At 59.6% G+C, this 55,856-nt stretch carries 58 protein-coding genes and 1 tRNA gene (1 of these 59 running past the window's edge); 35 read left to right on the plus strand and 24 right to left on the minus strand.

From position 1 onward, the window contains the following. Window positions 1-8: 8 nt before the first annotated feature. Both AAIH70_RS16670 and AAIH70_RS16675 read right to left on the minus strand, forming a co-directional pair. Entirely contained in the window at window positions 9-1,451 is a 1,443-nt protein-coding gene (locus tag AAIH70_RS16670) for a M81 family metallopeptidase (RefSeq protein ID WP_132275935.1), read from the minus strand. Between the two features lie 20 nt (window positions 1,452-1,471). Then, window positions 1,472-2,605: an ROK family transcriptional regulator gene (locus AAIH70_RS16675; RefSeq protein WP_430034939.1), complete on the minus strand. Its 1,134-nt coding sequence runs from the start codon at window positions 2,603-2,605 to the stop codon at window positions 1,472-1,474. A gap of 133 nt (window positions 2,606-2,738) precedes the next feature. Between AAIH70_RS16675 and AAIH70_RS16680 the strand changes: the two genes are divergently transcribed. From AAIH70_RS16680 to ccoS, 14 genes are all read left to right on the plus strand, one after another. Next, window positions 2,739-4,286 carry an ABC transporter substrate-binding protein gene (locus tag AAIH70_RS16680; protein WP_165932052.1) on the plus strand — a complete coding sequence of 516 codons (1,548 nt, stop codon included), beginning with the start codon at window positions 2,739-2,741 and terminating at the stop codon, window positions 4,284-4,286. Window positions 4,287-4,338: 52 nt separating this feature from the next. Continuing rightward, window positions 4,339-5,259: an ABC transporter permease gene (locus AAIH70_RS16685; RefSeq protein ID WP_132275941.1), complete on the plus strand. Its 921-nt coding sequence runs from the start codon at window positions 4,339-4,341 to the stop codon at window positions 5,257-5,259. Window positions 5,260-5,339: 80 nt separating this feature from the next. Further along, window positions 5,340-6,140, plus strand: a complete 801-nt coding sequence (locus AAIH70_RS16690) for an ABC transporter permease (RefSeq protein ID WP_245519215.1) — start codon at window positions 5,340-5,342, stop codon at window positions 6,138-6,140. Beyond that, window positions 6,137-7,135, plus strand: a complete 999-nt coding sequence (locus AAIH70_RS16695) for an ROK family protein (protein ID WP_132275943.1) — start codon at window positions 6,137-6,139, stop codon at window positions 7,133-7,135. Before AAIH70_RS16690 ends, AAIH70_RS16695 begins: the two co-directional genes overlap by 4 nt. Continuing rightward, the gene (locus AAIH70_RS16700) at window positions 7,132-7,869 is read left to right on the plus strand and encodes a copper homeostasis protein CutC (protein ID WP_132275945.1); all 738 of its coding nucleotides are present in this window, start codon (window positions 7,132-7,134) and stop codon (window positions 7,867-7,869) included. Before AAIH70_RS16695 ends, AAIH70_RS16700 begins: the two co-directional genes overlap by 4 nt. A 76-nt stretch (window positions 7,870-7,945) precedes the next feature. Next, window positions 7,946-8,608, plus strand: a complete 663-nt coding sequence (locus AAIH70_RS16705; RefSeq protein WP_132275947.1) for an HAD-IA family hydrolase — start codon at window positions 7,946-7,948, stop codon at window positions 8,606-8,608. Window positions 8,609-8,741: 133 nt separating this feature from the next. Then, on the plus strand, window positions 8,742-10,364 hold the full coding sequence (gene ccoN / locus AAIH70_RS16710; RefSeq protein ID WP_132275949.1) for a cytochrome-c oxidase, cbb3-type subunit I: 1,623 nt from the start codon (window positions 8,742-8,744) through the stop codon (window positions 10,362-10,364). A gap of 11 nt (window positions 10,365-10,375) precedes the next feature. Then, entirely contained in the window at window positions 10,376-11,107 is a 732-nt protein-coding gene (ccoO, locus tag AAIH70_RS16715) for a cytochrome-c oxidase, cbb3-type subunit II (RefSeq protein ID WP_132275951.1), read from the plus strand. A gap of 12 nt (window positions 11,108-11,119) precedes the next feature. Next, a complete protein-coding gene (locus AAIH70_RS16720; RefSeq protein ID WP_132275953.1) occupies window positions 11,120-11,272 on the plus strand; it encodes a cbb3-type cytochrome c oxidase subunit 3 in 153 nt (50 codons plus the stop codon). 3 nt (window positions 11,273-11,275) lie between these two features. Next, window positions 11,276-12,139, plus strand: coding sequence for a cytochrome-c oxidase, cbb3-type subunit III (gene ccoP, locus AAIH70_RS16725; RefSeq protein WP_132275955.1), 864 nt, complete (start codon window positions 11,276-11,278; stop codon window positions 12,137-12,139). Window positions 12,140-12,303: 164 nt separating this feature from the next. Next, window positions 12,304-13,902 (plus strand): cytochrome c oxidase accessory protein CcoG, encoded by a 1,599-nt coding sequence (gene ccoG / locus AAIH70_RS16730; protein WP_430034943.1) that lies wholly within the window; start codon window positions 12,304-12,306, stop codon window positions 13,900-13,902. Further along, window positions 13,899-14,390, plus strand: coding sequence for a FixH family protein (locus tag AAIH70_RS16735; protein ID WP_132275959.1), 492 nt, complete (start codon window positions 13,899-13,901; stop codon window positions 14,388-14,390). Before ccoG ends, AAIH70_RS16735 begins: the two co-directional genes overlap by 4 nt. Further along, window positions 14,387-16,669 (plus strand): cation-translocating P-type ATPase, encoded by a 2,283-nt coding sequence (locus AAIH70_RS16740; RefSeq protein WP_430034945.1) that lies wholly within the window; start codon window positions 14,387-14,389, stop codon window positions 16,667-16,669. The genes AAIH70_RS16735 and AAIH70_RS16740 overlap by 4 nt, the downstream gene beginning before the upstream one ends. Further along, on the plus strand, window positions 16,666-16,830 hold the full coding sequence (gene ccoS / locus AAIH70_RS16745; protein WP_132275963.1) for a cbb3-type cytochrome oxidase assembly protein CcoS: 165 nt from the start codon (window positions 16,666-16,668) through the stop codon (window positions 16,828-16,830). Before AAIH70_RS16740 ends, ccoS begins: the two co-directional genes overlap by 4 nt. 67 nt (window positions 16,831-16,897) lie before the next feature. Here ccoS and AAIH70_RS16750 read toward each other — a convergent pair whose 3' ends face one another. Next, the gene (locus tag AAIH70_RS16750; protein WP_132275965.1) at window positions 16,898-17,662 is read right to left on the minus strand and encodes a siderophore-interacting protein; all 765 of its coding nucleotides are present in this window, start codon (window positions 17,660-17,662) and stop codon (window positions 16,898-16,900) included. Between the two features lie 279 nt (window positions 17,663-17,941). On the opposite strand from AAIH70_RS16750, the gene osmF reads away from it, so the two are divergent. From osmF to AAIH70_RS16770, 4 genes are all read left to right on the plus strand, one after another. Beyond that, entirely contained in the window at window positions 17,942-18,856 is a 915-nt protein-coding gene (gene osmF, locus AAIH70_RS16755; protein ID WP_132275967.1) for a glycine betaine ABC transporter substrate-binding protein OsmF, read from the plus strand. Between the two features lie 65 nt (window positions 18,857-18,921). Next, window positions 18,922-20,109: an ABC transporter permease gene (locus AAIH70_RS16760; RefSeq protein ID WP_132275969.1), complete on the plus strand. Its 1,188-nt coding sequence runs from the start codon at window positions 18,922-18,924 to the stop codon at window positions 20,107-20,109. After that, window positions 20,106-21,041: an ABC transporter ATP-binding protein gene (locus AAIH70_RS16765; protein ID WP_132275971.1), complete on the plus strand. Its 936-nt coding sequence runs from the start codon at window positions 20,106-20,108 to the stop codon at window positions 21,039-21,041. Before AAIH70_RS16760 ends, AAIH70_RS16765 begins: the two co-directional genes overlap by 4 nt. After that, window positions 21,038-21,790, plus strand: a complete 753-nt coding sequence (locus AAIH70_RS16770) for an ABC transporter permease (protein WP_132275973.1) — start codon at window positions 21,038-21,040, stop codon at window positions 21,788-21,790. Before AAIH70_RS16765 ends, AAIH70_RS16770 begins: the two co-directional genes overlap by 4 nt. Window positions 21,791-21,865: 75 nt before the next feature. Here AAIH70_RS16770 and AAIH70_RS16775 read toward each other — a convergent pair whose 3' ends face one another. After that, window positions 21,866-22,972 carry a DUF475 domain-containing protein gene (locus AAIH70_RS16775; protein WP_132275975.1) on the minus strand — a complete coding sequence of 369 codons (1,107 nt, stop codon included), beginning with the start codon at window positions 22,970-22,972 and terminating at the stop codon, window positions 21,866-21,868. Window positions 22,973-23,002: 30 nt separating this feature from the next. Here AAIH70_RS16775 and AAIH70_RS16780 point away from each other — a divergent pair, with 30 nt between their 5' ends. From AAIH70_RS16780 to AAIH70_RS16810, 7 genes are all read left to right on the plus strand, one after another. Next, entirely contained in the window at window positions 23,003-23,251 is a 249-nt protein-coding gene (locus AAIH70_RS16780; RefSeq protein ID WP_132275977.1) for a hypothetical protein, read from the plus strand. A gap of 171 nt (window positions 23,252-23,422) precedes the next feature. Beyond that, the gene (gene rbfA / locus AAIH70_RS16785; protein WP_132275979.1) at window positions 23,423-23,848 is read left to right on the plus strand and encodes a 30S ribosome-binding factor RbfA; all 426 of its coding nucleotides are present in this window, start codon (window positions 23,423-23,425) and stop codon (window positions 23,846-23,848) included. A gap of 6 nt (window positions 23,849-23,854) precedes the next feature. Beyond that, window positions 23,855-24,784, plus strand: coding sequence for a tRNA pseudouridine(55) synthase TruB (truB, locus tag AAIH70_RS16790; RefSeq protein WP_132275981.1), 930 nt, complete (start codon window positions 23,855-23,857; stop codon window positions 24,782-24,784). Between the two features lie 171 nt (window positions 24,785-24,955). Then, window positions 24,956-25,225 carry a 30S ribosomal protein S15 gene (rpsO, locus tag AAIH70_RS16795; protein ID WP_112729456.1) on the plus strand — a complete coding sequence of 90 codons (270 nt, stop codon included), beginning with the start codon at window positions 24,956-24,958 and terminating at the stop codon, window positions 25,223-25,225. Window positions 25,226-25,550: 325 nt separating this feature from the next. Further along, window positions 25,551-27,683: a polyribonucleotide nucleotidyltransferase gene (pnp, locus tag AAIH70_RS16800; protein WP_132275983.1), complete on the plus strand. Its 2,133-nt coding sequence runs from the start codon at window positions 25,551-25,553 to the stop codon at window positions 27,681-27,683. 95 nt (window positions 27,684-27,778) lie between these two features. Beyond that, window positions 27,779-28,786 (plus strand): class I SAM-dependent methyltransferase, encoded by a 1,008-nt coding sequence (locus AAIH70_RS16805; protein ID WP_132275985.1) that lies wholly within the window; start codon window positions 27,779-27,781, stop codon window positions 28,784-28,786. Between the two features lie 75 nt (window positions 28,787-28,861). Then, window positions 28,862-29,503 (plus strand): tetratricopeptide repeat protein, encoded by a 642-nt coding sequence (locus AAIH70_RS16810; RefSeq protein WP_132275987.1) that lies wholly within the window; start codon window positions 28,862-28,864, stop codon window positions 29,501-29,503. On the opposite strand, the gene AAIH70_RS16815 is transcribed toward AAIH70_RS16810, so the two are convergent. The 5 genes from AAIH70_RS16815 to fabA all read right to left on the minus strand — a co-directional run bounded on the left by AAIH70_RS16815 (window position 29,504) and on the right by fabA (window position 32,778). Then, window positions 29,504-29,899, minus strand: coding sequence for a type II toxin-antitoxin system HicB family antitoxin (locus AAIH70_RS16815; RefSeq protein ID WP_132275989.1), 396 nt, complete (start codon window positions 29,897-29,899; stop codon window positions 29,504-29,506). It abuts the gene before it with no gap. Between the two features lie 13 nt (window positions 29,900-29,912). Next, entirely contained in the window at window positions 29,913-30,095 is a 183-nt protein-coding gene (locus AAIH70_RS16820; RefSeq protein ID WP_132275991.1) for a type II toxin-antitoxin system HicA family toxin, read from the minus strand. Window positions 30,096-30,183: 88 nt separating this feature from the next. Further along, window positions 30,184-30,990, minus strand: coding sequence for an enoyl-ACP reductase FabI (fabI, locus tag AAIH70_RS16825; protein WP_132275993.1), 807 nt, complete (start codon window positions 30,988-30,990; stop codon window positions 30,184-30,186). 4 nt (window positions 30,991-30,994) lie between these two features. Next, a complete protein-coding gene (fabB, locus tag AAIH70_RS16830; protein ID WP_132275995.1) occupies window positions 30,995-32,218 on the minus strand; it encodes a beta-ketoacyl-ACP synthase I in 1,224 nt (407 codons plus the stop codon). A 44-nt stretch (window positions 32,219-32,262) separates the two neighbouring features. Beyond that, window positions 32,263-32,778 (minus strand): 3-hydroxyacyl-[acyl-carrier-protein] dehydratase FabA, encoded by a 516-nt coding sequence (gene fabA / locus AAIH70_RS16835; protein WP_132275997.1) that lies wholly within the window; start codon window positions 32,776-32,778, stop codon window positions 32,263-32,265. 299 nt (window positions 32,779-33,077) lie between these two features. Here fabA and irrA point away from each other — a divergent pair, with 299 nt between their 5' ends. Both irrA and AAIH70_RS16845 read left to right on the plus strand, forming a co-directional pair. Further along, on the plus strand, window positions 33,078-33,494 hold the full coding sequence (gene irrA / locus AAIH70_RS16840) for an iron response transcriptional regulator IrrA (RefSeq protein ID WP_373458488.1): 417 nt from the start codon (window positions 33,078-33,080) through the stop codon (window positions 33,492-33,494). Between the two features lie 124 nt (window positions 33,495-33,618). Continuing rightward, window positions 33,619-34,086: a hypothetical protein gene (locus tag AAIH70_RS16845; RefSeq protein ID WP_132276793.1), complete on the plus strand. Its 468-nt coding sequence runs from the start codon at window positions 33,619-33,621 to the stop codon at window positions 34,084-34,086. Here AAIH70_RS16845 and AAIH70_RS16850 read toward each other — a convergent pair whose 3' ends face one another. The 11 genes from AAIH70_RS16850 to AAIH70_RS16900 all read right to left on the minus strand — a co-directional run bounded on the left by AAIH70_RS16850 (window position 34,087) and on the right by AAIH70_RS16900 (window position 44,249). Then, a complete protein-coding gene (locus AAIH70_RS16850) occupies window positions 34,087-34,875 on the minus strand; it encodes a YdcF family protein (RefSeq protein WP_132276795.1) in 789 nt (262 codons plus the stop codon). It lies immediately after the preceding gene. 66 nt (window positions 34,876-34,941) lie between these two features. Continuing rightward, window positions 34,942-35,658 (minus strand): YoaK family protein, encoded by a 717-nt coding sequence (locus AAIH70_RS16855; protein ID WP_430034954.1) that lies wholly within the window; start codon window positions 35,656-35,658, stop codon window positions 34,942-34,944. 69 nt (window positions 35,659-35,727) lie between these two features. Then, on the minus strand, window positions 35,728-36,588 hold the full coding sequence (locus AAIH70_RS16860; protein ID WP_245519216.1) for an alpha/beta hydrolase: 861 nt from the start codon (window positions 36,586-36,588) through the stop codon (window positions 35,728-35,730). Window positions 36,589-36,619: 31 nt separating this feature from the next. After that, window positions 36,620-37,177: a winged helix DNA-binding protein gene (locus tag AAIH70_RS16865; protein ID WP_165932053.1), complete on the minus strand. Its 558-nt coding sequence runs from the start codon at window positions 37,175-37,177 to the stop codon at window positions 36,620-36,622. Window positions 37,178-37,360: 183 nt separating this feature from the next. Then, window positions 37,361-37,912: a DNA-3-methyladenine glycosylase gene (locus AAIH70_RS16870; protein WP_132276005.1), complete on the minus strand. Its 552-nt coding sequence runs from the start codon at window positions 37,910-37,912 to the stop codon at window positions 37,361-37,363. Window positions 37,913-37,974: 62 nt separating this feature from the next. Next, window positions 37,975-38,976, minus strand: a complete 1,002-nt coding sequence (locus AAIH70_RS16875; protein WP_132276007.1) for an ABC transporter ATP-binding protein — start codon at window positions 38,974-38,976, stop codon at window positions 37,975-37,977. A gap of 22 nt (window positions 38,977-38,998) precedes the next feature. After that, window positions 38,999-40,060: a Gfo/Idh/MocA family protein gene (locus AAIH70_RS16880; RefSeq protein WP_132276009.1), complete on the minus strand. Its 1,062-nt coding sequence runs from the start codon at window positions 40,058-40,060 to the stop codon at window positions 38,999-39,001. After that, the gene (locus AAIH70_RS16885; protein WP_132276011.1) at window positions 40,057-40,896 is read right to left on the minus strand and encodes a carbohydrate ABC transporter permease; all 840 of its coding nucleotides are present in this window, start codon (window positions 40,894-40,896) and stop codon (window positions 40,057-40,059) included. The genes AAIH70_RS16880 and AAIH70_RS16885 overlap by 4 nt, the downstream gene beginning before the upstream one ends. Window positions 40,897-40,907: 11 nt before the next feature. Then, on the minus strand, window positions 40,908-41,858 hold the full coding sequence (locus tag AAIH70_RS16890; protein WP_132276013.1) for a carbohydrate ABC transporter permease: 951 nt from the start codon (window positions 41,856-41,858) through the stop codon (window positions 40,908-40,910). A 185-nt stretch (window positions 41,859-42,043) separates the two neighbouring features. Further along, on the minus strand, window positions 42,044-43,309 hold the full coding sequence (locus AAIH70_RS16895) for an ABC transporter substrate-binding protein (RefSeq protein WP_132276015.1): 1,266 nt from the start codon (window positions 43,307-43,309) through the stop codon (window positions 42,044-42,046). A gap of 52 nt (window positions 43,310-43,361) precedes the next feature. Continuing rightward, window positions 43,362-44,249, minus strand: coding sequence for an N-acetylmuramic acid 6-phosphate etherase (locus tag AAIH70_RS16900; protein ID WP_132276017.1), 888 nt, complete (start codon window positions 44,247-44,249; stop codon window positions 43,362-43,364). A gap of 207 nt (window positions 44,250-44,456) precedes the next feature. Between AAIH70_RS16900 and AAIH70_RS16905 the strand changes: the two genes are divergently transcribed. Genes AAIH70_RS16905 through AAIH70_RS16925 form a run of 5 tightly spaced genes read left to right on the plus strand, consistent with a single transcriptional unit; the run spans window position 44,457 to window position 48,750 of the window. Next, entirely contained in the window at window positions 44,457-45,344 is an 888-nt protein-coding gene (locus AAIH70_RS16905) for a BadF/BadG/BcrA/BcrD ATPase family protein (protein ID WP_132276019.1), read from the plus strand. After that, complete coding sequence (locus AAIH70_RS16910; RefSeq protein ID WP_132276021.1) at window positions 45,341-46,105, plus strand: GntR family transcriptional regulator; 765 nt, start codon at window positions 45,341-45,343, stop codon at window positions 46,103-46,105. The genes AAIH70_RS16905 and AAIH70_RS16910 overlap by 4 nt, the downstream gene beginning before the upstream one ends. 15 nt (window positions 46,106-46,120) lie before the next feature. Beyond that, window positions 46,121-47,149 (plus strand): SIS domain-containing protein, encoded by a 1,029-nt coding sequence (locus tag AAIH70_RS16915; protein WP_132276023.1) that lies wholly within the window; start codon window positions 46,121-46,123, stop codon window positions 47,147-47,149. Further along, window positions 47,146-48,303 carry an N-acetylglucosamine-6-phosphate deacetylase gene (gene nagA / locus AAIH70_RS16920; RefSeq protein WP_132276025.1) on the plus strand — a complete coding sequence of 386 codons (1,158 nt, stop codon included), beginning with the start codon at window positions 47,146-47,148 and terminating at the stop codon, window positions 48,301-48,303. Before AAIH70_RS16915 ends, nagA begins: the two co-directional genes overlap by 4 nt. 39 nt (window positions 48,304-48,342) lie before the next feature. Next, on the plus strand, window positions 48,343-48,750 hold the full coding sequence (locus tag AAIH70_RS16925) for a YkgJ family cysteine cluster protein (RefSeq protein WP_132276027.1): 408 nt from the start codon (window positions 48,343-48,345) through the stop codon (window positions 48,748-48,750). 51 nt (window positions 48,751-48,801) lie between these two features. Here AAIH70_RS16925 and AAIH70_RS16930 read toward each other — a convergent pair. After that, a tRNA-Ala gene (locus AAIH70_RS16930) sits at window positions 48,802-48,877 on the minus strand. A 149-nt stretch (window positions 48,878-49,026) separates the two neighbouring features. Beyond that, entirely contained in the window at window positions 49,027-49,413 is a 387-nt protein-coding gene (locus tag AAIH70_RS16935) for a TIGR02300 family protein (RefSeq protein ID WP_132276029.1), read from the minus strand. A gap of 254 nt (window positions 49,414-49,667) precedes the next feature. Between AAIH70_RS16935 and cmk the strand changes: the two genes are divergently transcribed. Then, on the plus strand, window positions 49,668-50,306 hold the full coding sequence (cmk, locus tag AAIH70_RS16940) for a (d)CMP kinase (protein WP_245519217.1): 639 nt from the start codon (window positions 49,668-49,670) through the stop codon (window positions 50,304-50,306). A 152-nt stretch (window positions 50,307-50,458) separates the two neighbouring features. Then, complete coding sequence (rpsA, locus tag AAIH70_RS16945) at window positions 50,459-52,162, plus strand: 30S ribosomal protein S1 (RefSeq protein ID WP_132276033.1); 1,704 nt, start codon at window positions 50,459-50,461, stop codon at window positions 52,160-52,162. 81 nt (window positions 52,163-52,243) lie between these two features. On the opposite strand, the gene AAIH70_RS16950 is transcribed toward rpsA, so the two are convergent. Together AAIH70_RS16950 and AAIH70_RS16955 are read right to left on the minus strand one after the other, a co-directional pair. Continuing rightward, window positions 52,244-54,004, minus strand: a complete 1,761-nt coding sequence (locus AAIH70_RS16950) for a hypothetical protein (RefSeq protein ID WP_132276035.1) — start codon at window positions 54,002-54,004, stop codon at window positions 52,244-52,246. A 230-nt stretch (window positions 54,005-54,234) separates the two neighbouring features. After that, complete coding sequence (locus AAIH70_RS16955; protein ID WP_132276037.1) at window positions 54,235-54,858, minus strand: ribonuclease D; 624 nt, start codon at window positions 54,856-54,858, stop codon at window positions 54,235-54,237. 437 nt (window positions 54,859-55,295) lie between these two features. On the opposite strand from AAIH70_RS16955, the gene AAIH70_RS16960 reads away from it, so the two are divergent. Further along, window positions 55,296-55,856: the start of an alkaline phosphatase gene (locus AAIH70_RS16960; protein ID WP_132276039.1), read on the plus strand. The gene runs 1,194 nt beyond the window's last position; 561 of the gene's 1,755 nt are visible here — the first part of the coding sequence; it begins with the start codon at window positions 55,296-55,298; its stop codon lies beyond the right edge, outside the window.

The raw sequence follows: 55,856 nt of genomic DNA on the forward strand, positions 1-55,856 counted from the left end.
CAACTCTTTCAGCGGTTGATCGAACGCCCCGTCGACAAAGCCTGGGGCGTGTAGGAAAAATCGGTCTCGAATGGATAGGTAGGCCGGTTTCGAAGGTCATTGGAAAGTCGCTCCACGAACTGATCCACCACACCGGGAGACAGCGCCATCAGATTGGGATTGGCGATTGGAGCCAGTTCGGGGGAAAGGTATCCCGACTTCACCACGATGATTTTGGCGCCGTGCGGATCGAGTCCCAGACGCACGAAATCCGCGAGATAATGGTACGGACGTCGCTTGGCGGAAAGCACAAGTTCGATGCCGCCAATCACGACCACGGCCTGCCTGTCAGCAGGATCTTGTGCCTCTGACAGGAATTTGACATTTGCGCCGACATGAATTGGCTTGCTGTTGATCGCGTCCAATGATGCGCCGACTGAAAGGTCGAGCACGGCACCAATACCGGCCGCGTAGCAGGCCTCTGTTGCGGCTCTGTCCGCAATGCCGGCAAAAATGACGCCCTGCGCATTGGCGGCAATCAGCGCAGCAAGAACCTCGGCCCGGTCGCCCACGCCGCCACCGGTCGGGTTATCACCGGATTCTGCCAGAACGACGGGAGCTGTACTGCTGGTGATTGCCTTATCGACACATTCCTGAATGGAACCGGTTTCGCAACCGAAGATGAATTGTTCGCGTACATCCCAGTAAGCCTGAGCCACACGTTTCGCCTCGCGTTCCAGAACGGCGCGGTCGGTCCCGGTCATGATCGCGCAGGCTTTTGCCCGCGGTTCGTCGGCCCAGACGTAACCGACCATCAGCGATGCATCCCATACCCCGGGCATGGCGTCGATCTCCGGCAGCATGGCGTAAAGGCTTTTTGCCGGTTCATCGACCGTGCTGGTGCGCTCGCCCGGCAGTACGACTGGAATTGGTGCCCACACGATGATCGGTTTTTCTCCGGTCTTCAGGCTGCGAACCAGCATTGATACCGAACGACGCATGGTTTCCTCGACGTCGATATGGGGCGCGGTGCGGTAGGTGGAATACATGTCGAGGGCGTCGAGAATACGCTGGCTGACATTGCCGTGCAGGTCGTAGCTCGCCGATAGGGTACAATCAGGTCCGACCAGTTCGCGTGCGGAGGAAATCCAGTCACCTTCGGCGTCCTCCATTCCCTCCACATACATGGCGCCATGCATGGCGAGATAAAGCCCGTCGAGCGGCAGAAGCGGCTTCAGGAGTTCCAGAAACTCGGCCTTGAAGGCTTCATATGTGACCCGCGCCACGGGGCCGCCGGCAATCGCGCGGGCGTGAATGGTCGGCAGGAATTCGGCGTCATAATCCTTGAGAAAGGCGAAATAGGGCGCTTTGCTCAGCTCTTCGCCGCGGGTGACGCGAAAATCCTTCTCCTCGTTGAGAACCGGGTTGTAGGTGCTGCATTCGATGTGGATGCCGCCGACTGCAATGCGCATGGGAAACCTCGATATGATGCTCAATTGCTATTGGGGCCGATCAGAAAGTTATGGGCTGCAATGCTGGCAGCGCCTCGCGCCCAGATATCGCTGGAGACACGGCGCAGACGGATCGGCGTCTGCCCGGCATAGCGCGGCAGGACATTGGTTTCGATTGCCTGCTGCATGACGGTTCCGAAAAGGCCCTGCAGGCCGTCTTCGGTATGGGTGATGAGAATGAGCCCGGGGTCGTTCATCTGGATGAGATTGGCGATGGCAAGCCCCAGTGCCGAGCCGGCGCGGTGCAGAATATTGATCGCCGCAGCGTTGCCGGTTGAAGCGATCTTCTCGATATCGGACAGGCAGGTGCAGGCAAAACCCTCGGCGCGCGCCATCTCCTTGATGGCGTTCATGGAAGCAATAGTGTCCAGGCAACCGCGTTTGCCGCAGCGGCAGGGTGCGCCGCCCGGTTCCACCGTGCAATGAGCGATCTCGCCGGCGCCGCCATGGTTCCCACGGTATAGCCTGCCGTCGATCACATGGGCGCAGCCGATGCCATCGCCGAGCGAGACGACGCTGAAATTCTGCTGGTCGCGGGTACTGCCGAAAAGTTTCTCATGAACGGCAATCGCCTTGGCGTCGTTCTCGATGAACGTGTCTATGCCTGTATGTTCGCGAATGATCTGCGCGAGAAGCACGCCCTGCCAATTGAGCAGCGTCGATTGGATACAGGTTGCCTGACGCTCGTCGACGAAGCCGGAAAGGGCAATGCCGATACCGCCGATCTTTGCGGCGGCATGCGGGTGAGCCTTGAACAGATCCGGCAATCGCTCGGCAATCAGTCTCGCAATTGTCTGCGGATCGCGCGACAGCGGCATGTCGATCTGGGCAATAACCTTGCCGCCGAGATCGCAGAGGATCATCGGTGCCGGATCCTGAATGAGCGATATGCCGGCAAAAAATGCCCATTCCGGTTGCAGGTCCAGCCGTATCGAAGGGCGCCCCCGACCATAGATCGTACCGGCCTCATGCAGAACACCCAGATCGATCAAATCCCGCGCAAGCCCGCTCATTGCCGCCTTGCTCAAACCCAATGCGACAGCCATCTCCGTCCGGCTCAAGGGGCCGGATTCACTGATGACACGCAGAAGCTGGCGGTGGGAGGCGGTGAGCATGGTTTGGTTGTCCGGGAAACGAGTGACTTGACACTAAGTTCACAAAATGAACAAATCAACGGCAATAAATAACAAAAATGATCTAAGGCGGTGCGCCGCTTAAAGTGAAAAACAAGAGGGTGAACGGATGAATATGATCGACAATAAACATCGCCGCCGTCTGGTTCTGGGCTGTGCCCTTGCCGTTGGTCTGTCCATGCCATTTGCAATGCCGGCTATCGCGGCGGCCGCCACGTTGACGGTCATGCAAAGCGAAGCGCCGCGCTCCATGGATCCCGGTGACCAGACAGCCACCTACACGGCAGCCGTTCTCGATCCGATGTACGAGGGGCTTGTGCGCCGCGACCCGGATCTCTCTCTGCGTCCGGCGCTTGCGACCGAATGGACGGCCGATGCATCCGGTCTGCTATGGACGTTCAAATTGCGTCACGGCGTGAAATTCCATGACGGCACGCCTTTCGATGCCGATGCCGTGGTGAAGAATTTTGCCCGCCATCTCGATACCAAGCGCGGTCTCGCCGCCAGCGGCCGTCTGCGCACCTTTCTGGACAGCGTGACAGCGATCGATTCCTCAACCGTGCAGTTCAAGCTGAAGACAAAATATCCGGCCTTCATCGCGCTTCTGTCCACCGGACCTTGCCTGATTGTCAGCCCGACGGCGGATGCTGCCGGCACGATCGGAACAAAGGCTGTTGGCACCGGCCGCTACAAGCTCGCCGAATACAAGTCCGGTGAATATGTGCTGCAGACAAAAAACACCGAATGGTGGGGCGGTGCGCCGAAAGGTGCGGACGAGATCAAGTGGACATGGACTGCCGAAACATCCGTGATGAGCATGGCGCTGCAGACGGGGGATGCCGATATCGTCAATCCCTTACCACCAGCCTTTGCCAACCAGCTCAAGAATAATCCCGACATGGTCGTCAACGCTTCTGACGGTTCGGCGGTATTCTGGGTGTCGTTGAATACAAAAATGAAGCCGCTGGATGATGTCAAAGTCCGTCAGGCGCTGAATTATGCGACGGATCGCCAAGGTCTGGTGCGCGCGTTCATGCAGGGTTATGCGACACCGGCCAATTCGCCGCTTGCCCCCGTCACTCCCGGCTATGACAAGTCGCTGGCGCCTTATGAATACGATATCGACAAGGCAAAGGCGCTGCTGGCCGAAGCCGGTTATCCCGATGGATTTTCGATGACCACGATCGTGCAGGAGCAGGAAGCCCGCATCGGCGAACTGCTGCAGGCCATGTGGGCCAAGGCCGGTGTCAAGCTGGAGGTCAAGCGCATGGAGGGTGGTGTCTGGTCGAAGGCCGCCTTCCTCGACCCTGCAGGCAAGGAAAAGGAAGGTATCAGCTCATCGATCGCTTCCTGGTCTTCCGGTGTCAGTGGCGCCGATCTGCAGTTTCGCCCGCTTTATTATAGCAAGAGCGCTTCTCCGGCCGGTGCCAATCTCGGTTTCTTTTCCGATCCGAAACTCGATGATCTGATCGACAAGGCTGCTTCCACATTGGATGAAAAGGCCCGCAATGCGATCTATGGCGAGGCCCAGAAGCTCGTGAACGAGCAGGCGCCGCACGTGCTGCTCTATACCAAGCAGGATCTCTATGCGACGCGCTCCAATGTCAGCGGGGCCTGGATGATTCCAGGTGGTCTCGTCGTGGTCAAAGACGCCAGCAAGTAGGGCATGAGATCGCGGTCGGGAAAACCCGACCGCCTCTTTGCCGAGAAAGCGCATGAAAGCTTATATTCTCCGAAAACTGCTGGCCCTGCCGCTGATCCTGATCGGTGTGTCATTGCTGGTTTTTCTCGCCATCCGGGCGCTTCCGGGCGATCCCGCACGCCTGATGGCCGGACCCGAGGCAACGCAGGAAGCGGTCGACAACATGCGTACGCGGTTGGGGCTCGACCGCACGCTGGTCGTCCAATATGCGGATTTTGCAGCCAATGCCGTGCAGGGTGATCTGGGGCTGTCGATCAAGTCAAAACTGCCGGTGGTCGAAGAGATCACGGAGCGCATGCCCTATACGATCGGGCTCGCCATCTGCGCCTATCTTCTGGCGATCAGCATCGGTGTGCCCGCCGGCATGATCGGTGCGATCTATCGACATGGCTGGCCGGATCAGGCCGTCATGCTGCTGGCGATCGTCGGCGCCTCCATTGCCAATTTCTGGCTGGCGCTGATGGCGATGAACACGTTTTCGGTGGGGCTTGGCTGGTTGCCGCTGCTCGGCGCCGCGTCATGGAAGAGTTTTATCCTGCCCTCGGTAACGCTCGCCGTTCTGCCGACCGCAGTGATTGCCCGCATGACACGTTCGAGCATGATCGAGGTGCTGGCGCAGGATTATATCCGCACCGCGCGCGCCAAAGGGCTGGCACCGGGGTCGGTTTACTGGAGCCATGCGCTGCGCAATGCCATGATCCCCATTGTCACCATCATCGGCCTGAATTTCGGCAGCCTGATCGGCGGTGCAGTGGTAACCGAATCGGTGTTCAACTGGCCTGGCATCGGTCGGCTGCTGGTCGATTCCGTGCGTTATCGCGACTATCCCGTTATCCAGGGCGTCACATTGGTGGCCGTTACCGGCGTGGTGATGATGAATTTTCTGGCGGAGCTGCTGATCGCCGTCCTCAACCCCAAGATCAGGCTGGATTGATCATGGCCCTGCAGACAGACGCAGAAACCACTATGCGCCGATCGTGGGCGCAAACGCTGTGCCGGACAGCCTATTGGGCAATGGCACATCGAAGCATCATCATTGGCGCCGGTCTGGTCGGCCTTATCGTGCTGGCTGCCATCCTTGCCCCCTTCATTGCACCGACAGACCCTTACGAGCAGGATCTTCTGTCGACGATGATGTCGCCGTCCTGGGCGCATCCTTTCGGCACAGACGACAATGGCCGCGATATCCTTGCCCGCGTTCTCTACGGCGCGCGCATCTCGCTTCTGGAAGTGGTTCTCAGTGTCGGCCTGTCGGTTTTTGTCGGCGTGCCGCTCGGTATCTTTGCCGGCATGGCGAGCAGAATGGCCGATCAGGCCATCATGTGGGTGATGGACATTCTGTTTGCCTTCCCGGGTATCGTGCTCGCTATCCTCATCGTCAGCGTGCTCGGCTCCAGCCTGATGAACCTGATGATTGCCATCGCCATCTTCTCCGTGCCGGTTTACGCGCGCTTGAGCAGAAACCTGACGCTCGGGCTGAAAAGCATGGAATATGTGGAAGCAGCCGTGTCGCTCGGCATTTCCCGTCGCCGCATCATGACGCATTATATCCTGCGCAATGCCGTCGGGCCGATCATCGTGCAATCCACCCTGACGGCCGGTACCGTCATCCTGTCGGCCGCCAGCCTTTCTTTTCTTGGCCTCGGTGCGCAGCCGCCGCTGCCGGAATGGGGCGCGATGATGAGCGACGGTCGCAACTATCTCGGCCTCAACATCTACATGTCGCTGTTTCCCGGTCTTGCCATTATGGTCACCGTGCTGGGCTTCAATATTCTCGGTGACGGATTGCGTGACCTGCTGGACCCACGGCAATGACGCAGTTGCAGAGTTCCAATCACGGCGGCATGGGTGCGGCCGATCCGGTTTATGCCATCGATATCGGCGGCTCGTTCATGAAGTTCGCAGCATCGCCGGAGCCCGGAACGGTGCGCATACTCGACCGCGTCGAAACACCTGTTGGTTCGTGGCCGGACTTTTTGGCTACCGTATCGTCACTGATCGTGCGGCATGTCCCGTCGGATCATCGCAACGCAGCTCTGGCGCTGTCGATTGCCGGTCTGATCGATCCGAAAAATGGTGCCGCGACGTCAGCCAATATTCCCTGCATTACCGGCAGGCATCTGGCGAACGAACTCGAAATTGCTCTTGGCCGGCCGGTTTTTGCCGCCAACGATGCCGATTGTTTCACGCTTGCTGAGGCCAATGAGGGCGTCGGTCGCGGTCATCCCGTGGTCTTCTGCGCCATCATGGGCACCGGTATCGGCGGTGGGTTGGCGATCAATGGCCGTTTGATCAGAGGTGCCGGTGGTGTCACCGGCGAATGGGGGCATGGCCCGGCGCTGAATACGACGGTCGATTTCGGAGCCGGTGACACGGTTTTCATACCACGCTTCGCCTGCGGCTGTGGTCAGTCCGGATGTGTTGATACGATCGGTGGCGCGCGCGGAATGGAGCGTCTGCACCAGTTTCTGCATGGGAGCAAAAGCACCAGCCATGAAATTCTTGACGCATGGTCGGGCGGTGATCCGGCTGCCGATCGCACCATGACCGCATACCTGCAATTGGTCGCGGATCCGCTGTCGCTGGTGGTGAACATCACCGGTGCATCGATCGTGCCGGTCGGCGGCGGTCTCGCCTCTGAACCGAAATTGATTGCCGCATTGGACGCAGCCGTCCGAAAACGCGTGCTGAACCGGTTCGACCATCCAATCGTCATACCTGCCATCCGTCAGGATGACGGCGGACTGGTGGGGGCGGCTGTGCTGGCGCGACAGGGCCGGGTTGAGGGCCATAACGAGGGCGCTGCATGACCATTCTGCTCGAAGTCTGCGTCGATAGCCCGGCAGGTCTCGCTGCCGCCATCGAAGGCGGGGCAGATCGAATCGAACTCTGTGCCGCGCTCGATGTCGGCGGCCTGACACCTTCGCCGGGATTGATGGCTCTGGCAGCGCGCGCGCCGATCCCGGTCCATGCGCTGGTCCGTCCGCGGGCCGGTTCCTTTATCTTCGGCTCCGATGACGAGGCGGCCATGGCCGCCGATATCGACGCGGCCCTGACGGCTGGCCTTGCCGGCGTGGTGATTGGTGCGAGCCGAGAGGATGGCAGGCTCGATACGGCCATGCTGGCGCGGCTCAAGACCGTTGCCGGTGAGGCAGGTGTCACGCTCCACCGTGCTTTTGATCTCGTGCCGGATATGGATATCGCACTCGAACAGGCCATCGACCTCGGTATGGAGCGCATCCTAACCTCCGGGGGCAGGCTGACGGCGATAGAGGGTGCCGATGAAATTACCCGGCTCATGAAGAAGGCCGCCAGCCGAATCCGCATCATGCCCGGTAGCGGTTTGCGGCCCGACAATGTTGATCACCTGCTGAGATGCGGTGTCGGCGACGTCCATGCATCCTGCCGCAGGGCAATCCTTGCAGATCCCGATGATCGTGCCACAGCTTTCGGTTTCCAGTCGAAAGAGGCTTTTGCAACGGATGCCGATATCGTCCGGCAGATGCGCGCAAGGCTGGATGGCTGGCGAGACGACAACAAGTAACGCCGCCGGCGTTTGCATCTTGCCCGGCGGCCCGCTATCCAGAACGTCCCGACATTGTCCCCCGAGGTTATCCCGCATGTCCGCTTCCCTGCCGCAAAAGACCTATGATGCCTTCCTGTTTGATATGGACGGAACCATCCTGAACTCGATTGCGTCGGCAGAACGTGTCTGGGGACGTTGGGCAGAAAGCCATGGGCTGGATGTCGAAAAATTCCTTCCGACCATGCACGGCAAGCGTGGCATCGACACGATCACCGAACTAAACCTTCCGGGTGTCGACCCGGCAGCAGAAGCGGCCATCATTCTGCAGGGTGAGATCGATGATGTCGAAGGCGTCGTGCCGATCCCCGGCGCCATCGAATTTCTGGCGTCGATCCCGCCGGAAAAATGGGCGATCGTCACCTCCTCGCCGATCATGCTGGCCAAGCGCCGGCTTGCGGCTGCCGGCATCACCGAGCCGCGCTTCATGGTGACCGCCGAGGATGTGAAGGTCGGCAAACCCAATCCGCAATGCTATATTCTCGGTGCCGAACGTGTCGGCATCAGCCCGGCCGAAGCGCTGGTCTTCGAAGACGTCATGGCCGGCGTCAAAGCAGGTGAAGGGGCGGGCGCCGATGTCGCCGTGATCAGCCACACCCATGCGCATCCGCTTGAAACCAGCCATCTGACGATTGCCGATTACCGCGATCTGACCACGCATGTCGATGCGGATGGCCGCCTGTCGCTTCAGAGAAGATAGAGCCTCTCTAAACTGCGGCTCATACCTTGATCTGAATCAAGGTCGCTAAACACATCAAATGACATTTCTGCCTGAGAGCGGCGGCTGAACATCGGTTCGGCCGTCCGTCATATGCTTCAGGGGGATGTTCGCGATGAACAATACCATTACCATTGGCGGGTTGGTTGCCGGGGCGTTTCTTGCGCTTCTGGGCGCCGGCTTTGCCCATGATGACCTTTTTGCCGCCCATATGTGGGTGCTTTTCTTCTGTCTTGCCATCAGCACGGTCGTCGTTGTGCGCCGTGTTGATTTCTCCGGCGCAGGCCGGGCAAGCAGCCGGGATGATCAGTCCGGCTATTTCGACGAAGTCATCCGCTATGGAACGATCGCCACGGTCTTCTGGGGCGTCGTCGGTTTTCTGGTCGGTGTTTTCGTGGCGCTACAACTGGCGTTTCCGGTGCTCAATCTGGAGCCCTTCCTGACGCTCGGCCGTGTGCGGCCGCTGCACACGTCAGCGGTCATTTTTGCATTCGGTGGCAATGCTCTCATCGCAACCTCCTTCTACGTCGTCCAGCGGACGTCTCGCGCCCGCCTGTTCGGTGGCGGCCTCGCCTGGTTCGTGTTCTGGGGCTACCAGCTTTTCATCGTCATGGCGGCGACCGGTTATCTTCTGGGTATCACCCAGGGCAAGGAATATGCCGAGCCGGAATGGTATGTCGATATCTGGCTCACCATCGTCTGGGTCGCCTATTTGCTGGTTTTCCTCGGCACGATCCTGAAGCGCAAGGAACCCCACATCTATGTGGCCAACTGGTTCTATCTCGCCTTCATCGTCACCATTGCCATGCTGCATATCGTCAACAATCTGGCGGTGCCGGTCTCCTTTCTGGGCGTAAAAAGCTATTCCGCCTTTGCCGGCGTTCAGGACGCCCTGACCCAGTGGTGGTACGGCCATAACGCCGTCGGTTTCTTCCTGACGGCAGGATTCCTCGGCATGATGTATTATTTCGTGCCCAAGCAGGCCGAACGTCCGGTTTATTCCTATCGCCTGTCGATCATCCACTTCTGGGCCCTGATCTTCATGTATATCTGGGCAGGTCCGCACCACCTGCATTATACGGCGCTGCCTGACTGGGCGCAGACGCTCGGCATGGTCTTTTCCATCATGCTGTGGATGCCGTCCTGGGGTGGCATGATCAACGGCCTGATGACGCTGTCGGGCGCCTGGGACAAGATCAGAACCGACCCGATCATGCGCATGATGGTCATGGCGATTGCCTTCTACGGCATGTCGACCTTCGAAGGCCCGATGATGTCGGTCAAGGCCGTCAACTCGCTCAGCCATTATACCGACTGGACCATCGGTCACGTCCATTCCGGCGCACTTGGCTGGGTCGGGATGATCTCCTTCGGCTCGGTCTACTTCCTCGTGCCGAAACTGTGGGGCCGCAAGCGTCTCTACAGCCTTGCCATGGTCAACTGGCACTTCTGGCTCGCCACGCTCGGCATCGTTGTCTACGCCGCCGTCATGTGGGTTGCCGGCATCCAGCAGGGTCTGATGTGGCGCGAATACGATGACCAGGGTTTCCTCGTCTATTCGTTCGCAGAAACCGTGTCGGCCATGTTCCCCTATTACCTGCTGCGTGCGCTCGGCGGCGCCATGTACCTCGCCGGCGGCATCATCATGGCCTTCAACGTCACCATGACCATTCTTGGCCATGAACGCGAAGAACGGCTTCCCGGTCAGGCTTCGGCCAACCTGCAGCCCGCCGAATAAGGACGAAACTCATGTCTTTGATGGATAAACATCAGTTCATCGAGCGCAACGCGACCCTGCTTCTGGTCGGCTCGCTGCTCGTCGTGTCGATCGGCGGCATCGTGGAAATCGCGCCGCTTTTCTATCTCGAAAACACCATCGAGAAGGTGGAGGGGATGCGTCCCTATTCACCGCTCGAACTGGCCGGCCGCAACATCTACATCCGCGAAGGCTGTTACGCCTGCCATAGCCAGATGATCCGTCCGTTCCGTGACGAGGTCGAACGGTATGGCCATTACAGCCTGGCGGCCGAATCCATGTACGACCATCCCTTCCAGTGGGGCTCCAAGCGCACGGGGCCGGATCTCGCCCGTGTCGGTGATCGTTATTCCAACGAATGGCACGTCCAGCATCTCACCGATCCGCGGTCGGTCGTGCCGGAATCGGTTATGCCGAGCTATGCCTTCCTGAAGGAAACGAACCTCAAGGTCACTGACGCCACGATGGAGCTGACGGCCAACAGCCGCGTCGGCGTTCCCTATACGGAAGAGATGCTCACCAGCGCCAAGGCGGATCTGGAGGCACAGGCCAATCCGGATGCCGATACATCCGGCCTGCTGGAACGCTACCCCAAGGCCAAGGTCGGCAATTTCGATGGCGACCCGGCTCGGTTGACCGAGATGGATGCGCTCGTCGCCTACCTGCAGGTGCTCGGCACGCTGGTCGATTTCTCGACCTATGACGATGCCACCGGTTATCGCTGAGGAGAGGCTCTCATGGAAACCTACACAGCAATGCGTCACTTCGCCGATAGCTGGGGCCTGCTTGCCATGGCTCTGTTTTTTGTCGGCGTCATCTTCTTCACCCTGCGTCCAGGCGGCAAGGCATCGGCGGACAGGGCTGCGCATATCCCTCTGAAGGAGGACTGAGCCATGGCCGAAAAACATGTCGATGAAATCAGCGGCGTCGAAACCACCGGTCATGAGTGGGATGGCATTCGCGAGTTGAACAACCCGCTGCCGCGCTGGTGGTTGTGGACTTTTTATGCCTGTATTGTCTGGGCTCTCGGTTATACCGTCCTCTACCCGGCATGGCCGATGCTGACGCAAGCCACACCCGGCATTCTCGGTTATTCCAGCCGAGCCGAATATGCGGCTGAAAGTGCCGGTGCAAAGATTGCCCAGGGCGGAATTATCGAGAAAATCTCGAAATCCTCGCTGCAGGAAATCGTTGCCAATCCGCAGATGAACCAGTTTGCCATTGCCGGCGGTGCATCCGCCTTCAAGGTCAATTGCTCCAACTGCCATGGTTCGGGTGCTGCCGGTGGTATCGGTTATCCCAACCTCAATGATGACGACTGGCTCTGGGGCGGCGATCTCGACACGATCCAGCAGACGATCGCACATGGTATCCGTGATGCCGTCGATCCGGACACCCGGATTGCCGACATGCCGGCCTTCGGAGAGATGCTGCAGCCGGACGAAATCCGTCAGGTCGCCGCCTATGTCAGCAGCCTGACCGGCACCCCAAAAAATGCTGCCTTGGTCGAACCCGGCAAGCAGATTTTTCTCGACAACTGCTCCTCCTGTCATGGCGAGGATGCCAGGGGAAATCGTGAGCTTGGTGCGCCCAATCTGGCCGATGCCATCTGGTTGAAGGTCAATGGGGAAGCGGAAATCGCCGAACAGGTTCGTGCGCCAAAACATGGTGTCATGCCGGCCTGGCAGGCCCGTCTGAGCAGCGACACCGTCAAGCAGTTGACCGTTTACATCCATTCGCTGGGTGGTGGCGAATAAGCAGGAACGGAGCGGATTTTTCTCTGTTGCAATCCTTGGGCCGCGCTTTGCTGAAAGGTGCGGCCTTCTCATTTGTCAATTCTGTCGCACCCGAAACTTGACCTAGGTCAAGGTTTGCCATGGGCCGCGGTGGGAAAAGGGCGGAACAAGAAGTGGATCGTCCCATGAACCTTTATACGGCAAACCACCTCCAGCCCGCTGGCGGCGCCAGAGGACCGGGGAATGGCTCCGGAAGCGGCTCCGGTCCGGTTCCGCCATCGGAACCGCTTTACGAAAAGCGCCAGAAGATCTTTCCGAAAAGCGTCAAGGGCCGCTTCCGCCGCTTCAAATGGCTGTTCATGGTGGTGGCGCTGGCGATCTATTACCTGACGCCATGGATCCGCTGGGATCGTGGTCCGCACGCGCCCGATCAGGCGGTGCTCATCGATCTGTCGGCGCGACGGTTCTATTTCTTCTTCATCGAGATCTGGCCGCAGGAATTTTTCTTCGTCGCCGGCCTGCTGGTCATGGCAGGGCTGGGTCTGTTTTTGCTGACATCGGCGGTGGGGCGGGCATGGTGCGGATATGCCTGTCCGCAGACGGTCTGGGTTGACCTCTTCCTGGCCGTCGAACGTTTTATTGATGGAGATCGCAACGCTCAGATCAAGCTCAACGCCAGCGCATGGACCTTCGCCAAGATCTCCAAACGCGTGACAAAACACGCGATCTGGCTGGCAATCGCGGTGCTGACAGGCGGCGCCTGGATTTTCTATTTTGCCGATGCGCCCGGTCTGGCATTCGATTTCGTCACGGGTCAGGCGGCGATCGTTGCCTATTCGACCGTCGCGACCCTGACCGCCACGACCTATATTCTCGGCGGGCTGATGCGCGAGCAGGTCTGCATCTACATGTGTCCCTGGCCCCGTATCCAAGGCGCCATGCTGGATGAGCATTCACTGGTCGTCACCTATAACGACTGGCGGGGAGAGCCGCGTAGCCGTCATGCCAAGAAAAGGGTAGCCGGCGGTCAGTCGGTTGGCGATTGTGTCGATTGCGATGCCTGCGTGGCGGTCTGTCCCATGGGCATCGACATCAGGGATGGTCAGCAGATGGCCTGCATCACCTGCGCGCTTTGTATCGATGCCTGCGACAACGTCATGGACAAGATCGGCAAGCCACGCGGCCTGATCGCCTATGCCACGCTCGACGAATACGATGGCAACATGGCGCTGGCGACCAATGGTGGCCAGACCGCTATCGAGCCGGCCCGCGTTCGTAATTCCGATGGGTCTTTCGTTGATCGCATCCGCGAGTTCCACTGGCAGGTGATCTTTCGCACCCGTACGCTGATCTATTTCGGCATCTGGGCCCTGATCGGACTGGGGCTGGTCTATGCGCTTCTGACGCGTGACCGGCTGCAGCTCAATGTCGTGCATGACCGCAATCCGCAATTCGTGCTGGAATCGGACGGGTCGATCCGCAACGGCTACACGGTCCGGCTTCTCAACATGGTGCCGGAGCCGCGCACCATCATGCTGTCGCTCGACGGCCTGCCGCAGGCAAGCATGCGTGTTGTCGGCATCACGGATGTTCCCGGCAACATCGTTGCCATTCCGGCCGAACCGGACAAGGCGATGGCGCTTCGCGTCTTCGTGACGTTACCGCCCGATGGCGATGCAAAGGCTTCGCCGGTGCGTGATTTCCGCTTCATCGCCGAGGATCGCTCCAGCCATGAGAGCGACGCCTACAATGCCACGTTCAACACGCCAGGAGGAAAAAAATGATCGGCGCCGAGAAGAAGCCCTTTACCCTGACCGGTTGGCACATGTTGGCGATCATGCTGTCGTTTTTCGGTGTCATCATTTCGGTCAATTTCTTCATGGCCTATAAGGCGGTGAGCAGCTGGAGCGGCCTGGTTGTGCCGAACACCTATGTCGCCAGCCAGCAGTTCAACGCCAAGGTTGCCGCAGAGCGCGCGCTCGCAGCCACGGGCGTGATCGGAAATCTGAAGATCGATGGTACTTCCGTCCGTTACGAGGTTTCGGATCCGGATGGCGCCGTTGCCGCCGATACGCTTGTCCTGTCATTCCGGCGGCCGGTCGGTGACAGTCAGGATTTTACCCTGACGCTGGAACCGCAGGCGCAGGGCATCTTCACGGCCCAGCATGACATCCGGCCCGGTCACTGGATCATCGAGGCGGTGGCGACGCGCGGCGGCAATCCGATCCTGCACCAGACACGCCGGATCGCCGTCCACGGAGAGCGGTCATGAGCTGCTGTGCGCCTGGGACTGAAGGTGCGCTCGATCTTCTGGGCGCATTGCCTTCCACCGAAGAATTGCTGCTGTCCGCCCGTGATCTGGGCAATGGCATGAAGCAGACTGATCTTGGCGTACCGGACGTCTATTGCGGTGCCTGCATCGCCACGATCGAGAAGGCGCTGGGCGCTATGCCGGCCGTCGAAAAGGCAAGGGTGAACCTGTCGACCAAACGTGTGTCCGTCCTCTGGCATGAATCCGTTGACGGTGAGACAACCGATCCGGTTGAGATCGTCCGCACCATCGTCACCTCCACGGGCTATTCGGCGCATCTGTTCAACGACGCCGAGGAAGCCGCCGACGCGCTGAAATCGCAGCTGCTGCGCGGTGTCGCCGTCTGTGGTTTTGCGGCTGCAAACATCATGCTCCTGTCGGTATCGGTCTGGTCCGGTGCCGATGCCTCGACGCGCGACATGTTCCACTGGATTTCGGCGATGATCGCGGCTCCAGCGCTGATCTATGGCGGCCGCTTTTTCTACCAGTCCGCCTGGAATGTCATTCGCCGCGGCCGCACCAATATGGATGTGCCGATCGCGCTGGCCATTACCCTTTCCTATGGTGTGTCGCTTTGGGAAACCATGCATCACGGCCACCACGCCTGGTTCGATGCGACGGTGTCGCTGCTGTTTTTCCTGCTGATCGGCCGCACGCTCGACCATATCATGCGGGAGCGGGCGCGTGCCTCGATCAGCGGGTTAGCGCGCCTGTCGCCGCGTGGAGCGATGGTGCTCGGCGCTGATGACGTGCGCGAATACCGTCCGGTTTCGGATATCAGACCGGGAGATCGCATCGCCATTGCCGCCGGTGAACGAATCCCGGTCGATGGCATTGTTGAAAGCGGTGCCAGCGATCTCGATGTGTCGATCGTCAATGGCGAGAGCGCACCACATCCCGTCACGAAGGGTGCCAGTGTTCAGGCCGGCATGCTCAGCCTCACCGGCTCGCTGGTCCTACAGGCGACGGCTGCTGCCAGGGATTCGTTTCTGTCGGAAATCATGTCGCTGATGGAAGCCGCCGAAGGCAGCCGTGCCGGTTATCGCCGACTTGCCGATCGTGTCGCGCAATTTTATTCGCCGGCTATCCATCTGCTTGCCATAACGGCCTTCCTGTCCTGGGGCCTTCTTGGTGGTGACTGGAAACAGGCGATGCTGATCTCCATCGCCGTGCTGATCATCACCTGCCCCTGCGCGCTGGGCCTTGCTGTTCCGGTCGTGCAGGTCGTGGCCGCCGGCCGCCTGTTCAGGAACGGCATCATGGTGAAGGACGGTTCCGCCATGGAACGTCTGGCCGAGGTCGAAATGATCGTTTTCGACAAGACCGGCACTTTGACGGTCGGCCGTCCGCGCCTGCTCAATGGCGGCGAAATCGACGCCTCGCATCTGTCGATGGCAGCCGGTCTCGCCGCCCATTCGCGCCACCCGCTATCGCAGACGCTTTACACGCGCCACACAGGTTCGGTGCCGTTTTTCGAGGGCGTCGAAGAAAGGCCGGGCGAGGGGCTGCAAGGCTTTTCCGGCGGTCGAACCTACCGCCTCGGCAGCCGCCGTTTCGCCTGCGATCAAAATTCAGCCGGTGCTTCGGCCTCGTCCGAGGTGGTCCTGTCGGTTGATGGCGCAGAACTTGCCGCTTTCCGTTTCGAAGACCGCGCGCGGTCCGGTGCGGAAGCGGCCATGCGGGAACTTCTGTCGAAAAACATGTCGACCGCAATTCTGTCGGGGGACAGAGCGGCCGTGGTCGAGCGCCTTGCGAAGCGGCTTTCGATCGACGCATGGCAGTCCGATCTTTCTCCACGCGGCAAGACCGATGCCGTATCTGCCTTTGCCGAGGGCGGTCGCAAGGTGATGATGGTCGGTGACGGCATCAATGATGCACCGGCCCTGCGCGCTGCCCATGTCTCGATGGCGCCGGCAACGGCTGCGGATATCGGCCGTCAGGCGGCAGATTTCGTGTTCATGCACGAAAGCCTTGCCGCCGTGCCTTTCGCGCATGAAATGTCGCGGCGTGCCGGCACCTTGATCCGCCAGAATTTCGGGCTTGCCATCGGTTACAACGTCATCGCCGTGCCGATCGCGCTGGCCGGTTACGCCACTCCGTTGATCGCGGCCGTCGCCATGTCCACTTCGTCGCTGATCGTCGTCGCCAATGCGCTGCGGTTGAATCATGTGCGGGCGGGCGAGAGGGCAGTCGCCCAGGATGCAGAACTGGAAATCTCGCCGGGGGCTCGAACCGCATGAACATGCTGATCTACCTCATACCGGTGGCGCTGTTTCTGGGTGCATTGGGGCTTGGCGCCTTCTTGTGGTCCTTGCGCTCCGGCCAGTATGAGGATCTCGATGGCGCCGCCTGGCGTATCCTGTCCGACGACAACAAGCCGGATGATCCGCGCGGTCATTGATCGGTGAGAGGACGGATTGTTTCAGGCGTCGCAAAAATATGCGGCGCCTTTGTCGTGTCTGGCTTTATCAGTCGTCGACGTGATCGTGGCCGCCGTTGCGGCCCGGACGCCAATAACCTTCCGAGGCGATCTGGTCGCGTCCCAGGCCACGCGCGATCAGGTGATGGCGCTGGGCCCGCACATTGCTCGTTTCGCCGATGATATAGGCATGACCACGTCCTTGCGGCAGGTCGAAGCTCGAGAGCCGATCGAGCACGATGCTGTTTGGCCCCGGATGCGCGTCACCACGATGTAGCCATTCGATATTGGCATCCGCCTCTGTGGTGATTGCTTCCTCGTCTTCGTGACCTTGCACCTCCAGAAACAGATAGGCTTTCGTCCCGGCCGGTACTGTTTCCAGAATGTGGTAGATCGCCGGCAGGCAGGTTTCGTCGCCGGTAAACAGGTGCCAGTCGGCTTCCGGATTGAACACGACGCGGCCACGCGGTCCCTTGACTTCGACCGTGTCGCCCGGCTTGCAGTTGCCTGCAAAATTCGGTCCCGGTGTATTGCCATGCATGACGAAATCGATGGCGACAGTGCCTTTGTCACGGTCGATGCCGCGGATCGTGTAGTGGCGGCGGCCGAGTTCGCCGTTTTCGAGCGGCAGAAACAGCACAACGTCCTGACCGGGTTTATATTGAAGTGCCTCGATGCCCTCGGCGGTGAACCAGACCCGCCGCAATTTTGGTCTCACGTCCGCAGCCTCGACGACACGAAAAGTCCAGGCGGGAAGTTCGGGTCTTTTGCGCGGCATGTCCGCTGTGGGGGCGGAACTGGATTGTTGATCCATGACAGTCTCCTTGATCGGAGGGCAAATGGCGATCATGCATGTACCGTGAACGGTGGCACGGATCGCTGCCCGATCCGTCGATAGAACCATATTCTTGGGACCAAAAGTCAAGTTTTCGTGCGGAGCTTTTTCGGGAGGCTAAGGTAACGCAGCCTGTTTTTTCGCAAGCCGCGACCTAATTGCAAAACCATGCCGAGACGGAAACGTGTTTCCGTAGTCGAATGATACTGAGCGACAACCGGGCCGCTGAACGAGCCCCTGAGGGAAGGAATAGTTTTCATGCGCATGATGACAAAATTTGCCGGGGTGCTTCTCGCCGCCTCCTTCGCCTTCGGGCAGGCTCAGGCGCAGGTCGTCGTATCATCGAAAATCGATACCGAAGGCGGTGTTCTCGGTAACATCATTCTTTCGGTTCTGAATGCCAATGGAATCAAGACGGCCGACCGCATCCAGCTCGGTGCAACACCCGTTGTCCGCAAGGCGATCACCGCTGGCGAAATCGATATCTACCCGGAATATACAGGCAATGCGGCCTTCTTTTTCGAAAAGAGCGGTGGTGACGCCGGCTGGAACGATGCCGCCAAGGCCTATGAGCAGGCCAAGAAGCTAGACTACGATGCCAACAAGATCGTTTGGTTGACACCATCGCCGGCCAACAACACCTGGGCGATCGCGCTGCGCAAGGATGTGACGGATGCCAACAAACTCGTCACCTTGAGCGATTTCGGCAAATACGTTGCCGGTGGCGGCACAGTCAAACTCGCCGCCTCTTCGGAATTCGTCAATTCCGCCGCAGCCCTGCCGGCATTCCAGAAGACCTACGCCTTTACCCTGAAGCCGGAACAACTGATCACTCTTTCGGGTGGTGATACAGCCGCCACCATCGCCGCCGCCGCCAACCAGACCAGCGGTGCCAATGCGGCCATGGTCTACGGGACAGATGGCGGCATCGCGCCGTCCGGTCTTGTGGTGCTGGAAGACGACAAGGGCGTGCAGCCGGTTTACCAGCCGTCGCCGATCATCCGCGAAAAGGTCTTGAAGGAAAATCCGCAGATCGAAAGCCTGCTGAAGCCCGTCTTCGAAAAGCTCGATCTCGTCACGCTGCAGGAGTTGAACGGTCGCGTTCAGCTGGGTGGTGAACCGGCCAAGGCAGTGTCGGACGACTTTCTCAAGACGAATGGTTTTTTGAAGTAAGCCGATAGAAGCGCCAGCCGGCAAAGAGCAGGAAAACGCATGAGGTTTGACTTGTGAGGCTTGACTTGCGCCGGATCGACCGGGTCGGAGTGGTGGTCGCCCTGATCGCTGCTTATGGCCTCGTCGCGCCCTTTGCGCTGTTTCGCGCCAACCGCATCGTGCAGGGCGAGGGGCGTTCCCTGCTTTCCGCCCTGCCGCCTTCGCTCGGCATGGTTCTGATGGCGCTGGTCATCGTCGGCATCGTCCTCGCGCTTCTGCGCCTGCCGATATTGGTTCGGCTGGTGACCAGTTTCGTGGTGCTGGCAGGTCTCGCAATTGCCATCGGTGGTGCGGCGACCTTTCTGACGCCGGCAGGCAATACCTATGCCCGCGTCTCACCCGGCTCCGGTTTCTGGATGCTCGGTGCCGCTTTCGCCCTGCTGGCAACGGATTCGCTGGCGCGCATGCGGCCGACTGCATGGTTACGCATCGCTTTTCTCGCAGCCACTGCTGCCGCAATAACACTGATCCTGACCTCGGACCTGTGGAGCGGCCTGTCGCTCATGAAGGAATATGTTTCGCGCGCCGACACGTTCTGGATGGAGGCGGGGCGGCACCTGACACTGGCATCCGGATCTCTTGCCGTTGCGGCGCTGATCGGTATCCCGCTTGGCATCTTTTGCCATCGCGCCGCACGCATCCGCTCTGTCATTCTCAACCTTCTCAATGTCGTCCAGACCATTCCGTCGATCGCCCTGTTTGGTATCCTCATCGGCCCGCTGTCATGGGTGGCGGCCACTGTGCCGGGCGCGGCCGATCTCGGCATTCGCGGCATCGGCATGGCGCCGGCCTTCGTGGCGTTGTTTCTGTATTCCCTGCTGCCGATGGTAGCCAACACGGTGGGAGGTCTGGCTAGCGTGCCCCGCGATGCCAATGACGCCGCCCGCGGTGTCGGCATGACGGATCGGCAGCGGCTGGTTCAGGTGGAACTGCCGCTTGCCTTTCCGGTCATCCTCACCGGCATTCGTATCGTGCTCGTGCAGAATATCGGTCTTGCCACCATCGCGGCCCTGATCGGTGGCGGCGGGTTTGGCGTTTTCGTGTTTCAGGGGCTCGGCCAGACGGCAATGGATCTGGTTCTGCTCGGCGCGGTGCCAACGGTAGCACTGGCTTTTGCAGCGGCAGTCATTCTCGATGCCGTTGTGGAGCTGACAGCACCGGCAAATGCGACAAACAGGACGGCTCCTACTGCCGGAAAGGAAGCGACCGCATGATCGAGATCGATGGCATCAGCAAGGCCTATGGCGACGTCACCGTGGTCGATAACGTCTCGATGACGGTCGATGCGGGATCCGTCACCGTCATCGTCGGCACCTCCGGTTCGGGTAAAACCACGCTGTTGCGCATGATCAACCGGCTGGTGGAGCCAACCAAGGGTGCCATCCGCATCGATGGTGAGGACAATGGCGCCATTGCCCCGCACGAACTGCGCCGCCGCATCGGTTACGCCATTCAGGGGCATGGCCTGTTTCCCCATCGTACCGTCGCGGACAACATCGCCACCGTGCCAAAGCTGCTCGGCTGGCCGCAGGAGCGTATCAAGGCGCGTGTCGAAGAGCTTCTCAAACTTTTTCAACTCGATCCAACATCGTTTGGCCCACGTTTTCCGCACGAACTGTCCGGCGGTCAGAGCCAGCGCGTCGGTGTCGCCCGCGCGCTTGCTGCCGAGCCGAACCTGCTGTTGATGGACGAACCCTTTGGCGCACTCGATCCGGTCATTCGCGCCAAGGCGCAGGATGATCTGCTCGCCATTCAGAAACACTTTGGTACCACCATCATCCTTGTCACCCACGATATGGAAGAGGCCTTTGGCCTTGCCGACAAGATCGCTGTCATGGATGGCGGGCGCCTGCTGCAATATGCGACGCCGGCTGAAATGCTCGCCAATCCGGCAACCGATTTCGTCGCCTCGTTGATCGGCACCGCAGAACGGCCATTTCGTCTTCTGTCGCTGAACCGTGTCGAGGCCGCAATCGAAACAGGACCTGCGGAAGGGGCGGCGATCGCCTCCGATATCAGCCAGCGGGATGCTTTGGCCGAGCTGCTCTGGTCCGGTCGTTCCGCATTGCCTGTCACGGATAGGGACGGTGCGGTTATCGGCCGGGTCACCGTCGATGGCCTCCTGAAGCGGGCGAGGCCGGAATGAGAATTGGCTTGCCGTTAATTATCCGGCTAATTGTTTTTCTGCTGTTGGTGACCTTTTTGGTCATGCCACAATGGTTTGCGCCGCTGCTCCAGCCGTTGACGGAAAACGGCGGGCCGCCGGTTTATGTACAGTCCAGCCTTCTGTCGCTGACCATCTCGCATCTGACGGTGGTCTTTGCGGCCACCGTTGCCGCCACCATCGTCGCCGTCGGATTGGCCATCCTCGTCACACGTGAATCCGGTCGTGAATTTTTGCCGCTGTCGCGCAGTCTGGTGAATATCGGCCAGACCTTTCCACCCGTCGCCGTGCTGGCGCTGACGGTACCGATGCTGGGTTTCGGCGAATGGCCGACGCTGATCGCGCTGTTTCTTTACGGACTGCTTCCGATCTTCGAAAACACCCTGACGGGCCTCACCACATTGCCGGTATCGGTGATGGAGGCCGCGCGCGGCACCGGCATGACCGGCTGGCAGCGTCTCACCAAGGTCGAACTGCCTCTGGCCTTTCCGCTCATCCTCGGCGGCATCCGCCTGTCGATCGTCATCAGCCTGGCCACGGCCACTATCGGATCGACGGTAGCGGCCCGCACGCTCGGCGAGGTGATCATTGCCGGCCTGCAGTCCAACAATCTCGCCTTCATTCTGCAGGGTGGTGTGGTCGTCGCGGCACTGGCGGTGCTGATCTACGACACATTGCTGTTCGCAGAACGCGTGGTCGCGCGCCGATCCGGCTTGAACCGCGCTGCTTGACCGCTGACATGAAAAAGCCGCCGGACATCAACGATGTCCGGCGGCTTTGGTTGTCAAAATACCGATCGATCTGGATCAGATCTGGTTGGTCGCCGGTTCCACCGGACGATCCAGCGTGCCCTCGCGCTTGTCCTGTTCGACGTGGCGACGGTTGTAGCGGATCGACGACCACAGCGAGATGCCGATCAGGGTCGCACCGCCAAGGCCGGTGATAACCTCGGGAATGTGGAACATCGTCTGCACGTACATGATCACCGAAAGGATGAGGATGGCATAGAAGGCGCCATGCTCGAGATAGCGGTAATGCGTCAACGTGCCCTTTTCGACCAGCATGATCGTCATGGAGCGAACATACATGGCGCCGATGCCAAGGCCGATCGCGATGATGAACAGGTTGTGGGTGAGCGCAAACGCGCCGATGACGCCATCGAAGGAGAAGCTGGCATCCAGCACTTCCAGATAGATGAAGGCGCCGAGACCACCCTTTGCGGCTTCCGACATCGTCTTCTGCTGCGCATCGAGCAGGCCACCGATCACTTCGACGATCAGGAAGGTCACGAGACCATAGATGGCCGAATAGACGAAGGTGACCGAATCCTCACCGGTCAAAAGCCGCGAGAAGAGCAGGATCAACAACAGCACTACGGCGATCTCGACACCCTTGATGCCGGCAAAGCGGGCCATCGGGCTTTCGAGGAACGGGATCCAGTGCACGTCCTTCTCCTGATTGAAGAAGTAGGACAGGCCCACCATCATCAGGAAGGTGCCGCCAAAGGCTGCGATCGGCAGATGCGCGTCATGCATGATGCGCGAATATTCTTCCGGCTGGCTTGCCGCCAGAACGATTGCCTCGATCGGCCCGATCTGGGCAGCGATCACGACGATCAACAGCGGGAAGACGATACGCATGCCGAACACGGCAATCAGGATACCCCAGGTCAGGAAGCGATGCTGCCATTCCGGGGTCATGTCTTTCAGCTTGTTGGCGTTGACGATGGCGTTGTCGAAGGAGAGCGAGATTTCCAGAACCGCCAGCACGACGCAGATGAAGAAGATCGTCGCTGTACCGCTGATCGTGCCGGTCGATTGCCAGCCGAGGAAGCCGCCGAGGAGTAGACCAAGCGCGGTAACGATGAAGGCCCAGCGGAAATAGCCGAGCGTGGATGATGTGGACTGGCTCATGCGTGTGTCCCCCTGGTGGAGAGAAGACGCATGGAGGAGATGGACATGCCGCACGCGGCATCCATCCCAAAGATTTGGGATTGTGTCATGACGTTGTTAATCCGCCGGCTGTTTTGCAGGCGGTACCGACATCGCGAGAGCGCCGTAAAAACTCTCGCCAGAGGGGCCCGGCACCAGGTTTCTTTCGCGGGCTCGGTAAAGGCGCGCGAAGACACCATGAAAATTGGCTGTTTTCAGTTTTTCGTCAAGAGGGTGCCCGTGCTGATCCCTAATGTTTGATGAGCGAGCGTTGCTACCTGCATTTTGTCGCTCCGGCAGACGGGGGCGAAAAATGTCCCAAGCTTGACCTTTCGGCGCCAAAAAGGCATGGAGCACGCCTGCCCGCGCCAAACGACGATCTTTCTGATAGGATCAGTATCGAAGCGGACATGAGAAGAAAGAAAAACAAGAATGAGCAAAGCAACGTCTTCCGCGCCCTCGCAGCGGATGCTGCGCGTCGGCGAGCAGGTACGCGCCGCCATTACGCAGGTTCTCCAGCGCGGCGAAGTGCGCGACGATCTGATCGAAAAGACCGTGATTTCCGTGTCGGAAGTCCGCATGTCTCCGGATTTGAAAATTGCCACCGCCTATGTCACGCCGCTCGGTCTGCCGGACCACGAAGCGGTGATCGAGGCTTTGAACCGTAATGCGAAATACATTCGCGGCCGCCTCGGCGGCCAGTTGCGGCAAATGAAATACATGCCCGAAGTGCGTTTCCGTGACGATACCAGCTTCGACAATTACAAGAAGATCGACCAGCTGCTGAAATCTCCGGAAGTGCAGCGCGATCTCGGGGGCAATCCTGAGTCCAAGGCCTCCGGCGACGAGCAAGAATAGAGAAGAATGTCCAAACCGCGTAAACCCAAGGGCCGGCCGGTCTCCGGCTGGCTTATCCTCGACAAGCCTGTCGATTTCGGCTCGACCGAAGCCGTCTCCAAGATCAAGTGGCTGTTCAACGCCCAGAAGGCCGGTCATGCCGGCACGCTCGATCCGCTTGCCTCGGGCATGCTGCCGATCGCGCTAGGTGATGCCACCAAGACCGTGCCTTACGTCATGGATGGCCGCAAGATCTATGAGTTCACGGTCACCTGGGGCGAACAGCGCTCGACGGACGATCTTGAAGGCGATGTCGTTGAGAGCTCCGACAAGCGTCCGAGCGAGCAGGAAATCCTCGATATCCTGCCGAACTATACCGGCACGATCAGCCAGGTCCCGCCGCAGTTTTCCGCGATCAAGATCGCCGGCGAGCGCGCTTACGATCTTGCCCGTGGCGGTGAAATGGTCGAGATCCCGTCCCGCGAAGTCCAGATTTTTCGCCTGACGCTGCTTGGCGCGGAAGAGAATTGCGCACATTTCGAAGTCGAATGCGGCAAGGGCACCTATGTCCGCGCGCTGGCCCGCGATTTCGGTACGGACCTCGGCTGTTTCGGCCATATCTCCAACCTGCGTCGCACATTTGTTGCGCCGTTTGCGGAAGAGAAGATGGTACCGCTTGCCGATCTCGTGGCGCTGGAAAGCGTCGAGGATCGTGACGAGCGTCTCGCGGCGCTGGATGCGCTTCTGTTCGATACGGTCGAAGCGCTGTCCGATCTGCCGCATCTGCCGCTCAGTGAAGATCAGGCCTATCGCATCCGCATGGGCAATCCGGTTATCGTCCGTGGTCGCGACGCCCCGCTCGAAGCGCCGGAAGTCTATGCCACGGCAAAGGGACGTCTGGTTGCCATCGGCGATATCGCCCAGGGTGAGTTCCGTCCGAAGCGGGTGTTTGGCTGATAAACCATCGGCCTCCTCAAAATACGGGCCTCTTCCCATTCCATGCCGAATGGTCTATAGGCAGCGCCAGCTAGGGGCCGCCAATTGGCATGTTCCCGGCATTCACGGCCAAGGCTGAACGACATCTCGGCCTTTGGCGACCTCATTCCTCTTCACATAAAGGATCATACGATGTCGATCACTGCAGAGCGCAAGGCCGAACTCATCAAGGAATACGCAACCGTTGAAGGCGACACCGGTTCGCCGGAAGTCCAGGTTGCTATCCTCACCGAGCGCATCACCAACTTGACCGAACACTTCAAGGGCCACAAGAAGGACAACCACTCCCGTCGTGGCCTTCTGACCATGGTTTCCACGCGCCGTTCGCTTCTTGACTACGTCAAGAAGAAGGACGAAGCCCGTTACACCAAGCTGATCACCAGCCTGGGTATCCGTCGCTAAGACCTTTTCCGGCGGGCGCTCCTTGCGGGGTGTCCGCCGGACCTCTTTCCGGGCCTTGCCCGATCATTGCCTGCCGCGCTCATGATGTGCGCGAAAACTGTCGGCGAAACCGGATGGCCGGTTTGCCAGATCAACCCCGACCTGTCATGGGGCAGGATTGCCGGATGCTTTGTTGGCCGAGATTTTCTTGAAATCTTGGCCAATGTTTCCCTTCAAGGGGAATCGGAGCTTCTCGTTGTCTTGCCCGTGATGTGTCATATCTGCGGTCGATTGTGCCGGCGCCTTGCAAAGGGTGTCACGTCATTCCCGCATTGAAGGACAACACATGTTCAATACCCACTCTGTCGAAATCGAATGGGCAGGCCGCCCGCTGAAGCTGGAAACGGGCAAGATCGCCCGCCAGGCTGACGGCGCCGTTCTGGCCACCTACGGCGAAACCGTCGTTCTCGCCACCGTCGTTTCGGCCAAGGCGCCGAAGCCGGGCCAGGATTTCTTCCCGCTGACCGTCAACTACCAGGAAAAGACCTACGCCGCCGGCAAGATCCCGGGTGGCTATTTCAAGCGCGAAGGTCGTCCGTCGGAAAAGGAAACGCTGGTTTCCCGCCTGATCGACCGTCCGATCCGCCCGCTCTTCCCTGAAGGTTACAAGAACGACACCCAGGTCGTCGTCACTGTCGTCCAGCACGACCTTGAGAACGATCCCGACGTATTGTCGATGGTTGCCGCTTCCGCTGCCCTGACGCTCTCTGGTGTTCCGTTCATGGGCCCGGTCGGCGGCGCACGCGTCGGCTACATCAACGGCGAATACGTTCTGAACCCGCATCTCGACGAGATGGACGAATCGGTTCTCGACCTCGTTGTTGCCGGCACCCAGGACGCCGTCCTGATGGTTGAATCGGAAGCCAAGGAACTGAACGAAGACGTCATGCTTGGTGCTGTCATGTTCGGCCACCGTGGTTTCCAGCCGGTCATCGACGCGATCATCAAGCTCGCTGAAGTTGCCGCCAAGGAACCGCGCGACTTCCAGCCGGAAGATCATTCCGAACTCGAAGCCGAGATGCTCAAGCATTTCGAAGCCGAGCTGCGCACCGCCTACAAGAACACCCAGAAGGCTGAACGTTACGCAGCCGTCGATGCCGTCAAGGCAAAGGTGAAGGCTCACTTCTTCCCGGAAGGCGTAGAGCCGAAATACACTGCCGAAGTCATCGGCGCGACCTTCAAGCATCTGCAGGCCAAGATCGTTCGCTGGAACATCCTCGACACCAAGAGCCGTATCGACGGCCGTGATCTGTCGACCGTCCGCGCAATCGTCTCGGAAGTCGGCATCCTGCCGCGCACCCACGGTTCGTCGCTGTTCACCCGCGGTGAAACGCAGGCGATCGTTGTTGCCACGCTCGGCACCGGCGAAGACGAACAGTACGTTGACAGCCTGACCGGCATGTACAAGGAGCGCTTCCTGCTCCATTACAACTTCCCTCCCTACTCGGTTGGCGAAACCGGCCGTATGGGCTCCCCGGGCCGTCGCGAAATCGGTCACGGCAAGCTCGCATGGCGCGCTATCCGTCCGATGCTGCCGTCGCCTGAGCAGTTCCCTTACACGCTGCGCGTCGTCTCCGAGATCACCGAGTCGAACGGCTCGTCCTCGATGGCAACCGTCTGCGGCACCTCGCTCGCTCTGATGGATGCAGGCGTTCCGTTGGCTAAGCCGGTTGCCGGTATCGCCATGGGCCTGATCCTCGAAGGTGAACGTTTTGCCGTTCTCTCCGACATCCTCGGCGACGAAGATCACCTCGGCGACATGGACTTCAAGGTTGCAGGTACTGCCGACGGCATCACCTCGCTGCAGATGGACATCAAGATTGCCGGTATCACCGAAGAGATCATGAAGGTCGCTCTCGAGCAGGCTCAGGGCGGTCGCAAGCACATCCTCGGCGAAATGGCCAATGCCATCACCGAAGGCCGTTCGCAGCTCGGCGAATTCGCTCCGCGCATCGAAGTGATGAACATCCCGGTCGACAAGATCCGTGAAGTCATCGGTTCGGGCGGCAAGGTCATCCGCGAAATCGTCGAAAAGACCGGCGCCAAGATCAACATCGAAGACGATGGCACCGTGAAGATCGCTTCTTCTTCGGGTAAGGAAATCGAAGCGGCCCGCAAGTGGATCCACTCGATCGTTGCCGAGCCGGAAGTCGGTGTGGTCTACGAAGGCACCGTTGTGAAGACCGCCGATTTCGGCGCCTTCGTCAACTTCTTCGGCGCCCGCGACGGTCTGGTCCACATCTCGCAGCTCGCTTCCGAGCGTGTTGCCAAGACCTCCGATATCGTCAAGGAAGGCGACAAGGTCTGGGTCAAGCTGATGGGCTTCGATGAGCGCGGCAAGGTTCGCCTGTCGATGAAGGTCGTCGACCAGGCCACCGGCCAGGAAATCAAGAAGGCCGAAGGCGAAGCAGCCGAGTAAGCTTTCGCAGATCGCAAGATCGAGGCGCGGGAGCATTGTCTTCCGCGCCTTTTCTTTATCAGTTTCTGAAAACAACACCGCCAAGGTCCGACATCATGAGCCGAGACGCCCTCAAGACGCTTTTCCATCCCTTTGCCACCGACGCGGTGCCGATGCCGGGCGAGGGCGAGCGTGTGCTCTTCCTTGGCGCCGAAGCCGGCCATGCCAAGCCGTCGGACTTTCTCGGCGATATCACCGCCGTGCAGCCCTTCCGACCGCTGTTCCGCGCACTGGGCGACAATGCCTTTCCGGAAGCCGAAGGCGAAGATTACGATTTCGGCCTCGTTCTGTGCGGCAAGCATCGCGGTGAAAACGAAAACCGGGTGGCCGAAGTTCTGGCCCGCGTAAAGGTCGGCGGCGTCATCGTCATTGCCGGTGGCAAGGAAGACGGCATCCAGTCGCTCCGCACCATGCTGCTGAAACTCGGTGTCATCCTCGACTACGCACCAAAATATCATGGCGTCGCCATCTGGTTCGGCCGTCCGGAAGATGCTTCCGGCAGTATCAAGGCGCTGCGCAAGACCGCAGGCATGGTCGAGGGGCGCTTCGAGACCATTCCCGGCATCTTCTCCCATGATCATGTCGATCCGGGCTCAGAGCTTCTCGCAAGCCGCCTGCCGACCGATTTCGATGGCAATGCCGCGGATTTTGGTGCCGGCTGGGGTTATCTCTCCGTCATGCTGGCCGAAAAGTCGCGCCGTACCAACCGCATCGACCTGTTCGAGGCGGACTGGCAGGCGCTGGAATTCGCCAAGCGCAACCTCGCCGGCAATTGCCCGGATCTCGCCACGCGTTTCTTCTGGCAGGATCTCGGTGCCGAACCGCCGAAGGAAAAATACGATCTCGTGATCATGAACCCGCCCTTCCACGAGGCGCAGGCAGCCGATCCTGAGCTCGGCAGGACAATGATCCGTACGGCAGCGGCTTCGCTGCGTAGCGGCGGCCAGCTGCTGATGGTGGCCAATCGTGGCCTGCCCTATGAGCCAGTTCTGGCAGAAGCCTTCCGCGAGAGCGGCGAGACGTGCCGCAATGCCCGCTTCAAGGTGCTGTGGGGACGCAAATAAGACCTGCTCTTCACTATCCTTGCCAACGCCATCGATTGCATTCTAGGGTTGCGATCGGTGGGTTGGAGTGGTGGCGTGAACAGGATTGTGTGCAGTCTCTGCTGTCTGCTGATATCGGCCGCCGCAGCGCGGCCGGATCAGGTGCGAAACTCCTGGGAATGGTTCAACGCCGCCGAATTTTATGAGGCGCGCGAGCACCGGAGCGATCGCGATCTGGCGATATCCGCCCGCTATTTCCGGCTGTCCGCCGAGAAAGGAAATCCGGTTGCCGCCTTTAAGCTCGGCGAATTGTACGAGCATGGGACCGGGCTGGCAAAAGACCCGCTTCAGGCCTTCAACTGGTACATGCGCTCGGCCGCCAGGAACGACAAACACGGCCAGCTGAAAGTCGGCTGGTGTTACCAGAAGGGTATCGGCGTTCAGGCCGATCCCAAGATCGCGGCGATCTGGTACCGCATTTCAGCTGAAAACGACAATATCTGGGCCTACCACATGCTGGCCTTCATGCTCGCCGACGGTGACGGTGTGAAGAAGGACGTGGCGCTTGCCAGACGGTATCTCGAGCTCAGCCTGCCCAAGACCAAAGACCATTGGGCGAAATGGAAACTTGCCCAGCTGATTGCTGAGGAAGAGCCTGAAAGGGCAAAATCACTTCTGAAGGAGGCCGCAGCGGCGGGAAATATCCAGGCTGTTGAGGAGTTGAGGCTTGCGCCCTGATCAGGCAGCCTCGATCTCCTTTCGGGCGGCACTGGCAAGAAAGGCAGAGCGGGTTAAACCACGTTCGCGCGCTGCGGCGTCGATAGCATCCAGCATACCCTTTTCGAACGTGACATTGGCACGCACCACGCGTGTATCATCCTCGATATAGGGAATACGGATAAAAAATGCGCCATTCGCAAGCTCAGCTCGTATATCGCCGCGTTCGGTGATCTGCCGGTAAGTGGAAGGTTTAGGCAAGTCGGCATCTTCCGCCCAGAGGCGCAGCGCTTCGATCGCATTGGCGGTCAGATCATTCTCGGTATCAGCAGCCGAAAACACCGAGGACAGATCGGGAAAACGGATACCAAAGGCACTGTCTTCGTCTTTGTGTACGAGCGCGATGAAATGCTTCATGGCCTGCTTCCTATCAAATCCAGCCCGCTTGCCTGGCGATTGCCATTGCGGTGCCGCTCGGCAGATCCTTCTTTGGATGCGGTACGATGATCGTCTGAGTGCCTCTGCGGAGCTTGTGATGAGATCCTTTGATCGAGATCAACAGGAAGCCTTCGCGCTTCAGTCTGGCGATGATCTTCTGGCTATTCCGCTCCAAGCTACCGGAAGGGTACGCGTCAATCGCGCAAAAAACAAGAGCATGCGCATCATGATGCGCATGCTCTTGTACAGGTCAGGTTCTGAAATTACTCGCTGTCGGCCTTGCGCAGATTGTCCAGCGTCGGCAGTGACGTGATGCTGTAGCCGGCGTCGACGTAATGCACCTCGCCGGTCACGCCACGCGAAAGGTCAGACAACAGGTAGAGAGCCGAGCCGCCAATGTCCTCGATCGTCGCAGTACGGCGAAGCGGCGCGTTTTCTTTGTTCCAAGCATAGATGGCGCGGGCGTCGGAAATGCCGGCGCCGGCCAGCGTGCGCACAGGGCCTGCCGAGATCGTGTTGACGCGGATGTCCTGTGGGCCGAAATCAGCCGCCAGATAGCGCACGGAGGCTTCTAGAGCCGCCTTGGCCACGCCCATGACGTTGTAGTTCGGGATGACGCGCTGTGAGCCGTTATAGGTCAGCGTCAGCATTGAGCCGCCATTCACCATCAGCGGTGCTGCGCGTTTGGCGATTTCGGTGAAGGAGAAGCACGAGATCACCATGGTGCGCGAAAAGTTTTCGCGCGTGGTTTCGGCGTACTGGCCCTTCAGCTCGTTCTTGTCGGAAAAGCCGATGGCGTGAACGATGAAGTCGAGCGAGCCCCAGCGTTCCTTGATGGCGTCGAAGGTGGCATCGACGGAGGCGATATCTTCGACGTCGCAAGGAATGACGAAGTCGGAGCCGACTTCGGTTGCCAGCGGCTTCACGCGCTTGCCCAGCGCATCACCCTGATAGGTGAATGCCAGTTCAGCACCTTGCGCCGCCAGCGCCTTGGCAATGCCCCAGGCGATGGAATGGTTGTTCGCAACGCCCATGATCAGGCCGCGTTTGCCCTGCATGATACCTGTCATGGGATTATCCGTTATAGCGCTGGAAGACGAGCGTGGCATTGGTGCCGCCGAACCCGAAGGAGTTGGAAAGAACGGTATCGATCTTGGCATTGTCGATGCGGCTGCGCACGATCGGAACGCCGTCGAATTCCGGGTCGAGGTTCTGGATATGCGCGCTTTCGCCGATGAATCCGGCCTGCATCATCAGGAGACCGTAGATCGATTCCTGCACGCCGGCTGCACCCAGCGAATGACCGGTCAGCGACTTGGTCGACTGGATATGCGGGATCTTGTCCCCGAACACTTCGCGGATCGCGCCGATTTCCTTCGAATCGCCCACCGGGGTGGAGGTGCCGTGGGTGTTGATGTAATCCACATCGCCCTTCACGGTGGAGAGAGCCTGACGCATGCAGCGGATGGCGCCTTCGCCCGACGGTGCAACCATGTCGTAGCCGTCGGAAGTTGCGCCGTAACCGGTGATTTCAGCGTAAATCTTGGCACCGCGGGCCTTGGCATGTTCCAGTTCTTCGAGAACCAGAACGCCTGCACCACCGGCGATGACAAAGCCGTCACGATCGACGTCGTAGGCGCGCGAAGCGCTCGGGGCGTTGTCGTTGTATTTCGAAGACATGGCGCCCATGGCGTCGAACAGGTTCGACATGGTCCAGTCGAGATCTTCGTGGCCGCCGGCGAACATGATGTCCTGCTTGCCCCACTGGATCATTTCCGCTGCATTGCCGATGCAATGTGCAGACGTCGAGCAGGCCGACGAGATCGAGTAGTTGACGCCGTGGATCTTGAACCAGGTGGCGAGCGTTGCCGATGCCGTCGAGGACATTGCCTTCGGCACGGCGAACGGGCCGATGCGCTTGGGGCTATTGTTTTTGATGGTGATATCGGCGGCTTCGATCAGCGTGCGGGTGGAAGGACCACCAGAACCCATGATGATGCCGGCACGCTCGTTCTGAGCGTAGTCCTTCTCTTCCAGGCCGCTATCGGCCAGCGCCTGCTTCATCGCGACATGGTTCCATGCTCCACCCTGGGAGAGGAAGCGCATGGCGCGGCGATCGACGAGGTCCGTCGTGTCGATATTCGGCTTGCCCCAGACCTGGCATTTGAAGCCGTGCTCGGCGAAGTCGGGGGAAAAGGAAATGCCCGACTTTGCCTGACGCAAGGATTCGGTGACTTCGCCAGCGTCGTTACCGATCGAGGACACGATCCCCAGGCCCGTGACTACTACCCGTCTCATGTGATCAAACCTTTGTTGTTTTCGTCGACCGCTTGAAAAGCGGTTCAGGCCGTCTTGTCTTTGGCCAGACCGACGCGCAGGTCGGTTGCCTGATAAATGGTCTCGCCATCGGCCTTCAGCCAGCCGTCAGCGGTGCCCAGTACGAGGCGGCCCTTCATGACGCGCTTGAAGTCGATGCCGAATTCGAGAAGCTTTGTGGTCGGGCGGATCATGCCCTTGAACTTCACTTCGCCGGTCGAAAGCGCCATGCCGCGGCCTTCTTCACCCAGCCAGCCGAGGAAGAATCCGGTCAGCTGCCACATGCCGTCGAGGCCGAGGCAGCCCGGCATGATCGGGTTGCCTTCGAAATGGCATGGGAAATACCAGTCGTCCGGACGCACGTCGTATTCTGCGCGCAGATAACCCTTGTCGAAAGCGCCGCCGGTTTCGGAAATGTCCGTGATGCGGTGGACCATCAGCATGGGCGGCAAAGGCAATTGCGCGTTACCGGGTCCGAAGAGTTCACCATGTGCGCAGGCGAGGATTTCTTCGTAGCTGTAGCTGGACTGTCTCGTTGCCATCAGGATTATCCATTACTCCGTCGTCGCGGCCATCCGAAGCTATAGAGCAGGATAGGCACAAAATTAAGAGATTGCCCCGATCCGCTTATCGCCGATCAACCGGGACTGCCCCATACGATCACGAGGGCATATAGGAAGCGAAGCCGCCAAACCAGAGGCGTAAACGTCGAATCTGCGTTTTTTCCATGACACAAAGGGCGTTCGTGATGGCGCGAACACTTGCGCTATTGAAACCATTCGTCGCTAAAGTTATATCCAGTGTTGAACTTTATCAAAGATGACGGGAGTTTGCCTGCATGATGGCTGAAGCCAGCATGGACGTGGAGACAAGGTTGCGAGTATGTGGGCTGCGTCCGACGCGGCAACGTATCGCACTCGCCGATCTCCTGTTTGCCAAGGGTGACCGCCATTTGACGGTGGAGGAACTGCACGAGGAGGCGACATCCGCCGGCGTGCCGGTGTCTCTTGCGACCGTCTATAATACCCTGCACCAGTTCACCGAAGCGGGCATGATCCGGGTTCTCGCTGTCGAAAGCGCAAAAACCTATTTCGACACGAATACTTCCGATCACCATCATTTCTTCGTCGAAGGACGCAATGAAGTGCTGGATATCCCGATCAACAATCTTGCGATCGACAACCTGCCGGCACCGCCGGAAGGCATGGAAATCGCCCATGTTGACGTGATCATCCGTCTCCGCGAGAAAAAATCCTGATCGCAACTTTGCGGCGCGGCCTCGTCAGCGCCGCGCAAGCGCCATGTGGGAATATGGGATATTGGGCAGCCGTCGATGTGCTGCCCAGCATCATTTAAAACCATGCCGTCCCGAGGCCATTTTGATGAAAATATTGCCTTTTCTTGCCGCGTTGCTCTGCCTGATCACCGCTGCACCCGCATTTGCGCAGCAGCAATTGCTGAGCGATCCGGAAATCTATGAAAAAGATCATTTCCGTAAGGAATGCAAAGCCGTCGAATTCGGTGGCGATTTCATCACGCGCATGGATATCAACAATGATGGCCTGATCGATGCCATCGCCAATCATGGCGCCTATACTTGCGACGGAACGAAGGGCCAGGCCTGCAATGAAGAAGGTTGCCCCTATAACTTCTATCTGCAGGTCAAGGAGGGCGGCTATTTCATGATCGCCACCGCCCGCATCCACAGCTACGATTTCATCAAGCGTTTCGGCAACATGGTGTTCGTCTTCAAAATGGCGCCCAAATATTGCGAACGCGACGGTGGTGAGTCGTGCCAGATGACGGTGCGCGTACGTGGCACCAAGTTCGTGACCATCTCGAAGAAGTAGTTACTCCGGCAGCAACGATCCGGTTCGACCGGACAGATAATAGCCGACCAGCCCCATCCATTCGCGTGCGGCCGTGGCCGTTTGCTGCGCGTTGAGCGATGGCTGGGTGAAATCGAAGCCCAGCTTCTCGATGCCGGTGGTGCGATAATCCACCGGCCACGGCGTGACGGCAAGCCTCGCATGGCGAAACAGGCCGAGCGAGCGCGGCATATGGAAGGCGGAGGTGATCAGCAGGCAATCCGAAAGCCCGCGTTCCTTCAGCAGCGCCGCTGTGTTCAGGGTGTTTTCGAACGTGTTGCGGGAGCCGTTTTCCTTGATCAGCCGCTCTGAGGATATGCCGAAAGCGGAGAAGAACCGTTCCGATGCATTTGCCTCGCCCTCATAGGCGCCACTGATCGAGCCATCACCGCCGGACACCAGAATTTTGGCCTGCGGATATTTCAGCCCCAGTCGTGCCGTCTCGACAAAACGATCCGCTGCCTGATTGAGTTCGATGCCGCCGCGGCTTGTCGTCACCTGGTTTTCAAGCGCGCCACCCAGAACGATGATGCAGGAGAGATCCGCCGGATCCGCAGAAGGCTTGCGCACATGGTCCTCCAGCACCTGCAAAGCGACGCTGCCGGTCGTCGTGTAAAGCGCGACGAACAATACAAGTGCTGCGAAAAATGAAAGGGCAGCACCTGCCTTCCTTGAGCCGAGCGACGCCAGAAGGGCGCCCGCTAGGCACAAAAAGAAGGCCAGCGAAAGCGGTTGCACCAACAGCCAGACGATTTTGGAAAGATAGAACATCATCGGGGAAGGGCGCCTTTCGGATCGATTCGTCGATGACTATAGACCGAAATTCCTCTCTCACATTCAGTGATGCAAGCCGTTGCCCGATGGCGTTGGCCGTTGGTTGTAACGGTGCTGCAAGGAGCGCGGTATGAACAGCGTGATGGCAGCAAAGCCGAGCGTCAACCATGCCGCCATCTGCAAGGCCTGATCGGGCAGGCCTATGGCCAGAGCCGCGCCACAAAGCGCACCGGCTGCCATGCCGAGCCATGGCACGATCTGCACCGTCCAGCCAAAATTGCGCTCTCCTAGGATCGTGCGGCCGATACCGCGCCCCAGACGGGAAAGGGCGCCGGTGACATAGGTCAGGCCGATCGGCAGGCCCTCGATATGCTCCACCGCTGCATTGACCAGGCCCATTGCCAGTACCACGGCATTGAACCGCCAGATCGCCAGTTCGGGCGCAGCCAGCGCCGAGGCAACCGCCAGAAGCAGGCCGACCGTGGTGAGAACGGCGAAAATACGTCGCTCGAACAGATGCGCGACGATGATGCCAAGCGCATTGCCGATCACGAAGGTGACGATCGCCCCGACCAGCACGAGCGCATGACTGTAATCGCCCTGCTCGAAAGAGATTGCAGCGCGCGTTGTGTTGCCGGTCATGAACGAGACGAAATCACCGGAAAGCTGCAATCCTATCGCGTCGGTCAATCCGGCCAGGAAGGAAATCGCCGCAACCAGCGTCACGCCCAGGCTCGTTCGTCTGGTTCGTATCATCCGGCGTCGCCTCTGTATGGTCATATCCCTGTCCTTTTTGCAGGTCCTATCAGGCGATGATGAATGAGGGTTTCATGCGGGTCTTGATGAAGATCAAGACAGAAGCGTCATCGTCAGCGGATGTGCGGGATCGGCCAGCCCATCCGTGATATTGAAATGGTGCCGATCCGGCTCGTGATAGCAGCCGGTCCTGGCGCCAAGCCCGGTCCAGATATTGGCAAGAAGATCGTTCTGGCGGAGGAATTCAGCCCGCTCGCTGGCGCCCACCCAGCAGAACAGCTTTACATCGTCTCCCGGCATCAGCAGCGCCGGGCTTTCCCGTTCGGCTTCGTCCAGCGTCAGCTGAAGTTTTTCGTTCAGCCGTGTGGGCAGAAGCGGACGCAGATCGTGCAGGCCGGAAATCGATATCGTATTGCCAATGCGGCGGCGGATTTCGGGAGCAAGCGGCGAGGTATGGGAAACCATGCGGGACACAAGATGCCCGCCTGCGGAATGACCGGTCAGGTGCAGCGGCCCGGCAATCCGTTTCGCCGCCGCCGTTATGGCCTCGGAAACCTCACGGGTAATGTCGGAAATGCGTGCATCCGGGCAGAGCGTATATTGCGGCAATGCCACGGCATAACCGTGTGTCACCGCGCCATTGGCCAGATGCGACCAGTAGGATTTGTCGAGGCTCTGCCAGAAACCACCATGGACGTAAACGACCAGTCCCCGTGGCGTTCCTTCCGGCAGAAAGAGATCGAACAGATGTCGCGGCTTTGATCCGTAGGCGATATCGATCTCGGCGCGGCCGAGTGAGAGTAGCGTGTCCCGGTAGTTTCTGGCCGGCTCAACCCAGGCCTGCGGCCAGGCGCTGCCATTGGGGATATTGGGTCCGTTGGAATAAGCGTCGTTCCAGTCCGAAACCGCGTGGAAAATCATGCATGCACCTGTCGTGATGGTCTTGTAAACCATCACCGTATCACGCATCGCCTGCCAGAAAAGATCAGGATTGGGCGGAATGGCCCGTCGGCAGTGTACTGCTGGCGACGCGGCGTGTGGCGGCTTCGTAAAAGCTCGTCAGCAGTTCCAGCATTTCGGTCGTGGATTGCAGACTGTTGTCCGATCGATCGATCCTCTGGATCATCGAGACCAGCAGGTTTTCACGCACTGCACGATAATCTTGCGTCAACTGCTCGCCGGCCGAGGTCGGGATATAGAGTGTATCCTTGCGTGACCGGCCCTTGACGCGCTCGATCATCTTCAGGCCCTGCAGCTTCTTGATGGCATATTGCACATTGGCGGTATCATCGCGGCCAAGCAATCGGCAGATTTCGCTGAGGCCCTTGGGCTTCTGGCGATACCGGATCGTATGCAAAACCGCGGTTTCCAGCCCGCTGATGCTGGTGCCGGCCAGATCGGTGCTGCATTCCGACTGCCAGCGCAGAAACGCGGCCGATATACGCCATAAGGACCACTCGAATGCAGTGAGCGCATCTTCCGACAGGCTCATGTCCGTCAGGTGGTCTTGGGCCGCTCCTTCGGCTCCGGATATGTCGTTCATCGAGTTTCTCCACGCGTCTTGCGCGGAATATTGCATTAAGTTTTGCGAAAATACAGTAGTTGTTTGATATAAATACTGTGTTTTATTCGGTATAAAATGGGTAAATTTCACATGTTGCAGAGGTGGAGCATGTTTCGATGCGTGGCAATACATCGAAAATGAAGGTGTGGCAGAGCTGATCCATCAGCGAAACTTGTTGCTGACATGAACAGAATCACGCAGCCCGAAGCGCCAGGGCTGATCCATTGCCTTGGATATACCGATGCGTTTGCCGATATCCACGATTGCTGTGACGTGTGCAGGTGTCACGACGAAAGGTGGCTGATAGAGCGGCAGGCCATCCTGCGCGATGCCGACGCCAAGTGCCTGACATAGCCGTCCCGGGCCGGAGCAAAGCAGAAGCGGATCCGTCTTGCCGCGTCTTGTTTCCATCTCGGCAAGGCCGGAGACGGGCTGCAATGCCCGGATCAGCACGGCGCTACCTGGCTTGCAGACGAAGTTCAGACACCAGTGAATACCGTAGGAGCGATAGACATAGGCATGTGCAGGCGGGCCAAACATGGTGCGGGTTCTCGGCGTCATGCCGCGGAAACTGTGCGATGCCGGGTCGTCCGGCTCATAAGCTTCCGTCTCGACGATCACGCCGCCGCAACCTGCAAATATCAGTTCGGCGCCGATCAGGTCGCGCGCCACCTCAACCGAAGAGCGGTCGAAAAATTCATGCAGGTCCGTCATGTCCCACCGTTTGATCACGTGCGTGATATCGGCCTGCCGGCCTATCATGACAAGTCAGCCCGTCACGCGATTGCCTGATCTTTGGCGTCGAACCGATGCAGGCGGCTCCTGTCTGGCGTTGCGAAGACGATCTCGTCGGCCGCGAAGCGATGTTCACCGAACAGGCGCACGGTGAGAAGGCCCGTCTCTTCCGTTTCCAGATAAAGAATGGTGTCGGCACCAAGATGTTCGACATGCACGATCTTGGCTTGCCAGTCGCCGGCCTCGCGGGAAAGCGCGATATGTTCGGGGCGGATGCCGAGGGTTTTTGCCTGCGCATCGCCCAGCCTGTCGGCCTCGATGAAATTCATCTGCGGCGAGCCGATGAAACCGGCAACAAAGGTGTTAGCCGGCTTGTTGTAAAGCTCCATCGGAGATCCGACCTGCTCGATTGCGCCGGCATTCAGCACCACGATCTTGTCGGCCAGCGTCATCGCCTCCACCTGATCGTGGGTGACATAGATCATCGTTGCCTTCAGCTGTCGGTGCAGGCGGGCGATTTCCAGCCGTGTCTGCACGCGCAAAGCCGCGTCGAGGTTGGACAGCGGCTCGTCGAAGAGGAACAGTTTTGGCTCGCGCACGGTGGCGCGGCCGATGGCGACACGCTGGCGCTGGCCGCCGGAAAGCTCTGCCGGGCGCCGCGCCAGATACGGCCCAAGCGACAGCATGCGCGACGCTTCGGCAACACGTGTCTCGATCTCCGGCTTGGGCGTGCCCGCCTGTTTCAGGCCAAGCCCCATATTGTCCTTCACCGTCAGGTGCGGATAAAGCGCGTAGGACTGGAACACCATGGCGATGCCACGTTTTGCAGGCGGCACGGTGGCGACCTCCTGACCATCGATCTGCATGCTGCCGCTCGATGCGTCTTCAAGGCCGGCGATGACCCTGAGAAGCGTGGACTTGCCGCAGCCGGAAGGGCCGACAAAGATCACGAACTCACCGTCCTCGACCTCAAGATCGATGCCTTTCAGCACCTCGTGCGTGCCAAAGGCCTTGCGGATGGATGTCAGTTTCAGCGAACCCAAGGGCTTGTTCCTTCATGTAATCTCAGAAACGGACCGGCAGCCCGGTACGCACGCTTTCGTCGGCCGCCAGCGCAAGGCGCAGCGATTGTACGGCATCGTCCATATGCCGTGTCAGGTCGATGTCGTCGCGGATGGCTTTCAATACATAGGCCTGTTCGAGGTCACACAGTTCCTGATGGCCGGGTTCTCCCTCCATCCTGAGATCTTCGTCAGCAACGAGAAAGCCGCCATCCGGCCCGGTCTCGGCTCGGTGCACGCGGATGACCGATGTTTTCGTATGCGTATCGATATCGGCCGACTTGGCGTTTTCGTCGACACGGATCGATACCGATCCTTTTGGCGACATCACGTCCTTCACGAAAAACGCCGTTTCCGACATCATCGGTCCCCAGCCGGCCTCGTACCAGCCGACCGAACCATCCTCGAACATCACCTGCAGATGGCCGTAATTATACATGTCGGGCGCGATCTCGTCGGACATGCGCAGGCCCATGCCGCGCACTTCCACGGCGCGCGCATCGGTGATCTGGCACATCACGTCGAGATAGTGCACGCCGCAATCGACGATCGGCGACGTCGTCTGCATCAGCGCCTTGTGCACGTCCCAATGGGCGCCGGAGGACTGCTGGTTGAGGTTCATGCGGAAAACGTAAGGTGGTCCGAGTTTGCGGGCCTCCGCGATCAGCCGTATCCACGAGGGGTGATGGCGCAGAATGTAACCGATCACCAGCTTGCGGCCATGCGCCTTGGCGGCAGCGACCACGCGCTCGGCATCGACAACCGTCGTCGCCAGCGGCTTTTCCAGAAACACATGGGCGCCAGCCTCGAATGCCCGAATGGCATAGGCGGCATGGCTGTCGGAATAGGTGTTGATCGAGCAGACATCCGGTTTCAGTTCGCTGAGCGCGGCTTCGAAATCGTTGAGGAACGGATAGTCGGCGAGTTCTGCTGGCAGGTCCGGCCGGCTGCGGTTCACAAGACCGACGATCTCGAAACCGGGATTGTGATGATAGGCCAATGCGTGACTGCGGCCCATATTGCCGAGACCGGCAACAAGCACGCGAAGGGGTGTGTTGGAACTCATTTGACGGCTCCCGAAGTGATGCCGCGGATCAGCTGGCGTGAGAAGATGACGTAAAGAACCAGAACCGGCAGGATGGCGAGCGACAGGGCGGAGAGCACGGCGTTCCAGTTGGTGACGAACTGGCCGATGAACATCTGCGCACCCAGCGTCACCGTCTTGGTTTCCTCGCCGGGCGCAAGGATGAGCGGGAACCACAGATCATTCCAGATCGGTATCATGGTGAACACGGCAACCGTCGCCATGGCCGGGCGCACCAGCGGCAGGACAAGGCGGAAGAAGATGGCATATTCGGACAATCCGTCGATCCGCCCGGCATTTTTCAAGTCATCGGAAACGGTGCGCATGAATTCCGACAGGATGAAGATGGCAAGAGGCAGCCCTTGTGCCGTATAAACCAGAACCAGCGCCGTCAGCGTGTTGACGAGACCGGCGGCCACCATGCCCTGCAGGATGGCGACGGTGCCCAGCCGGATCGGGATCATGATGCCGAGCGCCAGATAAAGCCCCATCAGCAGGTTGCCGCGAAAGCGATATTCCGACAGCGCAAACGCCGCCATCGCACCGAACAGCAGCACCAGCGCGATTGCCACAACGGTGACGATCATGCTGTTCTGGAAATAACCGAAAAAATCACCCTGGGCGAGCACGGTCTTGTAACCAACGAGATCGAAGGTCGAAGGCGTGGGGATCGCCATCGGATCGCGAAAGATCGCATTGCGGCTCTTGAACGAGTTGACCAGCGTCAGAAACACCGGAAACAGCGCAATCAGCGTATAACTGATCAGAGCCAGATGGATCAGTCCGGTGCGGACAAGCGAGGTGCGGGCCTTGGCCATGATCGCCTCCTTCAGAACTGGTAGCGACGCATGCGCCGCTGGATGACGAAGAGATAAAGCGAAACGCCGGCGAGAATGATCAGGAACATCACGGTGGCGATGGTCGCACCCATCGAGCGGTCACCCATCTGGTTCTGGAAACCGAAGAAGGTGCGGTAGAGCAGGGTGCCCAAAATATCGGTAGAGCCATCGGGACCGGCCAGCGCCCCCTGAACAGTATAGATCAGATCGAAGGCATTGAAATTGCCGACAAAGGTGAGGATCGAGATGATGCCGATCGAGGGCAGGATCAGCGGCAGCTTGATCTTCCAGAACTGGCTCCAGCCGGTAATGCCGTCGCATTCGGCGGCTTCCAGCACTTCTTCCGGGATGTTGAGCAGAGCGGCATAGATCAGCATCATCGGAATGCCGACATATTGCCAGACGGAAATCAGCGACACCGTGATCAGCGCGCTGTCCGGTTTGCCGAGCCAGGGCGCAAACGCCCATTTCAGCCCGACGAGATCCATCAGGCTGGGGGCAATGCCCCAGATCGGCGACAGGATCAGCTTCCAGATGAAGCCGACGATCACGAAGGACAGCAGCGTCGGAACGAAGATGGCGGTGCGATAAAAGGTGGCGAAGCGCAGTTTCGGCACAGACAGCATGGCGGCGAGCGCAATGCCCACCGGGTTCTGCACCAGCATATGGATGACGAAGAAGATCAGGTTATTGCCGAGCGCATTCCAGAAACTGGCGGAAAGCCGTGGATCGGAAAACAGCGTGGCAAAATTCGAGAGCCCGACAAACACCGTCTGTCCATCGACGAGATTGTAGAGCGACAGCCGCAGGGTTTCGATCAGCGGCAGGATCATGATCGCCGTATAGACGAGCACTGCCGGCGCCAGAAACACGGCGATATGCCAGCGGGTGGGCCGTTTGATCGGAGCGATCGCAGGATCGGCCGTGTCGATGTCGCTCATGATGTGAACTCTGCGTTTGCATGTGAGGCGTCATCCTCGGCCTTGTGCCGAGGATCTGACCACGTTCATGATCTCAGGTAGTTGCAGATCCTCGGGACAAGCCCGAGGATGACGATTGGAGAGGTGGATGAGCTTTATCGAAGGTCGAACGGAGGCTGGTGATCAGCCTCCGCACCTTCATCAGCTCACTTCGCCGGCTTGTACCAGCTTTCCAGACCCTTCTGGGTCTCTTCGGCTGCCTGTTCCGGTGTCTGCGTGCCGTTGATGACATTGGCCGACACACGCCACATTTCGAGATCGAGGTTCGGCTTGCCACGGCCGACGATCGCCGCGCTCGGGCGGATGGTCGGCTTGCAGTTCTGGCGCCAGGAGACGAATTCCTGCGCCAGCGGATCTTCCATCTTCACCGCAGTCGAGTTCAGGCTGAAGAAGCCCGGCAGCGAGTTGGCGTAAAGCGTGGCGAATTCCGGCGAGGCGACCCAGGCGAGGAATTTCTTCGCCGCTTCCGGGTTCTTGCCCTTGGCGTTGAGACCGATGCCGATGTCGTTATGGTCGGAAATGTAGCAGGTATCGCCGGCCTTCTTCACCGGTGGCGGGAAGGCGCCCATTTCGAAATCGGCCTGTGCCTTGAATGGCGCGATTTCCCAGGAACCGGCCGGATAGATGGCGGCGCGGCCGAGCGTGAACAGGTTCTGGCTGTCCGGATAGGTCTGGGCTTCAAAACCGTCGCCGAGATAGGGTTTCCACTTGGCCAGCGTCTTGTAGGGCTCGATCCAGTCGGCATCGGTCAGTTTCTGGGTGCCGGCGATCAGCGCCTTGCGGCCTTCTTCGCCCTTCCAGTCGTTCGGGCCGATATTGTAATAGCCCATGGTCGCGGCTTCCCACTGGTCCTTGGTGCCCATGGCCAGAGGGATGTAGTTGCCGTCGGTCTTGATCTTTTCGAGCAGGGCGAAGAACTCGTCCTCGGTCTTCGGCACCGCGACCTTCAGCTCTTCAAACGCCTTCTTGTTGTAGATGAAGCCGTGAATGACCGATGCCATCGGCACGCAAAACGTCGTTTTGCCGTCGTCTGTGCTCCACGCGGACTTGGCGGTATCCGAAAAGTTCTTGATACCGTCGAGGTCGTTCAGCGCGGCAAGCTGGCCCTTTTCGAACATGGCAAGCGACAGGTCGAACGGGCGGCAGGTGATGAGATCGCCCGCCGTGCCAGCTTCCAGCTTGGCATTGACGGCCGAATTGTATTCGGTCGGAGCCATCGGGGCGAACGTCACCTTGATGCCGGGGTTCTTGGCTTCGAAGGCGGGGATCAGTTTTTCCTGCCAGATCGACAGGTCGTCGTTGCGCCAGCTTTCGATGGTCAGCGCGGTATCGGCAGCATTGGCAACACCTGCCAGTGCCGCAGGCACAAGCACGGTCGTGGCAAGCATCAGGCCTTTCAGCATACGGGTCATGACATTCTCCCAGTTATGGCGCCCGCGGGCGCATTTTCGGTTCCCATTATTATTATTCGAACTCGGCAAGTGCCTGCCGTAGTACCTGTCCAGAGCGGGCAAGCGCGGCCTGCGCCGTCTCCGCATCATGCGCACCTGCTGCCAGCAGCACGGCGACTTTCACCGAGCCTGCAGCGCTTTGCATCCGTTCGCCGGCGGCATCCATGTCGATGCCGGCGATTTCAGAGACGATGCGAGTGGCGCGGATGCGCAGCTTTTCGTTGTCGGCCCGCACATCCACCATATGCCCGTCATGCACATGGCCGAGCTTGATGGCCGTGAGAGTCGACAGCATGTTGAACGCGATCTTTTGCGCAGTACCCGCACCCATGCGGGTCGATCCCGCCACCACTTCCGGCGGCGTTGCCAGAAGCACGGCAACATCAGCAAGTTTCAACAAAGGTGCGCCGGCATTGTTGGCGATGCCGATCACGGATGCGCCACGCGCTTTCGCAATTTTTGCAATGGCCAGTGCATAAGGCGTCGAGCCACTGGCGGAAACGCAGATCACGCAGTCGCTGTCGGCAATGCAGGCGGCATCCCGTTCAGCCAGGGCAATGTCGTCTTCCGGGCCGCCGGCCAGATCGGTCAGGCTGGCAATGCCGCCTGCCATCAGAACCACGATCCGGTCACGGGCAATGCCATAGGTGCCGGGCAGTTCGAGCGCATCGGCCATCGCCATCAGGCCGGAACTGCCAGCGCCGACATAGATCAGTCGTCCGCTCCGCTGGAGAGCACGTGCGGTCAGTTCGGCAGCCGCAGCAAGTGCCGGGATGGCGTCGGTCACGGCGCGAGCGGCCCGCTGCTGGCCCTCTGCAAGCACACGCAGCGCCGCAGTCGGCTCGAGCATATCCAGCCCGATCGCGTGTTCATGTCTGGCTTCGGTGGCGTTTTTGCTCATCCGAGTTCTCCCTCGAGAGAAATGATGCCAAAAAAATACCAATTGTCCAGATGCAAATTAACGATCGCCTAAGTTGAATGACCGCACGGCCGTAAATTCGGAAAAATATAATTATGAATCAATGCATTGAAACGTTTCCAAAATGCGAATTGCAAATCGCCCTTGGCTATTGGTACTTTTTTGGTATGGTTTGTGTCGGAGGTATTCATGCCCAACTATATTCTCGGGATCGATGGTGGTGGAACCAGTTGCCGTGCAGCGGTAGCGGATACCGATGGTCGTATCCTTGGCCGTGGCAAAAGCGGTGCCTCCAATATTCTGTCCGATCCCGACAATGCGCTGCGCCATATCGATGAGGCGGCGCGTCTGGCCTTTCGGGATGCCGGCCTTTCTGAAAATCTGGTCTCGTCCTCCTCGGCCCTTCTCGGGCTTGCCGGCAACAATGTCGGCGATGCGGTCAATTATGTTCTGGCCCGCCTGCCGTTCCAGCGCTCGAAAATCGTCAATGATGGGCTGATCGCGCTTGAGGGTGCGGTAGGCAGCGAGGACGGCGCCATCGCCATTCTCGGCACGGGCACGATCTGCCTCGCGCGACGTGGTGATCAATTGACCTCCATCGGCGGCTGGGGTTTTCAGGTGAGTGATCTCGGCAGCGGCGCCCGTCTTGGTCATGCCGCGCTTCAGGAGTGTCTGCTGGCGCATGATGGCGTCCGCTCGGTGACGCCGCTCTCCGCCGAACTTTTGGCGGAGTTCGGCAATGATCCCGAGCAGGTTGTAGGCTTTGCCCGCAAGGCCAGCCCCGGCGAATTCGGACGCTATGCGCCACGCGTGTTTTTCGCCGCCGAACGGGGTGATGAAACGGCCCTGCGCATCCTCCATGCGGCCGCAGCCGAAGTCGATGCCGCGCTTGATGCCGTGGCGGCCGTCATGCAAGGGCAAGGACGTCTGTGCCTGCTCGGCGGTCTCGCCGGTCTTTACCCCACCTATCTGGCTGAGCGCCACCGCAACCGCCTGTCAGAACCTTTGGCCGATGCGCTCACCGGCGCCGTCTCACTTGCGGTCTCCGAACTGACTTCCGAGGGAACTGGCCGATGAGCGAAGCGCTTTCCGCCCTCCTGCCGCTCGACGGTTTTCAGGCGGCAAGCGCCGGCCCGCTTTATCTGAAACTGCGCCAGACGCTGGAGGATGCGATTCGTTCCGGCAGGCTGGCTCATGGTGCTGCGCTTCCGGCCGAACGCGACCTTGCCGATTACGCCAGTGTCAGCCGTGTCACCGTGCGCAAGGCGGTGGATGATCTGGTGAAAGACGGGTTGCTGATGCGCCGCCACGGCTCCGGCACTTTTGTCGTCAAACCGGTTTCGCGTGTCGAGCAGCCGCTTTCGCACCTCACCTCCTTCACCGAAGACATGGCGCGACGCGGTCTCGTCACCCGCTCGGAATGGCTGGAGCGCGGTCTTTATCATCCCTCGCCGGAAGAAAGCGTCATGCTCGGCTTAGCGCCCGGTACACTGGTTGCCCGTATAGGCCGCCTGCGCATTACCAACGACATGCCGCTTGCTATCGAGCGCGCCAGCCTGTCGGCCGAATTTTTGCCGGATCCCGCACGCGTCTCCACATCGCTGTATGGCGAACTGGAAAAGACCGGCGCCCGGCCGGTGCGCGCCATCCAGCGCATCTCCGCATGCAACGTCAAGAACCCGGATGCCGGGTTGTTGCAGGTGTCGGTCGGCTCTGCCGGCCTGTCGATCGAACGTATTTCGTATCTCGGTTCCGGCCGGGTGGTGGAGTTCACGCGCTCTCTCTACCGGGGCGATGCCTATGATTTCGTCGCCGAGCTGACGCTTGGCGGCCGTTGAATGCCGGAGGATTCCATGACCACGCAAACCCATATGCGCCGCGAGATCGACGAGATCCCGCACGCTGTCGCCCGCCTGCTGGACCGCTCTGCCGCCGATCTGAAATCGGCAGGTCTCGCGTTGCGGGAAAAGGACCCGGCCTTTCTGGTCACCATTGCGCGCGGTTCGTCCGATCATGCCGCCACCTTTATCAAATATGCGGTGGAACTCACCGCCGGCCGGCCGGTTGCCTCGCTCGGTCCGTCGCTTGCCTCCATCTACGGCGCAAAACTGAAGCTTTCGGGCGGCGCGGCGATCACCATCTCGCAATCCGGCAAAAGCCCCGATATCGTCGCGATGGCGCAATCGGCCACCGATGCCGGTGCCGTCACGGTGGCGCTGACAAACACGCTGCCGTCACCGCTTGCCTCCGCCTGTACCCACGCGCTGGATATTCAGGCCGGCCCGGAACTGGCCGTCGCCGCCACAAAATCCTTCGTCAATTCCATCGTCGCGGGTCTGGCGCTTCTGGCCGAGTGGACCAACGACGCGGATTTGCGCAATGCCCTGCAAAACCTCCCGGAAGTGTTTGCAAAGGCCGTCACCCTGCAATGGGGCGATTTTGCCGCGGAACTCGGCGATGCCGAATCGCTTTACATGCTCGGTCGCGGCCCGGCTTTGGCGATTGCCAGCGAAGCGGCGCTGAAGTTCAAGGAAACCTCCAACATGCATGCCGAAGCCTATTCGGCTGCCGAAGTGCTGCATGGGCCGGTGGCGCTGGTGGAAGACAAATTTCCGCTGCTCGCCTTTGCCGCAAGGGATGCTGCGGAAAACTCGGTTGTCGAGATCGTCGAAAGCCTTTCCGGCAAGCGCGCGCTTGCATTCGCGACGTCGGACAAGGTCAAGTCCGCTCGAAAATTGCCTTTCGTCGCAACCGGCCATCCGCTCACCGATGCGCTGGCTCTGATCCTGCCGTTCTACGGTTTCGTCGAATCCTGGTCGCGCAGCCGCGGTTTTAATCCGGATGCGCCGGTGGCACTCAAGAAGGTAACGGAAACCCGATGACCGACGCCAAGGCATATTTAGGCGCCCGCATTTTTGATGGCGCGGCCTGGCACGATGATTCGGCACTGGTCGTGAGCGGCGGCACGGTGCAGGCAATTGTCTCTGCCTCGGCGCTCGCCGACACTGCGGAAAAGGTAAGACTCGACGGCGGCATTCTTCTGCCCGGCTTTATCGACCTGCAAGTCAATGGCGGCGGTGGCGTGATGCTCAATGATGAGCCGACCGTTGAAGGCATTTCACGCATCTGCGCCGCCCATGCCCGTTTCGGCACCACGGCGTTGCTACCGACGCTGATCACCGATACCCCGGAAACTACCCGGGCCACCGTCGAGGCTGGCAGACAGGCGAGGCGCGAAGGCGTCTCCGGTTTTCTCGGCCTGCATCTTGAAGGCCCGCATCTTTCCGTTGCCCGCAAGGGCGCGCATGATCCGGCGCTGATCCGCCCGATGGAGGAGGCCGATCTCGACCTGTTCCTGTCCTCGGCAAAGGATCTCGATGTTCTGCTGACCACGATCGCCCCGGAAAACGTCAGCGAGGCGCAGGTTGGCCAATTGGCGGATGCTGGCATCATCGTCAGTCTCGGCCATACCGAATCAAGCTTCGAGACGGCCGGTCGTTACGAAAAAGCCGGTGCGCGCATGGTCACACATCTGTTCAATGCCATGAGCCCGCTCGGCCACCGCGAACCCGGTCTTGTCGGCGCCGCACTGCAGAGCGTGACGTTGCATTGCGGCCTGATCGCCGACGGCATCCACGTCGTTGCGCCATCGATGTCTGTCGCCTTGCGCGCCAAGCAGGGGCAGGGGCGCATTTTTATCGTCACCGACGCCATGTCGCCGATCGGCACGGATGTGACCAGCTTTACGCTCAATGGCCGCGAAATCCTGCGCAGAGATGGTCGCCTGACGCTGGCCGATGGTACGCTGGCCGGTGCCGATATAGACATGCTCTCATCGGTACGATTCGTGCATGAAAAGCTCGGTCTGCCGCTGGAGGAAGCGGTGCGCATGGCAACGGTCTACCCGGCAGAAGCCATCGGTATTTCGCACAAGGGATCGCTGCGGCAAGGAGCCGATGCGGATTTCGTGCTTCTGAACGACGACCTGTCGATGAATGCCACCTTCATCGGCGGCACCTGCGTCCATCGCCAATAGCGCTTCTGTCCAGGCGGTCCCGGTGGTATTGGCTGGCGGATGTCCGCCACCACCACAACCATAGTCGAGAACAGAACCTGCGGCACCTGCACGCTGTGCTGTCGGCTGCCGGATATCGATCATTTCGACAAGCCGGCAAATGCGTGGTGCAGCCACTGCGTCGAAGGTCGGGGCTGCTCGATCTATGACGACCGGCCATCGCTCTGTCGTGATTTCCTCTGTCTCTGGCGCACCGATGATTCGCTGCCGCCCGAATGGGACCCAGCAATCTCGAAAATGATGATTTACGAACAGGGACCGCAGATCACCGTTCTGGCGGATCCCGATCACCCCGATCTATGGCGGAGCGAACCCTATCGCAGCCAGCTCGAATCATGGGCGGCAAAGGCCGAATCGTCCGGCGGTTACGTGATCGTGTTCTGCGGGGAAGAGGTGTTCAAGATCTGACACACAAGAGTGCTAGATTTTTTGAACCGATAGAGTGTCTCTGGGAAGATTTGGTGGAGCTAAGCGGGATCGAACCGCTGACCTCTTGCATGCCATGCAAGCGCTCTCCCAGCTGAGCTATAGCCCCATCAGGGTGGTCCGGAATTTCCGGTCCTGGGAACTCCGTGCCGCTTTCGCTTCGGGAGTGGCGGCTAAGTACTTCCTGTTTTCGGGAAGTGCAAGCCGAAAAATGCGGCCCGGTGAAAAAATCTTTTCCGGGCCGCATTTTAGAGAAGATCAGCCTTCTTCGTCGTCGCCGCCGACGCCGATGATATCGGACATATCGTCGTCATCGTCTTCTTCGGTTTCGAGGAAGGTGTCGTCGTCATCGCCGTCGAGTTCGACATCGTCGTCGCCGAGATCATCGGGGATATCGTCGCCGGTGTTGCCGTCGTCGTTGTCGTCACTCGAAACGAGTTCGACTTCGTTGTTCTCGGTATCGACTTCCTGGACGTCCTCTTCCTCGGCCTGTTCCATGATGGCGGCAGCCGAGTTCTCTTCGAAGAACGACAGCGGCCAGGACTTGCCGCTATACGGCGAGACGACCGGGTCGCGATTGAGGTCGTAGAATTTCTTGCCCGTATCCGGGTCTACACGTTTGGTACCAAGTTCCGCTTTTGCCACTGTCGAAAGCCTCGTGAGAATGGGCCGAATGGTATCGGCAATGCCGCATGGTTGCGGTCGTCATATTTCAGCTGAAAATGCTAGCCGGTCCCCTTAGTCGTTGTCCTCTGGCATGTCAAAGGCAAACTTGACCCAGCAAAATCACGCCATTCTGCACCATTGCACAGATGACCGCCATCACGCTGCGTGATAAGTCGGCAGAAAATGTGGCATTGCCCGGTTTCGGCTGCCCGGTTTTCGCAGGAGGCAGTCTCTTGAAACACATCACGATCGCCATCGATGGGCCGGCGGCTGCCGGCAAGGGCACGCTGTCGCGGCGTCTTGCCGAGACTTATGGCTTTCATCATCTCGATACGGGGCTTACCTATCGCGCCACCGCCAAGGCGCTGATCGATGCCGGCCTGCCCTTCGACAGCGAGGCAATTGCCGAGAAGATGGCGCTCGAGGTGAATCTGGCCGGTCTCGACCGTTCCGTCCTGGCAAGACACGAAATCGGTGAAGCCGCCTCGAAGATCGCTGTCATGCCCGCCGTGCGCCGTGCGCTGGTGGAAGCGCAGCGCGCCTTTTCCAGGAAAGCGCCAGGTACGGTGCTCGATGGCCGCGATATCGGCACCGTGGTCTGCCCGGATGCTATCGTGAAACTTTACGTCACCGCCTCGCCGGAAGTACGGGCGCGGCGTCGTTATGACGAGATCATCGCCTCCGGCAAAGCGGCCGATTTCGACGCCATCGTCGACGACGTGAAGACGCGCGACGACCGCGACATGAACCGCGCCGACAGCCCGTTGAAGCCGGCCGAGGATGCGCACTTGCTAGATACGTCGGAAATGAGTATAGAGGCCGCGTTTCTGGCTGCAAAACGCATTGTCGATGCTGCCCTGAACAAGAATTGATGGCCAGCCGGTTCGCCCGGCAGCCTGCATGCCCCGAAAGTTCCAGTCCCCGCGCCGGATTGCTTCCCTTTGAGGAAGCGGACTTGAATTTCGGGTATTTTTAACTCGAACCCCCGGCGCTGGTGTCCACACGGACACTCCCAGGAGATTTCATGTCAGTATCTACCCCGTCGCGCGAAGATTTCGCAGCCCTGCTGGAAGAATCCTTTGCCAAGACCGATCTCGCCGAAGGCTATGTTGCCAAGGGTATCGTCACGGCGATTGAAAAAGACGTTGCCGTCATCGACGTCGGCCTCAAGGTCGAAGGCCGCATCGCGCTGAAGGAATTCGGTGCAAAGGGCAAGGACGGCTCGCTGAAGGTCGGCGACGAAGTTGAAGTTTACGTTGAGCGCATCGAAAACGCTCTCGGCGAAGCTGTTCTGTCGCGCGAAAAGGCTCGCCGCGAAGAAAGCTGGGTCAAGCTCGAAGTCAAGTTCGAAGCTGGCGAGCGCGTCGAAGGCGTTATCTTCAACCAGGTCAAGGGTGGTTTCACCGTCGATCTCGACGGCGCCGTTGCCTTCCTGCCGCGTTCGCAGGTCGACATCCGTCCGATCCGCGACGTCACCCCGCTCATGCACAACCCGCAGCCCTTCGAAATCCTCAAGATGGACAAGCGTCGCGGCAACATCGTTGTTTCGCGTCGTACCGTTCTCGAAGAGAGCCGCGCCGAGCAGCGTTCTGAAATCGTTCAGAACCTCGAAGAAGGCCAGGTTGTTGACGGCGTCGTCAAGAACATCACCGATTACGGTGCGTTCGTTGACCTCGGCGGCATCGACGGCCTGCTGCACGTCACCGACATGGCATGGCGCCGTGTGAACCATCCGTCGGAAATCCTGTCCATTGGCCAGCAGGTCAAGGTTCAGATCATCCGCATCAACCAGGAAACCCACCGCATCTCGCTCGGCATGAAGCAGCTCGAGTCGGATCCGTGGGATGGCATCTCGGCCAAGTACCCGGTCGGCAAGAAGATTTCCGGTACCGTCACGAACATCACCGATTACGGTGCATTCGTCGAACTGGAGCCGGGCATCGAAGGCCTGATCCACATTTCCGAAATGTCCTGGACGAAGAAGAACGTTCATCCCGGCAAGATCCTTTCGACCACGCAGGACGTCGACGTCGTCGTTCTCGAAGTCGATCCGTCCAAGCGCCGTATCTCGCTCGGTCTCAAGCAGACCCTCGAGAACCCGTGGCAGGCATTTGCCTTCAGCCATCCGGCCGGCACTGAAGTCGAAGGCGAAGTCAAGAACAAGACCGAATTCGGCCTGTTCATCGGCCTCGAAGGCGACGTTGACGGCATGGTTCACCTGTCGGATCTCGACTGGAACCGTCCGGGCGAGCAGGTCATCGAAGAGTTCAACAAGGGCGACATCGTCAAGGCTGTTGTTCTGGATGTTGACGTCGAGAAGGAACGCATCTCGCTCGGCATCAAGCAGCTCGGCAAGGACTCGGTCGGCGACGCTGCCGCTTCCGGCGAACTGCGCAAGAACGCTGTCGTTTCGTGCGAAATCATCGCCGTTAACGACGGCGGCATCGAAGTGAAGCTCGTTGAACACGAAGACATCACCTCGTTCATCCGCCGCGCTGACCTCGCTCGCGATCGCGACGACCAGCGTCCGGAGCGCTTCTCGGTTGGCCAGGTTCTTGACGCTCGCGTCACCAACTTCTCCAAGAAGGACCGCAAGGTCATGCTGTCGATCAAGGCTCTCGAGATCGCAGAAGAGAAGGAAGCCGTTGCTCAGTTCGGTTCGTCGGACTCGGGCGCTTCGCTCGGCGACATCCTGGGCGCAGCCCTGAAGAACCGCGGCAGCGAGTAATCGTCAGCTTCGATCTTTTGAAATGAAGAGGCCGCCGGAGATGATCCGGCGGCCTTTTTCGTGTGCGTATCTGATTGAGATTTATTCCAGAGCCGCCATCCGGCGATAGAAGTCTTCGGCACCCGTACCCGGATGATCTGTCAGATGCTGACGCGGCGCCTGCCGGGTTCCGGCCGTGGTCGCTGCAGTCTCTGTTGCGGCTGCATGCAAAGGCTCGTCTTCCGGCGTCATTGGCTCCGGTTGCGGCTCTCCGCCACCCTGCCGTTCTTCGCCGCCAGATGGTTGCTGTTGGCCCTGATGGTCGCGCCGCGGCGGCTGGTCATCATCGCCGACCGGCGGCTTGCGCCTGATCTCGTGGTTTTCACTCTCTTCGAATTCCTGTGCACCGGCATGCGGCACAAGCGGATGCGCCGGCACGTCGCGCGGCAGGAGCGACATGCCGAGCAGCGCCTTTTCGAAAGCGGTATCGGGTTGTGCCGAAAGACTGGCCGATGTCGATGCCGTATTGGTCGCCGGCGGAAGCGCATTGACGAGAGGTGCGGGCACATCGTCATCTTGTGTTTGATCGGAAATGGCCGCCGTCTTCAGGACCTCTGCGTCTGCGGCGGTCGTCCTCGGGTCTGTTTCCGCATCAGGCCGCACAGCCAGGATATTGGCCTGCGCCTGCGCAATCTGCCTCGCGCCCTTTGCGTCCGGCTCTCCTGAGGCAAGGCCGGCAACCCATTCGGTCTGGAAACGATCGATAATGGCTTTGGCGGTTTTGGGAATTGTCAGATCGGCTTCGTCATGCGCCTGACGGGCAAGGGCGGCGGCATCGTAAATCGCTGCCGGTTTTACCGGCGTTGCACTTCTGTCCGGCAAGTGGCCTGTCTTGGAAGCCTCGTCCGAAGGCGCGTCGGGTGTTTGTGGATGGGACCCATGTGTTTCGAGCCCGGTAGTCTGCTCTTTGCGCACGTCCGTTGTGCGCTGGGATGCAGGAGAGCCATCGACATGTGCGGCTTTGATGTCGTTCGCGGCCGTCTGGCCGTCAGCCATATCGCTGTCGCTGATGTTTGTCGCTGGATGTGCAGGCTCGGCGGCTTCGGATGCTGACGTTTCCCCGGGATGCCGCAGTCCCTGACGGCTGCCGTCCTCGTCTATGGCATTGGCCGTTGTCGCATCGCTCTTCGGTGCTAGGCCCTGTGTCTCGATATCGGAGGCGTTTTCTGTCGTTGCGATTGGGTTGATGCCTTCGCCGTCAACACTGTCCGCAGGGAAGGAAGCCTGTCCCTCGGTCGCATTTCCATTGGCTGGCCCATCGTCCATCCGATTGGCGGGCAGGAGAGGCAGATCGCTGCCATTGTTCTGCCGATAGGAGCTCACCACATGGCGCGCCGCCAGATCGCGTTCCTGATATTGTGAGATTTCGATTTGCACTGCCAGCCGTGCTGCAGCGGGCCCGGACGGGTCTTTCAGCAGCTCTGCAAGCAGACGCAGTGTCGCCCCCTGCATGATCGTATTCAACTGTGCCTGCAGGCGTGCGCGCTCTTGCGCCCCGAGAGCGGTGATGGCGGCAGCCAGCCTTTTGCTGTAGTCGGCAAGCGCCTCGCCCTCGCGACGCGGCAGTTTCAGAAGGCTGCCAAGCGTTTCGGCAAAAACGGAAAGGCTCTGCGCCAGCCGCATCTGGCCGGAAAGGCCAAGCAGTTCCATGCTGGATGTATTGCCGGCAACGATCGGTCGCACAGTCCCCGCTACGGCGTTGTCCTGCACGGGGACGTCCGGCGCAATCTGTTGGGTCGAAGCCTGTCGCTGGTTCGCCTGCATGGCGTGGGCGACGGATGTGGCGGGAACAGGTGGCAGCATGGCCGGCTCCACGTCAGGGAGGCAGATCCTCGAGTTGAAGGGACAGGCCGGCTGGACGGTCAAAATATCTTTGCAACCCATTTGGGTTGCAACCGTCGCGCCTCATGGCGACTTTCATGCCGGATGGTTAGGCTAAATATGCCGCAAACATCCCTAATGATTCCCTAACGGCAACGCTGTTTTCATTCAGTGGTTGCAATTTGCTCGTCGATTTGGCCGCATGCCTGCCATCAGCTATGGGCAAAGATGTCGGTCTCGTCCCATCCCAGAAGATCGAGCTTCGAGCGCGTCGGCAGGAATGCAAAGCAGGCTTCTGCAAGCTCCATGCGTTTGTCGCGGATCAACCGGTTCACTTGCTTGTCGCGCAACGCATGCAGATGCAGCACGTCCGATGCCGCATATTCCAGCTGTGCCTGTGACAGAACCTCGGCGGCCCAGTCCGTCTGCTGCTGCGCCTTGGAAATGTCGACCTCCAGCAGTTCGCGCAGATTGTCCTTCAATCCGTGCCGGTCGGTATAGGTGCGTGTCAGCCGTGACGCGATCTTGGTGCAAAATACCGGAGCCGTCGTCACCCCAAACGTATGAAACAGCACGGCAATGTCGAATCGGCCGTAATGGAAAATCTTTTCATGCGTCGGGTCGGCCAGCAGTGCCACCAGATTGGGGGCCTGCTTCTGACCGGCGGCAATGCGGATCACATCGGCCGTGCCGTCTCCGGGCGAAAGCTGCACGACGCAGAGGCGGTCGCGGCGTGGCACCAGTCCCAGCGTTTCCGTATCGATGGCGACGGCGCCGGTGTAGCGGGCAGCGTCCACTGCGGAGATATCGCCTTCGTGATACCGGATCTGGGCCATGGAAAATCCTTTGTCGACTGTTTGTCCCGCTATACCGCAATCGCGCGTGGCATCGCCATCTCTAAATATTCTGCCTCATTCGAAGCCAAGGCCTGGAGCAGGTTTGCACAAAACGCATTGCTGCGTTGCAACAAATTAGTTTCCCTTTCTACTAACGCATGGCTATAAACCAATCATCGAAGCGGCACACTCCTCCTCCCAGTGCCGCCCGATACGGATCGACAACATCCTCCTCCTCCCAGTTGTCGGTCAAGTTTAAAGCCTGCCGCACCTCCTCCCGCGGCAGGCTTTTTCATTTTCGGCCCTTGCTCGGGAAGGGCGCCTTTCCAGATATTTTCCTCTTCGGCGGCCGTTGCGACAATGCGTCACGTAAGTGTCATCTGGCGCCGATATACCCACCTCGCCTTCACTTTTAAACTCCTCAGCGAGGTTCCACCATGCGCAAAATTCTTGCCGCCCTGGTCGCTACGACCATTCTTGCCGGCGCTGCTCAGGCTGCCGAAGTTTTCCCGCTCGATCGTGCCACGATCCTTTCGGGCTCGCCGTTCGACTTCAAGGTCGAGTTTGATGCCGTCGTAAAGCCGGAAGACGTAAAAATCACCGTCAACGGCCAGGATTACAAGGCCGCTCTCGGCAAGGAAGTCGAGTTCGTCGCCGAAGAAAAGAACAAGGACAAGGTCCTTGGTTCGGCCGTCATCCTGCGTGGCATCACCATCGCCAATGCCGGTGATTACAAGGTCGAAGTTTCCGCAGGTTCGGAAACCAAGAGCGTTACCTGGAATGTTTACGGTACGCCGTCCCAGGCCAAGGCCAAGAACGTCATCTTCCTGATCGCCGACGGTCTGTCTGTTGCGCACCGCACCGCTGCCCGCATCATGTCCAAGGGCATGACCGAAGGTAAGGCCAATGGCCGCCTCAACATGGATGACGTGCCGCCGGTCGCCTTCATCGGCACCTCGGCCACGGACGCTGTCGCCACCGACTCTGCCAACACCATG

Source organism: Neorhizobium sp. BT27B (genome assembly GCF_050455485.1).
Classification (GTDB): Bacteria; Pseudomonadota; Alphaproteobacteria; order Rhizobiales; family Rhizobiaceae; genus Neorhizobium.

Bases quoted from the DNA above. Each gene is read 5' to 3' on its own strand.
- AAIH70_RS16720 (WP_132275953.1), top strand. From the start codon at position 11,120: ATGGAAACCTACACAGCAATGCGTCACTTCGCCGATAGCTGGGGCCTG.
- AAIH70_RS16845 (WP_132276793.1), top strand. From the start codon at position 33,619: ATGAAAATATTGCCTTTTCTTGCCGCGTTGCTCTGCCTGATCACCGCT.
- osmF (WP_132275967.1), top strand. From the start codon at position 17,942: ATGCGCATGATGACAAAATTTGCCGGGGTGCTTCTCGCCGCCTCCTTC.
- AAIH70_RS16805 (WP_132275985.1), top strand. From the start codon at position 27,779: ATGAGCCGAGACGCCCTCAAGACGCTTTTCCATCCCTTTGCCACCGAC.
- AAIH70_RS16685 (WP_132275941.1), top strand. From the start codon at position 4,339: ATGAAAGCTTATATTCTCCGAAAACTGCTGGCCCTGCCGCTGATCCTG.
- AAIH70_RS16815 (WP_132275989.1), bottom strand. From the start codon at position 29,899: ATGAAGCATTTCATCGCGCTCGTACACAAAGACGAAGACAGTGCCTTT.
- fabA (WP_132275997.1), bottom strand. From the start codon at position 32,778: ATGGCAACGAGACAGTCCAGCTACAGCTACGAAGAAATCCTCGCCTGC.
- AAIH70_RS16905 (WP_132276019.1), top strand. From the start codon at position 44,457: ATGCCCAACTATATTCTCGGGATCGATGGTGGTGGAACCAGTTGCCGT.
- rpsO (WP_112729456.1), top strand. From the start codon at position 24,956: ATGTCGATCACTGCAGAGCGCAAGGCCGAACTCATCAAGGAATACGCA.
- AAIH70_RS16890 (WP_132276013.1), bottom strand. From the start codon at position 41,858: ATGAGCGACATCGACACGGCCGATCCTGCGATCGCTCCGATCAAACGG.
- AAIH70_RS16865 (WP_165932053.1), bottom strand. From the start codon at position 37,177: ATGAACGACATATCCGGAGCCGAAGGAGCGGCCCAAGACCACCTGACG.
- AAIH70_RS16915 (WP_132276023.1), top strand. From the start codon at position 46,121: ATGACCACGCAAACCCATATGCGCCGCGAGATCGACGAGATCCCGCAC.
- AAIH70_RS16850 (WP_132276795.1), bottom strand. From the start codon at position 34,875: ATGTTCTATCTTTCCAAAATCGTCTGGCTGTTGGTGCAACCGCTTTCG.
- irrA (WP_373458488.1), top strand. From the start codon at position 33,078: ATGGCTGAAGCCAGCATGGACGTGGAGACAAGGTTGCGAGTATGTGGG.
- fabI (WP_132275993.1), bottom strand. From the start codon at position 30,990: ATGACAGGTATCATGCAGGGCAAACGCGGCCTGATCATGGGCGTTGCG.
- AAIH70_RS16870 (WP_132276005.1), bottom strand. From the start codon at position 37,912: ATGACGGACCTGCATGAATTTTTCGACCGCTCTTCGGTTGAGGTGGCG.
- AAIH70_RS16855 (WP_430034954.1), bottom strand. From the start codon at position 35,658: ATGACCATACAGAGGCGACGCCGGATGATACGAACCAGACGAACGAGC.
- ccoS (WP_132275963.1), top strand. From the start codon at position 16,666: ATGAACATGCTGATCTACCTCATACCGGTGGCGCTGTTTCTGGGTGCA.
- AAIH70_RS16680 (WP_165932052.1), top strand. From the start codon at position 2,739: ATGATCGACAATAAACATCGCCGCCGTCTGGTTCTGGGCTGTGCCCTT.
- AAIH70_RS16775 (WP_132275975.1), bottom strand. From the start codon at position 22,972: ATGAGCCAGTCCACATCATCCACGCTCGGCTATTTCCGCTGGGCCTTC.
- AAIH70_RS16675 (WP_430034939.1), bottom strand. From the start codon at position 2,605: ATGCTCACCGCCTCCCACCGCCAGCTTCTGCGTGTCATCAGTGAATCC.
- AAIH70_RS16780 (WP_132275977.1), top strand. From the start codon at position 23,003: ATGGAGGAGATGGACATGCCGCACGCGGCATCCATCCCAAAGATTTGG.
- AAIH70_RS16735 (WP_132275959.1), top strand. From the start codon at position 13,899: ATGATCGGCGCCGAGAAGAAGCCCTTTACCCTGACCGGTTGGCACATG.
- AAIH70_RS16895 (WP_132276015.1), bottom strand. From the start codon at position 43,309: ATGACCCGTATGCTGAAAGGCCTGATGCTTGCCACGACCGTGCTTGTG.
- AAIH70_RS16670 (WP_132275935.1), bottom strand. From the start codon at position 1,451: ATGCGCATTGCAGTCGGCGGCATCCACATCGAATGCAGCACCTACAAC.
- AAIH70_RS16880 (WP_132276009.1), bottom strand. From the start codon at position 40,060: ATGAGTTCCAACACACCCCTTCGCGTGCTTGTTGCCGGTCTCGGCAAT.
- AAIH70_RS16955 (WP_132276037.1), bottom strand. From the start codon at position 54,858: ATGGCCCAGATCCGGTATCACGAAGGCGATATCTCCGCAGTGGACGCT.
- rbfA (WP_132275979.1), top strand. From the start codon at position 23,423: ATGAGCAAAGCAACGTCTTCCGCGCCCTCGCAGCGGATGCTGCGCGTC.
- AAIH70_RS16700 (WP_132275945.1), top strand. From the start codon at position 7,132: ATGACCATTCTGCTCGAAGTCTGCGTCGATAGCCCGGCAGGTCTCGCT.
- nagA (WP_132276025.1), top strand. From the start codon at position 47,146: ATGACCGACGCCAAGGCATATTTAGGCGCCCGCATTTTTGATGGCGCG.
- AAIH70_RS16750 (WP_132275965.1), bottom strand. From the start codon at position 17,662: ATGGATCAACAATCCAGTTCCGCCCCCACAGCGGACATGCCGCGCAAA.
- AAIH70_RS16885 (WP_132276011.1), bottom strand. From the start codon at position 40,896: ATGGCCAAGGCCCGCACCTCGCTTGTCCGCACCGGACTGATCCATCTG.
- pnp (WP_132275983.1), top strand. From the start codon at position 25,551: ATGTTCAATACCCACTCTGTCGAAATCGAATGGGCAGGCCGCCCGCTG.
- AAIH70_RS16910 (WP_132276021.1), top strand. From the start codon at position 45,341: ATGAGCGAAGCGCTTTCCGCCCTCCTGCCGCTCGACGGTTTTCAGGCG.
- rpsA (WP_132276033.1), top strand. From the start codon at position 50,459: ATGTCAGTATCTACCCCGTCGCGCGAAGATTTCGCAGCCCTGCTGGAA.
- AAIH70_RS16925 (WP_132276027.1), top strand. From the start codon at position 48,343: ATGTCCGCCACCACCACAACCATAGTCGAGAACAGAACCTGCGGCACC.
- AAIH70_RS16695 (WP_132275943.1), top strand. From the start codon at position 6,137: ATGACGCAGTTGCAGAGTTCCAATCACGGCGGCATGGGTGCGGCCGAT.
- AAIH70_RS16690 (WP_245519215.1), top strand. From the start codon at position 5,340: ATGGCACATCGAAGCATCATCATTGGCGCCGGTCTGGTCGGCCTTATC.
- AAIH70_RS16705 (WP_132275947.1), top strand. From the start codon at position 7,946: ATGTCCGCTTCCCTGCCGCAAAAGACCTATGATGCCTTCCTGTTTGAT.
- ccoP (WP_132275955.1), top strand. From the start codon at position 11,276: ATGGCCGAAAAACATGTCGATGAAATCAGCGGCGTCGAAACCACCGGT.
- AAIH70_RS16765 (WP_132275971.1), top strand. From the start codon at position 20,106: ATGATCGAGATCGATGGCATCAGCAAGGCCTATGGCGACGTCACCGTG.
- truB (WP_132275981.1), top strand. From the start codon at position 23,855: ATGTCCAAACCGCGTAAACCCAAGGGCCGGCCGGTCTCCGGCTGGCTT.
- ccoO (WP_132275951.1), top strand. From the start codon at position 10,376: ATGTCTTTGATGGATAAACATCAGTTCATCGAGCGCAACGCGACCCTG.
- AAIH70_RS16900 (WP_132276017.1), bottom strand. From the start codon at position 44,249: ATGAGCAAAAACGCCACCGAAGCCAGACATGAACACGCGATCGGGCTG.
- AAIH70_RS16770 (WP_132275973.1), top strand. From the start codon at position 21,038: ATGAGAATTGGCTTGCCGTTAATTATCCGGCTAATTGTTTTTCTGCTG.
- AAIH70_RS16740 (WP_430034945.1), top strand. From the start codon at position 14,387: ATGAGCTGCTGTGCGCCTGGGACTGAAGGTGCGCTCGATCTTCTGGGC.
- ccoN (WP_132275949.1), top strand. From the start codon at position 8,742: ATGAACAATACCATTACCATTGGCGGGTTGGTTGCCGGGGCGTTTCTT.
- ccoG (WP_430034943.1), top strand. From the start codon at position 12,304: ATGAACCTTTATACGGCAAACCACCTCCAGCCCGCTGGCGGCGCCAGA.
- AAIH70_RS16950 (WP_132276035.1), bottom strand. From the start codon at position 54,004: ATGCTGCCACCTGTTCCCGCCACATCCGTCGCCCACGCCATGCAGGCG.
- AAIH70_RS16860 (WP_245519216.1), bottom strand. From the start codon at position 36,588: ATGGTTTACAAGACCATCACGACAGGTGCATGCATGATTTTCCACGCG.
- fabB (WP_132275995.1), bottom strand. From the start codon at position 32,218: ATGAGACGGGTAGTAGTCACGGGCCTGGGGATCGTGTCCTCGATCGGT.